The 57260-nt window shown below is 73.0% G+C and carries 47 protein-coding genes and 1 pseudogene (1 of these 48 running past the window's edge); 29 read left to right on the top strand and 19 right to left on the bottom strand.

Translation table 11 applies throughout. The features are described 5' to 3' along the window. Positions 1–930 carry the 3' portion of a hypothetical protein gene (locus ACGFRB_RS16915; RefSeq protein WP_393243741.1) on the top strand. It extends 333 nt beyond the left edge of the window, so 930 of the gene's 1263 nt are visible here — the last part of the coding sequence; the start codon falls outside the window, past its left edge; its stop codon occupies positions 928–930. 183 nt (positions 931–1113) lie between these two features. On the opposite strand, the gene ACGFRB_RS16910 is transcribed toward ACGFRB_RS16915, so the two are convergent. Together ACGFRB_RS16910 and ACGFRB_RS16905 are read right to left on the bottom strand one after the other, a co-directional pair. Next, positions 1114–2271 (bottom strand): NADH-quinone oxidoreductase subunit D, encoded by a 1158-nt coding sequence (locus ACGFRB_RS16910; protein WP_393243739.1) that lies wholly within the window; start codon positions 2269–2271, stop codon positions 1114–1116. Positions 2272–2276: 5 nt separating this feature from the next. Then, on the bottom strand, positions 2277–3311 hold the full coding sequence (locus ACGFRB_RS16905; RefSeq protein ID WP_393244145.1) for an SAM-dependent methyltransferase: 1035 nt from the start codon (positions 3309–3311) through the stop codon (positions 2277–2279). A 159-nt stretch (positions 3312–3470) separates the two neighbouring features. Between ACGFRB_RS16905 and ACGFRB_RS16900 the strand changes: the two genes are divergently transcribed. Both ACGFRB_RS16900 and ACGFRB_RS16895 read left to right on the top strand, forming a co-directional pair. Then, on the top strand, positions 3471–4664 hold the full coding sequence (locus tag ACGFRB_RS16900) for a sensor histidine kinase (protein WP_363010849.1): 1194 nt from the start codon (positions 3471–3473) through the stop codon (positions 4662–4664). 103 nt (positions 4665–4767) lie between these two features. After that, a complete protein-coding gene (locus tag ACGFRB_RS16895; RefSeq protein ID WP_393243737.1) occupies positions 4768–5442 on the top strand; it encodes a response regulator in 675 nt (224 codons plus the stop codon). Between the two features lie 66 nt (positions 5443–5508). On the opposite strand, the gene ACGFRB_RS16890 is transcribed toward ACGFRB_RS16895, so the two are convergent. Next, positions 5509–6600 (bottom strand): DUF5937 family protein, encoded by a 1092-nt coding sequence (locus tag ACGFRB_RS16890; RefSeq protein ID WP_393243735.1) that lies wholly within the window; start codon positions 6598–6600, stop codon positions 5509–5511. 100 nt (positions 6601–6700) lie between these two features. Here ACGFRB_RS16890 and ACGFRB_RS16885 point away from each other — a divergent pair, with 100 nt between their 5' ends. Then, complete coding sequence (locus ACGFRB_RS16885) at positions 6701–7015, top strand: hypothetical protein (protein ID WP_393243733.1); 315 nt, start codon at positions 6701–6703, stop codon at positions 7013–7015. Between the two features lie 507 nt (positions 7016–7522). Here the strand turns inward: ACGFRB_RS16885 and ACGFRB_RS16880 are convergent. After that, positions 7523–8644 (bottom strand): threonine aldolase family protein, encoded by a 1122-nt coding sequence (locus ACGFRB_RS16880; protein WP_393244143.1) that lies wholly within the window; start codon positions 8642–8644, stop codon positions 7523–7525. 488 nt (positions 8645–9132) lie between these two features. Between ACGFRB_RS16880 and ACGFRB_RS16875 the strand changes: the two genes are divergently transcribed. From ACGFRB_RS16875 to ACGFRB_RS16830, 10 genes are all read left to right on the top strand, one after another. Next, complete coding sequence (locus tag ACGFRB_RS16875) at positions 9133–10080, top strand: Rossmann-like and DUF2520 domain-containing protein (RefSeq protein WP_393243731.1); 948 nt, start codon at positions 9133–9135, stop codon at positions 10078–10080. Then, positions 10077–11222, top strand: coding sequence for a pantoate--beta-alanine ligase (panC, locus tag ACGFRB_RS16870; protein WP_393243729.1), 1146 nt, complete (start codon positions 10077–10079; stop codon positions 11220–11222). Before ACGFRB_RS16875 ends, panC begins: the two co-directional genes overlap by 4 nt. Then, on the top strand, positions 11219–13018 hold the full coding sequence (locus ACGFRB_RS16865; RefSeq protein ID WP_393243727.1) for an L-aspartate oxidase: 1800 nt from the start codon (positions 11219–11221) through the stop codon (positions 13016–13018). Before panC ends, ACGFRB_RS16865 begins: the two co-directional genes overlap by 4 nt. Next, complete coding sequence (nadC, locus tag ACGFRB_RS16860; RefSeq protein ID WP_393243725.1) at positions 13019–14053, top strand: carboxylating nicotinate-nucleotide diphosphorylase; 1035 nt, start codon at positions 13019–13021, stop codon at positions 14051–14053. Further along, positions 14053–14859: a type III pantothenate kinase gene (locus ACGFRB_RS16855; RefSeq protein WP_361233704.1), complete on the top strand. Its 807-nt coding sequence runs from the start codon at positions 14053–14055 to the stop codon at positions 14857–14859. The genes nadC and ACGFRB_RS16855 overlap by 1 nt, the downstream gene beginning before the upstream one ends. A gap of 304 nt (positions 14860–15163) precedes the next feature. Continuing rightward, a complete protein-coding gene (locus ACGFRB_RS16850) occupies positions 15164–15841 on the top strand; it encodes a hypothetical protein (protein ID WP_393244141.1) in 678 nt (225 codons plus the stop codon). 14 nt (positions 15842–15855) lie between these two features. Further along, entirely contained in the window at positions 15856–16035 is a 180-nt protein-coding gene (locus ACGFRB_RS16845) for a hypothetical protein (protein WP_361233701.1), read from the top strand. A 202-nt stretch (positions 16036–16237) separates the two neighbouring features. After that, the gene (locus ACGFRB_RS16840) at positions 16238–16879 is read left to right on the top strand and encodes a BlaI/MecI/CopY family transcriptional regulator (RefSeq protein WP_393244139.1); all 642 of its coding nucleotides are present in this window, start codon (positions 16238–16240) and stop codon (positions 16877–16879) included. Between the two features lie 9 nt (positions 16880–16888). Then, positions 16889–17566, top strand: coding sequence for an amino-acid N-acetyltransferase (locus tag ACGFRB_RS16835; protein ID WP_393243723.1), 678 nt, complete (start codon positions 16889–16891; stop codon positions 17564–17566). Positions 17567–17710: 144 nt separating this feature from the next. Next, a complete protein-coding gene (locus ACGFRB_RS16830; protein WP_361233695.1) occupies positions 17711–18049 on the top strand; it encodes an Lsr2 family protein in 339 nt (112 codons plus the stop codon). Here the strand turns inward: ACGFRB_RS16830 and ACGFRB_RS16825 are convergent. Next, a complete protein-coding gene (locus ACGFRB_RS16825) occupies positions 18028–18768 on the bottom strand; it encodes an SCO3374 family protein (protein ID WP_393243720.1) in 741 nt (246 codons plus the stop codon). The two genes, ACGFRB_RS16830 and ACGFRB_RS16825, sit on opposite strands and share 22 nt — an antisense overlap. Before the next feature lie 450 nt (positions 18769–19218). On the opposite strand from ACGFRB_RS16825, the gene ACGFRB_RS16820 reads away from it, so the two are divergent. Further along, positions 19219–21744: an ATP-dependent Clp protease ATP-binding subunit gene (locus tag ACGFRB_RS16820; RefSeq protein ID WP_363010883.1), complete on the top strand. Its 2526-nt coding sequence runs from the start codon at positions 19219–19221 to the stop codon at positions 21742–21744. Positions 21745–21831: 87 nt separating this feature from the next. Here the strand turns inward: ACGFRB_RS16820 and ACGFRB_RS16815 are convergent, their stop codons facing one another. Further along, positions 21832–24873 (bottom strand): NACHT domain-containing protein, encoded by a 3042-nt coding sequence (locus ACGFRB_RS16815; protein WP_393243718.1) that lies wholly within the window; start codon positions 24871–24873, stop codon positions 21832–21834. Between the two features lie 548 nt (positions 24874–25421). Here ACGFRB_RS16815 and ACGFRB_RS16810 point away from each other — a divergent pair. Next, positions 25422–26096: a M23 family metallopeptidase gene (locus ACGFRB_RS16810; protein WP_393243716.1), complete on the top strand. Its 675-nt coding sequence runs from the start codon at positions 25422–25424 to the stop codon at positions 26094–26096. An 87-nt stretch (positions 26097–26183) separates the two neighbouring features. Here ACGFRB_RS16810 and ACGFRB_RS16805 read toward each other — a convergent pair whose 3' ends face one another. After that, on the bottom strand, positions 26184–26753 hold the full coding sequence (locus ACGFRB_RS16805) for a TetR/AcrR family transcriptional regulator (RefSeq protein ID WP_393243715.1): 570 nt from the start codon (positions 26751–26753) through the stop codon (positions 26184–26186). A gap of 108 nt (positions 26754–26861) precedes the next feature. On the opposite strand from ACGFRB_RS16805, the gene ACGFRB_RS16800 reads away from it, so the two are divergent. After that, positions 26862–28556 carry an MDR family MFS transporter gene (locus tag ACGFRB_RS16800; protein ID WP_393243713.1) on the top strand — a complete coding sequence of 565 codons (1695 nt, stop codon included), beginning with the start codon at positions 26862–26864 and terminating at the stop codon, positions 28554–28556. Positions 28557–28673: 117 nt separating this feature from the next. Here ACGFRB_RS16800 and ACGFRB_RS16795 read toward each other — a convergent pair whose 3' ends face one another. The 6 genes from ACGFRB_RS16795 to ACGFRB_RS16770 all read right to left on the bottom strand — a co-directional run bounded on the left by ACGFRB_RS16795 (position 28674) and on the right by ACGFRB_RS16770 (position 34780). Next, a complete protein-coding gene (locus ACGFRB_RS16795; RefSeq protein WP_393244137.1) occupies positions 28674–30089 on the bottom strand; it encodes a sensor histidine kinase in 1416 nt (471 codons plus the stop codon). 314 nt (positions 30090–30403) lie between these two features. Next, a complete protein-coding gene (gene cseB, locus ACGFRB_RS16790) occupies positions 30404–31132 on the bottom strand; it encodes a two-component system response regulator CseB (protein ID WP_363010893.1) in 729 nt (242 codons plus the stop codon). A gap of 82 nt (positions 31133–31214) precedes the next feature. Next, positions 31215–31913 (bottom strand): hypothetical protein, encoded by a 699-nt coding sequence (locus ACGFRB_RS16785; RefSeq protein ID WP_393243711.1) that lies wholly within the window; start codon positions 31911–31913, stop codon positions 31215–31217. Beyond that, positions 31901–32563 carry a SigE family RNA polymerase sigma factor gene (locus ACGFRB_RS16780; RefSeq protein ID WP_393243709.1) on the bottom strand — a complete coding sequence of 221 codons (663 nt, stop codon included), beginning with the start codon at positions 32561–32563 and terminating at the stop codon, positions 31901–31903. The genes ACGFRB_RS16785 and ACGFRB_RS16780 overlap by 13 nt, the downstream gene beginning before the upstream one ends. A gap of 492 nt (positions 32564–33055) precedes the next feature. Further along, positions 33056–34084, bottom strand: coding sequence for an A/G-specific adenine glycosylase (locus tag ACGFRB_RS16775; RefSeq protein WP_393243707.1), 1029 nt, complete (start codon positions 34082–34084; stop codon positions 33056–33058). A 33-nt stretch (positions 34085–34117) separates the two neighbouring features. Continuing rightward, entirely contained in the window at positions 34118–34780 is a 663-nt protein-coding gene (locus ACGFRB_RS16770) for a phosphatase PAP2 family protein (protein ID WP_393243705.1), read from the bottom strand. 416 nt (positions 34781–35196) lie between these two features. Between ACGFRB_RS16770 and ACGFRB_RS16765 the strand changes: the two genes are divergently transcribed. After that, positions 35197–36048 (top strand): hypothetical protein, encoded by an 852-nt coding sequence (locus ACGFRB_RS16765; RefSeq protein WP_393243703.1) that lies wholly within the window; start codon positions 35197–35199, stop codon positions 36046–36048. A gap of 180 nt (positions 36049–36228) precedes the next feature. After that, positions 36229–37320: a hypothetical protein gene (locus ACGFRB_RS16760; RefSeq protein ID WP_393243701.1), complete on the top strand. Its 1092-nt coding sequence runs from the start codon at positions 36229–36231 to the stop codon at positions 37318–37320. A 112-nt stretch (positions 37321–37432) separates the two neighbouring features. On the opposite strand, the gene disA is transcribed toward ACGFRB_RS16760, so the two are convergent. Beyond that, positions 37433–38491 (bottom strand): DNA integrity scanning diadenylate cyclase DisA, encoded by a 1059-nt coding sequence (gene disA, locus ACGFRB_RS16755; protein ID WP_363010943.1) that lies wholly within the window; start codon positions 38489–38491, stop codon positions 37433–37435. A gap of 355 nt (positions 38492–38846) precedes the next feature. Further along, positions 38847–40274 (bottom strand): DNA repair protein RadA, encoded by a 1428-nt coding sequence (radA, locus tag ACGFRB_RS16750; RefSeq protein WP_393243699.1) that lies wholly within the window; start codon positions 40272–40274, stop codon positions 38847–38849. Between the two features lie 402 nt (positions 40275–40676). Here radA and ACGFRB_RS16745 point away from each other — a divergent pair, with 402 nt between their 5' ends. Further along, positions 40677–42557 (top strand): hypothetical protein, encoded by a 1881-nt coding sequence (locus tag ACGFRB_RS16745; RefSeq protein WP_393244135.1) that lies wholly within the window; start codon positions 40677–40679, stop codon positions 42555–42557. A gap of 162 nt (positions 42558–42719) precedes the next feature. Here the strand turns inward: ACGFRB_RS16745 and ACGFRB_RS16740 are convergent, their stop codons facing one another. Next, positions 42720–43682: a hypothetical protein gene (locus ACGFRB_RS16740; protein WP_393243697.1), complete on the bottom strand. Its 963-nt coding sequence runs from the start codon at positions 43680–43682 to the stop codon at positions 42720–42722. Between the two features lie 41 nt (positions 43683–43723). On the opposite strand from ACGFRB_RS16740, the gene ACGFRB_RS16735 reads away from it, so the two are divergent. The 3 genes from ACGFRB_RS16735 (at position 43724) to ilvD (ending at position 47727) form a co-directional block, all read left to right on the top strand. Further along, positions 43724–44650, top strand: a complete 927-nt coding sequence (locus tag ACGFRB_RS16735) for a Ppx/GppA phosphatase family protein (protein ID WP_361233651.1) — start codon at positions 43724–43726, stop codon at positions 44648–44650. Positions 44651–44851: 201 nt separating this feature from the next. Next, positions 44852–45676, top strand: coding sequence for a sugar phosphate isomerase/epimerase family protein (locus tag ACGFRB_RS16730; protein ID WP_393243694.1), 825 nt, complete (start codon positions 44852–44854; stop codon positions 45674–45676). A 197-nt stretch (positions 45677–45873) separates the two neighbouring features. Then, complete coding sequence (ilvD, locus tag ACGFRB_RS16725; RefSeq protein ID WP_393243692.1) at positions 45874–47727, top strand: dihydroxy-acid dehydratase; 1854 nt, start codon at positions 45874–45876, stop codon at positions 47725–47727. 201 nt (positions 47728–47928) lie between these two features. On the opposite strand, the gene ACGFRB_RS16720 is transcribed toward ilvD, so the two are convergent. Beyond that, positions 47929–50265 (bottom strand): PQQ-binding-like beta-propeller repeat protein, encoded by a 2337-nt coding sequence (locus tag ACGFRB_RS16720; RefSeq protein WP_393243690.1) that lies wholly within the window; start codon positions 50263–50265, stop codon positions 47929–47931. A gap of 141 nt (positions 50266–50406) precedes the next feature. Here ACGFRB_RS16720 and ACGFRB_RS16715 point away from each other — a divergent pair, with 141 nt between their 5' ends. The 5 genes from ACGFRB_RS16715 to proC all read left to right on the top strand — a co-directional run bounded on the left by ACGFRB_RS16715 (position 50407) and on the right by proC (position 54170). Next, on the top strand, positions 50407–50778 hold the full coding sequence (locus ACGFRB_RS16715; protein WP_363010915.1) for a hypothetical protein: 372 nt from the start codon (positions 50407–50409) through the stop codon (positions 50776–50778). 89 nt (positions 50779–50867) lie between these two features. Continuing rightward, positions 50868–51449 carry a hypothetical protein gene (locus ACGFRB_RS16710; RefSeq protein WP_393243688.1) on the top strand — a complete coding sequence of 194 codons (582 nt, stop codon included), beginning with the start codon at positions 50868–50870 and terminating at the stop codon, positions 51447–51449. A gap of 140 nt (positions 51450–51589) precedes the next feature. Next, positions 51590–52468, top strand: coding sequence for an ABC transporter ATP-binding protein (locus ACGFRB_RS16705; RefSeq protein ID WP_393243686.1), 879 nt, complete (start codon positions 51590–51592; stop codon positions 52466–52468). Beyond that, entirely contained in the window at positions 52465–53202 is a 738-nt protein-coding gene (locus ACGFRB_RS16700) for an ABC transporter permease (RefSeq protein WP_393243684.1), read from the top strand. Before ACGFRB_RS16705 ends, ACGFRB_RS16700 begins: the two co-directional genes overlap by 4 nt. Positions 53203–53363: 161 nt before the next feature. Beyond that, the gene (gene proC, locus ACGFRB_RS16695; RefSeq protein WP_363010920.1) at positions 53364–54170 is read left to right on the top strand and encodes a pyrroline-5-carboxylate reductase; all 807 of its coding nucleotides are present in this window, start codon (positions 53364–53366) and stop codon (positions 54168–54170) included. 49 nt (positions 54171–54219) lie between these two features. Here the strand turns inward: proC and ACGFRB_RS16690 are convergent, their stop codons facing one another. Further along, complete coding sequence (locus tag ACGFRB_RS16690; protein ID WP_393243682.1) at positions 54220–54810, bottom strand: cysteine hydrolase family protein; 591 nt, start codon at positions 54808–54810, stop codon at positions 54220–54222. 75 nt (positions 54811–54885) lie between these two features. Here ACGFRB_RS16690 and ACGFRB_RS16685 point away from each other — a divergent pair. Continuing rightward, positions 54886–55869, top strand: a pseudogene (locus tag ACGFRB_RS16685) (GlxA family transcriptional regulator); the annotation flags it as partial. Here the strand turns inward: ACGFRB_RS16685 and trpS are convergent. Next, on the bottom strand, positions 55857–56945 hold the full coding sequence (gene trpS / locus ACGFRB_RS16680; RefSeq protein WP_393243680.1) for a tryptophan--tRNA ligase: 1089 nt from the start codon (positions 56943–56945) through the stop codon (positions 55857–55859). The pseudogene ACGFRB_RS16685 and the gene trpS overlap by 13 nt on opposite strands. Positions 56946–57260: the final 315 nt, after the last annotated feature.

The raw sequence follows: 57260 nt of genomic DNA, 5'->3' as shown, positions 1-57260 counted from the left end.
AAGCGCGTCGAACTGGCCGGTCTGCGCAGCGAGCACGCCGATCTGTTGCGCCGTTACGCCACGGCGGAGACCGAGCGCGCCAGCGCCCTGGAAGGCCGCCGTGTGCTCGCCCTGGAGAGCGGCGCCGCCGCCAAGGCGACCCCGGCCGCGCTGCCCCCGGCCGATTCCGACTCCGCGCCCGAGGCCGCGCCTGAGGCCCAGGTCGTGGCCGAGGCCGTGGACGAGTCCGGGGCCGTCTCCCCGCTCACCCCGGAGGCGTTCCGCCGGGCGGCCGAGGCCCTGCTCGCCCTGGAAGCCCGCGCCGAGGGCGGCCACGCGCCGCGGTCCGAGGTCCAGGCCGAGTCCGAGGCCGGGTCCGAAGTCGAGCCCGAGGCCAAGTCTGAGGCCAAGTCTGAGGTCGCGCCCGAGGCCGAGGCCGAGTCCGAGGTCGAGCACGCGGCCGAGTCCGAGGTCGAGCACGCGGCCGAGTCCGAGGTCGAGCACGCGTCCGAGACCGAGGTCGGCATCGAGGGCAAGCCCGAGGCCGAGACCAAGACGGAGCCCGAGCCCAAGGCCCCCGAGGCTGCCGGCACCGAGGCCCCGGTGGAGCCGCACACCAGGCCCGCCGTCCTGCGTACCGTGCCCGCCGCGGCCGCGATCGTCCCGTACGCCGCCCGCCGCCCCGTGCCCCGTCCGGCCGGCGGGTTCGACTACTTCGGCACCCACGCCGCGCCCGGCGCCAAGAAGCAGGCCGCCGCGATCGAGGCCGTCCAGGACACCGACCTCGCCGACGTCGTCGGCGAAGAGGTCCTGGCCGGCGCCGACACCCCGTCACCCGCGGCCGAGCCGCGTGTCATCGGCCAGGCCATGGGCCAGGTCATCGACCTGACGGCGCACGACGAGACCGAGCAGCTGGACCTCACCGAGCTGCGCGGGGCGGTCAACTCGTAAGAGGGACTCCACGACGTACACGCGCGGCGGGAGCCGGTGGACCACGGTCCACCGGCTCCCGCCGTTTCGTCATATGCCGCTCGGCGCGGGCGGCTTGTCCGGCTTCGCCTGGCTCTATGAGGCCCTACTTTGCCTACTTGGCCCTGCTGAGCCCTACTTGGCTCTACTTAGCCCTACTTGGCTCTACTTATCAATGTCGCCGACCACGAAGAACAGCGACCCCAGGATCGCCACCATGTCCGAGACCAGCGTGCCCGGCAGCAGCTCCGTCAGCGCCTGGATGTTGTTGTACGACGCCGAGCGCAGCTTGAGCCGGTACGGCGTCTTCTCGCCCTTGGACACCAGGTAGTAGCCGTTGATGCCGAGCGGATTCTCCGTCCAGGCGTACGTGTGGCCCTCCGGCGCCTTCAAGACCTTCGGCAGCCGCTGGTTCACCGGCCCAGGCGGCAGCTCCGCGAGCCGGTCCAGACACGCGTCGGCCAGCTCCAGGGCGTTGTGCGTCTGGTCGAGCAGGCACTCGAACCGGGCCAGGCAGTCGCCCTCCGTCCGGGTCACCACCCGCAGCACGTCGCCGAGTTCCCCGTACGCCAGATACGGCTCGTCCCGGCGCAGATCGAAGTCGACCCCCGACGCGCGCGCGATCGGCCCCGACACCCCGTACGCGTGCACCGTCTCCGGCCGCAGCACCCCGACCCCGCGGGTCCGCCCCCGGAAGATCTCGTTGCCGAGCACCAGCCGGTCGTACACGTCCATCCGCGACCGCACGTCCGTGACCGCCTGCCGCGCCCGGCCGAGCCAGCCGGCCGGCAGATCCTCCTTGAGGCCGCCGACCCGGTTGAACATGTAGTGCATCCGGCCGCCGGAGACCTCCTCCATCACCGCCTGGAGCTCCTCGCGCTCCCGGAACGCGTGGAAGACCGGCGTGATGCCACCCAGCTCCAGCGGATAGGAGCCGAGGAACATCAGATGGTTCAGCACCCGGTTCAGTTCCGCGAGCAGCGTCCGCGTCCACACGGCCCGCTCCGGCACCTCCATGCCGAGCATCCGCTCGACGGCCATCACGACCCCGAGCTCGTTGGAGAACGCCGACAGCCAGTCGTGCCGGTTCGCCAGCATGATGATCTGACGGTAGTCCCGTGCCTCGAACAGCTTCTCCGCCCCGCGGTGCATATAGCCGACGACCGGTTCGGCCTCCCGCACCAGCTCGCCGTCGAGCACCAGGCGCAGCCGCAGCACGCCGTGCGTGGAGGGATGCTGCGGCCCGATGTTCAGCACCATGTCGGTGCTCTCCGCCGCGCCGCCGATGCCGACCGTCGTCTCCCGCTGCGCCCTGTGCGTCATGCCGCTCAGTATCTCGCGGGGGCGCCGACGTGCTGGACCAGCCAGAGGAAATCGCCCAGACCGCCCGGAGCGGTCAGCTCCGCCGCCTCGCCGGCCACCGCGAGCGCGCGCACGTAACCGGCGGGATCGGCCGAGGCCAGGGCGAGCGGCGGACGCCCCCCGGACACCCCGAGATCGCGCAGCGCCTCCCGCTGCGTGACGATCCGCGTCCGTGACCCTGCGCCCGTGTCCGTGCCTGTGCCTGTGCCTGCGCCCGTGTCCGTGCCCGCTCCGGCTCCCGCGGTCCCCTCGCCACCGACCGCCGCCGCGCACGCGTCCAGCGCCACATGCGCGGTCAGATCGCGGCTGCCGTCCGGCACCGGGGCGACCTCCCGGCCCTCGCGGAACGCGGCCAGCGTGCCGAACGGCGGACGCGCCGCCCGCAGATGGGCATAGTCCACCGCGACCGCGGTACCCGCCGACAGCGACCCGACCGCCGCCGCCCACGCCTCGTCCCTCGGCCGCCCGATCTCCGCCCGCTCACCCGGCTCGCCGAGCGGCCACCAACGCTCCAGCCACGCCGCGTCCGCCCCGGCCACGACCGCGCCCAGGCGCTCTCGGCCGTCCGCGGCGACCTCCACGTACCGCACCGCCCCCGCCTCGTCGACCTCGGCGATCTCCACCGGCACGTTGTCCAGCCACTCGTTGGCGAACAGCAGCCCCCGCAGTCCCTCGGGCACCCGGTCCGTCCAGACGATCCGCGGATCCAGCCCCGCCGGCCGGGCCGCGCGCTCCACCCCGTACGCCCGCACCCGCAGCCCCTCCGGCACCGCCGCCAGCACCCCGGCGAGCAGCTCGCCCCGCCCGGCGCCCACGTCCACGAACGCGACCTCGTCCCCGTCCTCGTCCCCGTCTCCGCCCAGCTCCCGTGCCGTACGGACGAGCAGCCGCGCCACCGCGCCCGCGAACAGCGGCGACGCGTGCACCGACGTACGGAAGTGCCCGGCCGGACCCTCAGGGCGCAGGAAGAAGCCGCCCGGCCCGTACAGCGCCTCCTCCATCGCCGCGCGCCAGCCCCGCCACCCCTGCCACCGGCTCGTCTCGTCCCTCACGGCAACCAGTTTCCCCTCTGCCTCCACCTTGGGGAGTAGGCACGGTCGGGTAAGGATCGAACCCACGGTTGACTCCCGCACCTGCCCGTCTTCCCTACGCTTTGTCACGTGCAGCGCATCTACGATTTCCTCCGCGGACACCCGACGGGCGTCGACGTCTTCTGGGCCGTCGTCCTTTTCGGGCTCTCGTGGGTGGGCGCGCCCCCGCTGACCGGATCGCTCCCCGCGTACGCCGTCGCCTCCGGGCTGCTCAGCCTCGCGGTCGCGCTGCGCCGCCGCGCGCCCGCGAGGATGCTGCTCCTCGTGATCGGCGTCGGGGTGCTCCAGCTGGTCTTCGGGGTCACTCCGTTCGTCGCCGACTTCGCGATGCTCGTGATCATCTACACGGTCGCCGCGCACGAGGGCCCCCGCTGGGCCTCCCGGCTCGCGCTCGTCGGCGGACTCACCGCCTCGCCCCTCTCCCAGCTGGCCTGGCCACCGGACGTGCCGCACTCCCGCGGCCCGCAGATCTTCTTCGCGGTCATCATGACGGTGCCCTTCGCGCTCGCCTGGGTCCTCGGCGACTCCCTGCGCACCCGCCGCGCCTACTTCGCCCAGCTGGAGGAACGCGCCGCGCGCCTGGAGAGGGAACGCGAAGCCCAGGCCAAGGTCGCCGTCGCCGCCGAACGCGCCCGGATCGCCCGCGAGCTGCACGACGTCGTCGCCCACAACGTCTCCGTGATGGTCGTCCAGGCCGACGGCGCCGCCTACGTCATGGACACCTCGCCCGAGACCGCCAAGCAGGCCCTGGAGACCATCGCCGGGACCGGCCGTCAGGCCCTCGCCGAGATGCGCCGGCTGCTGGGCATCCTGCGCACCGGCGAACACCAGGAGGCGGGGGAGTACGTGCCCCAGCCCGACGTCCGGCAGATCGAGGACCTCGTCGAGCAGGTGCGGGGCACCGGCCTCGTCGTCGACTTCAAGGTCGAGGGCACCCCGCGCCCGCTGCCCAGCGGCGTCGAGCTCACCGCGTACCGGATCGTCCAGGAAGCCCTCACCAACACCCGCAAGCACGGCGGCCCCGACGTCGGTGCCAGCGTCCGGCTCCTCTACTTCGACGACGGGCTCGGGCTGCTGGTCGAGGACGACGGGCGCGGGGCGCCGCAGGAGATGTACGAGGACGGTGGCGCGGACGGGCGCGGTCACGGCCTCATCGGCATGCGCGAACGCGTCGGTATGGTCGGCGGGACTCTCGACGCCGGCCCGCGGTCCGGTGGAGGCTTCCGTATCAGCGCCCTGCTTCCCTTGAAGCCCGCCCACTGACCCACCGGCTCCCCTGGCCCCCGATTGCCAGGACCCGGCCCCTGACCCCGGCCCTGACCTCGACCCCGACTCCCGGACCTCCGACCCTTAAGGATCTGCCCTGATGTCCATCCGCGTGATGCTCGTCGACGACCAGGTGCTGCTGCGCACCGGTTTCCGCATGGTGCTCGCCGCCCAGCCGGACATGGAGGTCGTGGCCGAGGCGGGCAACGGGGTGGAGGCGCTGGAGGTGCTGCGGACGGCCGAGGTCGACGTGGTGCTGATGGACGTCCGTATGCCGAAGCTGGACGGCGTCGAGACGACCCGGCGGATCTGCGCCGAGCCCGACGCGCCGAAGGTGCTGATCCTGACCACGTTCGACCTGGACGAGTACGCGTTCTCCGGGCTCAAGGCGGGGGCGAGCGGCTTCATGCTGAAGGACGTGCCGCCGGGCGAGCTGCTCGCCGCGATCCGTTCCGTGCACAGCGGCGACGCCGTGGTCGCCCCGTCCACCACCCGCCGCCTGCTGAACCGCTTCTCGGCGATGCTGCCGTCCACCGGGCAGGAGGCCAGGGCCGCCGACAGCGCGCTGCACCGGCTGACGGAACGCGAGCGCGAGGTCATGCTGCTGGTCGCCCAGGGCCTGTCGAACGGCGAGATCGCCGCGCGTCTCGTCCTGTCCGAGGCGACCGTGAAGACGCACGTGGGCCGGATCCTGACCAAGCTGGGCCTGCGCGACCGGGTGCAGGTCGTCGTCCTCGCGTACGAGACGGGCCTGGTCCGGGCCGGTGGCCGCTGAGCCGCTGAGCCCCGGACCGGTTGGTCCGGGGCCGGTCCGGCCGGCCCCGGCTGGTCCCGGCCCGCGTCAGCGGAGCACGGACTCCAGGAAGTCGCTGCCGAGGCGGGCGACGACGGGGAAGTCCAGCTGGTGCAGCACGTACCGGCCCCGGCGCTGGGTGGTGAGCAGCCCCGCCTTCTTCAGGACGGCGAGGTGACGGGACACCTCGGGGGCGGTGATCGCGTGCGCGTCGGCCAGCTCGCTCGTCGAGTACGGGCCGCGCGCCAGGCTCCGGCACAGATTCATCCGCATGGGGTGGGCCAGCGCCTCCACCCGGGCTCGCACCAGATCGACGGGCGGGGTGCCGCCGACCTCGTGGGCGGCGGCCGGGTAGTGGATGACCGGCTGCCAGCCGGGCCCGTAGACCGCGGTCAGATGCGGCCAGCCGAACACGGTCGGGATCAGCGTCACGGCGGTGTCCCGGGCCGAGGTACGGCCCTGCACCAGCTTGTCGACGACGATCCGGCTGCCGCGGTCGTCCTCCTCCAGCGCGAGCGCGGGGGAGGCGGCGGCGAGGGCCTCGGCCAGGCCCTTGCGGCGCAGCAGCTCCGACTTGTGGCGGGCGTCGGCGGAAAGCTGGAACCGGACCCGGCGCCAGGTGTCGCCGAAGAACGCCTCGTCGCAGTCCTCCAGGAGTCTGCGTATCCAGGCCCGCATGCCGGCCGGGTCGGCGAGGACCCGGGCGGCGAACGCCGCTTGGCGCGGGCCGCGCGCCGCCGCCAGGTCGAGCGCGCGGCGCCGGGAGTGGTCGTCGACCAGCGGGGACGGCAGACCGCGGCCGTAATGGGCGCTGCTACAGGAGATCTCGAGGGCGGAGCCGACGAACTTCTCGTCGTCGAGCCGGTCGATGTCGTCCAGCTCCTCGCCGAGCGTCTCGCGGGGCTGGGCGGGGATGAGGAAGTCGGAGCGGGTGGACCGCCACATGAAGTCGGCTTCGTGCAGCCGGTCGGCGAGCCCGGGCTCCAGCGCGGCGGCGGTCGTCGTCGCCCAGGCGTGCTGGCCCGGGTGATGGGCCGGCTCGGACAGCGCATGCAGGGAATTGGCCAGCTCGGCCAGGGGCGAGGGGCAGAAGACGATCCGCTCGTGCGGCAGCCCGGTGATGTCGATGGTCACGCTCACGCCCCTATGGTGCCGGGGCCGGTGCGGGGGATGTCGTCCCGTTTGACCAGGGCCGTCAAACGACGGGCGGGGGCCGGGCCGGCGGGCGCACGGTGTGGCCATGAACGCACTCCACCAGTACCTCTTCGACAGCTACCGGTCCGCACGGCTCGGCGAGGCCCCGCCCCCGGCCCCCGGTACTCACGATCTCGCCGCCCTGCGCGCGGCCCGCGACCACACCCGCTTCGAAGCCGTCCTCGCCGGCCGCCCGGCGAGCGGACGCCTTCGATGGTGGCTGCGGCGAACGCGGCGCGCGTCGCAGCGGGGTGGCTCGCCGGAGGGTGGTTCCTCGTGGGGTGGTTCGCTGCGGGGCGGGCCGTCGGGAGCCGGATCGCCGAGGCGAAGGGATCTGCGGGGCGGGGCGGGAGCCTGCTGACGTACTCGCCCCGGCAGTCTTCCCGACGTCCTTCAGGGGGCCCACCCCCCCCCGCCCCCCACCCCGCCCTCGCCCCTCCCGCCCCCGTTCCGGCGCCGGTGCCCGGTTCGGCCATGGCCTGGGACGTCGTCGACCGCGTCCGTCGCTGCGGCAGCGCGCACGGCGACGTGATCCCGGGCGCGGCGGCCGTCCGACAGGCCCGAGGGGCGGCCCTGACCACCGCGCCCGCCGGCGTGAACACGGGTTCCGTCGCCGAGCCAAGCCACCTGTCGCGTTGTCCAGGGGGTGCGCGCCAGGATGGCCGGGGACCGAGCGGCTCGTCGGACACCTCGTGCACGAGGGTCGACCGGCGGCCCGCCGGGAACCCGTGGCCCGGTCGTCGCCCGGCCCTGTTCTTCGCCCCGCCTTTCGTCCGGCCGCGTCCTCCTGGAGGTCCCGCCGTCCCGTCGTGTGCGCCGTCCGCTCACGTGCGCGGTCATGCCCTGCCGCGCTCCCGCGCGTGCGGGCCTATGCCCGTACGCGCGCCAGGAACTCCCGTACCGCCTCCTTCACGTCCTCGGCCGTCCACTCCAGGCCCGGCGCGCTCACCGTCACCTCCGCCATCGCCACCCCCGGCGGGCCGCCCGCGGGCGCGGGGAACCAGCGGCGGAACAGGCAGGTGCCGGTGTCCTCCGTGAGGGCCAGTCCCGCCGCCGTCAGAGTGTCGGCCTCGTACGGCAGCCACACCTGGAACTGGTGGGTCGCGGGTATCTCCGGGTGCACCCGGAACCAGCCCACGCCCTCCTGCTCGAAGGCCTCCCGCAGCGCCTCGGCCACGATCCGGGCCCGCGCCACGTACGAGGGCAGCCGGGGCAGCTCGGTGTCGAGGCCGCGCAGGGCGGACAGGGCCACCGGGTACTGCTGGAAGAGCATCCCGCCGTAGCGGTGGCGCCACAGCCTGGCCTCCTCCACCAGGTCCTCGGGGCCGGCGAGCGCCGCGCCCGAGAGACCGCCGAGCGACTTGTAGAACGAGACGTACACACTGTCCGCCAGGCCCGCGATCTCCGGCAGTCCTCGGCCGAAGTGCGTCGCGCAGTCCCACAGCCGGGCGCCGTCGAAGTGGACCACCGCGTCCCGCTCCCGGGCCGCCTCCACCGCGTCGACCAGCTCGTCCCAGGACGGCAGCACGAACCCGGCGTCGCGCAGCGGCAGCTCCAGCATCAGCGTCCCGAACGGCTCCGGGACCTCCCGTATCTCCTGCGCGGTCGGCAGTCGCGGCGCGTCGGTCGGATGGACCGTGCGCAGCCCGCTCACGGACCCGAACGCGCCGTTCTCATGCACTTCCGGATGGCCGAGCGGGTGGAGAGCGACGACCGGATTGCCGGTCCGGCCGGCCCAGCAGCGCAGGGCCACCTGCTGGGCCATGGTGCCCGTGGGGAAGAAGACCGCGGCCGGGAATCCCAGCTCTTCGGCGACCCGCCGCTCCAGCTCCTCCACCACGCCGTCCCCGTACAGGTCGGGCAGCTGTCCTCCGTACGGCGTGGTCCCGGCCCACTCGGCCAGGTCCCGCAGTCCGTCCGCGACCGTGTGGTCCAGCGGGGCCTGCCACAGCTTGCGCGATGCCCCGCCCCACACCCGCGCCCGGTACATGCCCGGCCGCGCCTCCTGCTCCGGCGCCGCCGCGCCCCCGGCGCCCGCCCCCGCCGACGCGTCCGCCACTGTCTCTTCTCGTCGCTCTTCCGCGAGCCGATCGGATTCCATGGCCCGATGATGGGTCATGTGGGGACTTTCGTGCCCGGAGTTTTCCACAGCCTCGGGATGATTGTCGTACGGATGAATCCGTGGACGAGCGACCCGGCGGCTGCCCCCGGCCGACCCGCCCGCCGACCGGCGAACACCCGGCGCACGACCGTCGTTCCCCGGCCATCTTGCGGGCCGTCTCCCGGGCCGTTTTCCCGCCGCCGCCCTGCCGTCCCGCATCCCCGCGGACCGGCCGGGGACAGCCCCCGGACCGTCCGTGGACCGCCCCCGGACCGCCCGGGGACAGCCCGTGAGAGGCCCCGAACGCTGGCGTAGCATGACGAGAAATCGTCCGGTACCCCCCGCGGACTGGAACGGAAGAAGGCCGACCCCACACCGTGAACGCACCCCCAGAACCCCAGCCCCCGCAGCCCCGGCAGCCCCAGGCGGACCGCGCCGAGGACCGCCCCGCCCGGCTCACCGTGGGAGTCGTCGGCGCCGGCCGCGTGGGCCCCGCGCTCGCCGCCGCGCTCCAGCTCGCCGGGCACCGCCCGGTCGCCGTCTCGGCGGTCTCCGACGCCTCCCGACGCCGCGCCGCGACCCTGCTGCCCGAGGTCCCCGTCGTCGAGCCGGCCCGCGTGCTCGCCCTCGCCGACCTGGTCCTGCTCACCGTCCCCGATGACGCCCTGCCCGGCCTCGTCGAGGGTCTGGCCGAGACCGGTTCCGTGCGCCCCGGCCAGCTTCTCGCGCACACCTCGGGGCGTTACGGGGTCCAGGTCCTCGACCCGGCCCGCCGGGCCGGTGCCCTGCCGCTCGCGCTGCACCCCGCCATGACCTTCACCGGCACCTCCGTCGACGTCCAGCGGCTGGCCGGCTGCTCCTTCGGCGTGACCGCCCCCGAAGAACTGCGGCTGGCCGCCGAGGCCCTGGTCATCGAGATGGGCGGCGAGCCCGAGTGGATCGCCGAGGAGAACCGGCCGCTCTACCACGCGGCCCTCGCGCTCGGCGCCAACCACCTGGTCACCCTGGTCGCCCAGGCCATGGAGCTGCTGCGCGCCGCCGGCGTCTCGGCCCCGGACCGGATGCTCGGCCCGCTGCTCGGCGCGGCCCTCGACAACGCCCTGCGCTCCGGCGACGCCGCCCTCACCGGGCCGGTCGCCCGAGGCGACGCGGGCACCGTCGCGGCCCATGTCGCCGAACTGACCAAGCACGCGCCCGGCACCGTCGCCGGCTATCTCGCGATGGCCCGCGCCACTGCCGACCGGGCGCTCGCGCACGGCCTGCTCAAGCCCGAGCTGGCCGAGGATCTGCTGGGCGTGCTCGCCGAGGGGGACGACCACCGATGACCACCACCCCGAACCCGGCCCCGAACCCGGCCCCGAACCCGGCCCCGAACCCGGCCTCGAACCGGAACCAGGCCCCGGCCGCCACCCCGGCCCCGACGGCCACCCCGACCGCGGCCCCGGCTCCGGCCGCCACCACCCCGGCCCTGGTCCGTACGGCCGCCGACCTGCTCGCCCTGCCGCACGGCGGCGGCCGCCGCGCCGTCGTCATGACCATGGGCGCCCTCCACAACGGCCATGCCACCCTGATCCGCGCCGCGCGCGAGCACGTCGGCCCGGACGGCACCGTCGTCGTCACCGTCTTCGTCAACCCGCTCCAGTTCGGCGCGGGCGAGGACCTCGACCGCTACCCGCGCACCCTCGACGCCGACCTCACCCTCGCGAGGACCGCCGGTGCCGACGCCGTCTTCGCGCCCGCCGTCGACGAGGTCTACCCGGGCGGCGAGCCGCAGGTACGGATCACCGCCGGCCCCATGGGCGAACGCCTCGAAGGCGCCTCGCGGCCCGGCCACTTCGACGGTGTCCTCACCGTCGTCGCCAAGCTCCTCCACCTCACCCGTCCCGACCTGGCCTTCTTCGGCCAGAAGGACGCCCAGCAGCTGGCCCTGATCCGCCGCATGGTCCGCGACCTGAACTTCCCCGTGGAGATCGTCGGCGTGCCGACCGTCCGCGAGGCCGACGGACTCGCCCTGTCCAGCCGCAACCGCTACCTGTCCGCCTCCGAGCGCCGCACCGCCCTCGCCCTGTCCCGTGCCCTGTTCGCCGGCGCCGACCGGCTCGCCGCCCAGGAGGCGCTGCGCGCCCGCGCGACGGCCCTGCCCGGCACCCAGGGCCGGTCCGGGGACCGGGCCGAGGCGCTGTCGCGGCTCGGCGAGGCCCGCGCCGCCGCCGACGCCCACGCGGTCGCCCAGGCCGCCGAGCACCACGCGGCGGGGGCCGTACGGGCCGCCGCCCGCGCCGTACTCGACGAGGCGGCGAAGGCCGAGCCGCCGCTCACCCTCGACTACCTGGCGTTCGTCGACCCGGCCGACTTCACCGAGGTCGCCGACGACCACACCGGGGAGGCGGTGCTCGCCATCGCCGCGCGGGTGGGCGCCACCCGGCTCATCGACAACCTCCCCCTCACCCTTGGAGCGGTGAAGTGACCGGAATACGGCTGGACGCCCCCGCCCCCGGCTGGACCGTCGACGCCGACGTCGTCGTGGTCGGCTCCGGTGTCGCCGGCCTGACCACGGCCCTGCGCTGCACCGCGGCCGGGCTGCGTACGGTCGTCGTCACCAAGGCCCTGCTCGACGCCGGCTCCACCCGCTGGGCCCAGGGTGGCGTCGCCGCCGCCCTCGGCGAGGGCGACAGCCCCGAGCAGCACCTTGACGACACCCTCGTGGCCGGTGCCGGGCTCTGCGACACCGAGGCCGTCCGCGCGATGGTCACCGAGGGCCCCGACGCCGTCCGCCGGCTCATCGGGACCGGCGCCTCCTTCGACGTCACCGCGGACGGCGCGATCGCGCTGACCCGGGAGGGCGGCCACCACCGCCGCCGGATCGTGCACGCGGGCGGCGACGCGACCGGCGCCGAGATCTCCCGCGCCCTCGTCGAGGCCATACGCGCGCGTGGCGTGCGCACCATCGAACACGCCCTGGTCCTCGATCTCCTCAAGGACACCGACGGCCGTACGGCGGGCGTCACCCTCCATGTGATGGGCGAGGGCCAGCACGACGGCGTCGGCGCCGTCCACGCCCCCGCCGTGGTCCTCGCCACCGGCGGCATGGGACAGGTCTTCTCCGCGACGACCAACCCGTCCGTCTCCACCGGCGACGGCGTCGCGCTCGCGCTGCGGGCCGGCGCCGAGATCTCGGACCTGGAGTTCGTCCAGTTCCACCCGACGGTGCTGTTCCTCGGCGTCGGCGCGGAGGGCCAGCAGCCGCTCGTCTCCGAGGCGGTACGGGGCGAGGGCGCCCACCTCGTCGACGCCGACGGGGTCCGCTTCATGCTCGGTCAGCACGAACTGGCCGAACTGGCGCCCCGCGACATCGTCGCCAAGGCGATCACCCGCCGGATGGCGGGAAAGGGCGCCGATCACATGTACCTCGACGCCCGTCACTTCGGCGCCGAGATGTGGGAGAACCGTTTCCCGACGATCCTGGCCGCCTGCCGGGCGCACGGCATCGACCCCGTCACCGAGCCGATCCCGGTCGCCCCCGCCGCGCACCACGCGTCCGGCGGCGTCCGCACCGACCTGCGCGGCCGTACGACCGTTCCCGGCCTCTACGCGTGCGGGGAGGTCGCTTGTACGGGGGTGCACGGCGCCAACCGGCTCGCGTCGAACTCGCTCCTCGAAGGCCTGGTCTTCGCCGAGCGCATCGCCGCCGACCTCATCGCGCACGGCCCGCACACGGAGAGCGCCGCTATCCATGGAACGGGCGCGCCCGAGGCCGGCAACCGGACCGAGCCCGAGGCCGAGCCCGAGCCCGAGGCCGAGATCTGGGCCGGGACCGAGACCTGGGCCGAGACCGGTCCCACCACCGGCACCGCCGTCCTCCCGCTCCTCGCCCCCGAGGTCCGCCGCGAGATGCAGCGGATCATGACCCGGGGCGCGGGCGTGCTCCGCTCCGCCGAGAGCCTCGCCGAAGCCGCCGCCGCCCTCGACGACCTGCGCCGCGGCCCGGCCGGCGGCGCCGGCGAGCACAAGCCCGCCGTACCGGGCGTGGACTCCTGGGAGACCACCAACCTGCTGTGCGTCGCCCGCGTCCTGGTCGCCGCCGCCCGCACCCGCGCGGAGACCCGCGGCTGCCACTGGCGCGAGGACCACCCCGACCGCGACGACAGCGCCTGGCGCCGCCACCTCGTCGTACGCCTGACGCCGGACCGGCGCCTGACGGTCACCCGTACCGCCACCCCGGACTTTCCCGCCGTAACCCCCGATGCACCCAGGGAGCAGTAAGTGACCACGCCGAGCACCCCCGAGGAGAGCCGTCCCGAGCCCGTGGACGTCCCCCTGATCCAGATCAGCGCCCCGTCCGGGCAGGACGCCGAGGCCGGCGGCTGCGGCGACGGCTGCGCCTGCGGCGAGGGCGACGAATTCGAGTGCGGGCTCGACCCGGCGCTCGCCGAGCTGCTCGCCGACGCCGGGCTCGACCCGGTCCAGGTCGAGGACATCGCCCACCTGGCCATCGCCGAGGACCTCGACGGCGGTGTCGACGTGACGACCGTGGCCACCGTCCCCGAGGACGCGGTCGCGACCGCCGACTTCACCGCCCGCGAGGCCGGCGTGGTGGCCGGACTGCGGGTCGCCGAGGCGGTCTTGTCCATCGTCTGCACCGACGCGTTCGAGGTCGAGCGGCACGTCGAGGACGGCGCCCGCGTCGAGGCCGGCGAGAAGCTGCTCAGCGTCACCGCCCGCACCCGCGACCTGCTCACCGGCGAGCGCAGCGCCCTCAACATCCTGTGCCGGCTGTCCGGCATCGCCACCGCCACCCGCCGCTGGGCGGACCTCCTCGAAGGGACGAAGGCCAAGGTCCGCGACACCCGCAAGACCACCCCGGGCCTGCGCGCCCTGGAGAAGTACGCGGTGCGCTGCGGCGGCGGCGTCAACCACCGCATGTCGCTGTCCGATGCCGCGCTGGTGAAGGACAACCACGTGGTGGCGGCCGGCGGCGTGGCCGAGGCCTTCGCCGCCGTGCGCGAGGCGTTCCCCGAGATCCCGATCGAGGTCGAGGTCGACACGATGCACCAGGTCCGCGAGGTCCTGGACGCGGGCGCCGACCTGATCCTGCTGGACAACTTCACCGTCGGCGAGACGGAGGAGGCGGTCGCCCTGGTCGCGGGCCGCGCGACCCTGGAGTCCTCCGGCCGGCTCACCCTGGACAGCGCGGCGGCCTACGCCGCCACCGGCGTCGACTACCTCGCGGTGGGCGGTCTCACCCACTCCTCCCCGATCCTCGACATCGGTCTCGACCTGCGCGAGGTGCGCGCCTGATGCTGCTCACCATGGACGTCGGCAACACGCAGACGGTCCTCGGCCTCTTCGACGGCGAGGAGATCGTGGAGCACTGGCGCATCTCGACGGACCCGCGCCGCACCGCCGACGAGTGGGCGGTGCTGCTCCAGGGCCTGATGCGGATGCACCCGCTGCTCGGCGCCGAGCTGAGCGACGGCGTCGCGGGCATCGCGATCTGCGCGACGGTCCCGTCGGTGCTGCACGAGCTGCGCGAGGTGACCCGCCGCTACTACGGCGACGTCCCCGCCGTCCTGGTGGAGCCGGGCGTCAAGACGGGCGTCCCCGTCCTCACGGACAACCCCAAGGAGGTCGGCGCCGACCGCATCATCAACGCGGTCGCGGCCATCGAGCTGTACGGCGGCCCGGCGATCGTCGTCGACTTCGGTACGGCGACCACGTACGACGCCGTCACCCCGCGCGGCGAGTACGCGGGCGGCGCGATCGCGCCGGGCATCGAGATCTCGGTCGAGGCGCTGGGCGTCAAGGGCGCCATGCTCCGCAAGATCGAGCTGGCCCGGCCGCGCAGCGTCATCGGCAAGAACACCGTCGAGGCCATGCAGTCCGGCATCGTCTTCGGGTACGCCGGTCAGGTCGACGGTGTCGTCGCGCGGATGAAGCGCGAGCTGGTGGGCCCGAACGGGGACCCGTCGGACGTCACCGTGATCGCGACGGGCGGCCTCGCGCCGATGGTGCTCTCCGACTCGAACGAGATCGACGAGCACGAGCCGTGGCTGACCCTCATCGGGCTGCGTCTGGTGTACGAGCGGAACGTGGCGCGGCTCTGACCGCGTGACGTGACCCGGCGGGCGGGCCGGGGCGGGGCAGGGTGGCGGGCACGACGATCGCCGGACCGCCCCCGCCCCCGCCCCCGCCGTCTGCCGCCCGCCGGCTGCTCGGCTCCGCACCCGCCCCGCTCCGGCCGGCCCCGCCCCCTCCCTTTCGGCGGCATTCGTCGCCCCTGCGGCCGTCAATCCACCCGTGCGCGCGGTTTTCCCGCCGGGACTCGCCCGGAAGATCGAAAAGCAGGGTTTTTGTCCGATTAGCGCGTATCGTCGGCTCATGCCCACGCCCTACGGACCCCGCGGCGGCATGGCGTTCAGCGCGGACGAGCTGCGTGTGCTCCGCCGCGCCCTCGCCACCGCACTCAACCCTGCCCCCCTTCAGGACGAGGACGTCCAGGAGTGTCTGCGCCTGGCCGATTCCGTGGACGAGGCCGTGCGGGAGGCCGGCCGTCACCGCGCGTTCCTCCTCGCCGACCTGACCCGCTACCGCCAGGCCCTCCCCGGCTCCCTCACCGGCTATCTGGAACTCCTCCAGGACGCCCTCGCCGCCGGTCACGACCCGCACGCCGACGACCTCGCCGCCCTGCGCGCCCTGCGCGGCAACGCCATGGCCGCCACCCTGCTCGCCCGCTGTCTGGTGCTCGCGGAGCGTTCCGTCCGGGTTCGCCTCGGCCGCGTCGCCCAGGCCCAGGCCCGTACCCCCGTCCGGGCGGCCGCCCCCATGGCCCCCGCGCGGACCGCCGGCCCCCGTACCCCCTTCGCTCCCGTCCTGCCGCAGCGCACCCGGCTGCTCGCCCTGCCGGGCGGCCGGGCCGCCGACGAGCGGGGCAAAGGGGCGAAGCGGCCCCCGCCCGCCACCCCGTCCCGGCCCGGCGTGAAGTCGCCCGAGCCGGGTGAACGGCCCGTCCCCAAACCGTCCGAAGTGTTCCCGCCGCGCCGGCGGCCGGCAGTGCCGCCCCCGGCCGGGGAACGCGTCGCCGGATAGCTACTCTGGACGTCATGGACTACGTATCCGCGCTCCTGCCCCCCGTCGTGATGGCCGTGTTCTTCATCGCCCTCGTCGTGACGATCGTCAAGACCCAGGGCGGCCCGAACAAGGCCAAGGAGGACGCCGCCGTGGACGCGGCCCTCGCCCGCGCCGAGTCGGCCCGGCAGCCGGGAGCCGACACCGTCGCGTAGCCCCCGCGATGCTCGGGCCGCCCGCCCTTCCGGGTGGCGGCCCCACACATTCGCACGCCCCGAGGACGTACGACCGCCGTCAGGCCGTACGTCCTTTTTGTTCCCCAGTGGGGCGATTTATTAATAAATGGACGTATATTCGGTCGTCTCGCACTAAGGTGGCGCTGTGCCCCGTCAACTGGGAGAACTGGAAGACGCGGTCATGACCCGTGTCTGGCAATGGAACCGTCCGGTCACCGTCCGGGAAGTCCTGGAAGATCTCCAGCGGGAACGGTCCATCGCCTACACCACCGTCATGACGGTATTGGACAATCTCCATCAGAAGGGCTGGGTGCGCCGGGAAGTCGAAGGCCGCGCCTATCGATATACGGCGGTCTCCACCCGTGCCGCCTACTCGGCCGCACTGATGAACGAAGCGTGGGCGCAGAGCGACAACCCCGCCGCCGCCCTCGTCGCCTTCTTCGGCATGATGTCGCCCGGCCAGCGCGAGGCACTCGACGCCGCCGTCCGCATCGTCCAGGGCGGCAACCCCGAAGCGGCCGCGGCCGTTCCCGCCGCCGTTCCCGCCCCGGCCGAATCGGCGGAATCCACGGAATCGGCGGAAACCACGAAGCCCGCGGAAGCCGCCGGGGCCACCGAACTTGGCGAAGTCGCGGAGCCGCCCGCGGAACCCGCCGAATCCGCGAAGCCCGCCGGAGCGACGGGCCCCGCCGGAGCCGGGAAACCCGCCGAGGCCGCCGCTTCCGCCGAGACCGCCGCCGCCACGGAACCCGCTCCCGCCGCCCCCGGGGAATCCGGCGAACCCGCCGAGGGGGACGAAGAGGACGCGGAGTCCGGGCGGTAACGTCCCCCCATGTCATCCCCGTCATCCCGGTCATCCTCGGCGTCTTCGTCGTCCCCGTCGTCCGACTTCGCCTCCGCCCCGGCCCCGGCCCCGGCGTCGTCCCCGGCCCAGGCTCCGGCGTCCTCCGCCCAGCCGCTGCCGCCCGCCTCCGTCCCCGATCCGGCCGCCGCCCGCCGGGCCGCCGGCGCCATCACCGTCCGCCGGGCCCGCACCTCCGACGTGGCCGCGCTGCGCCGCCTCGTCGACCCGTACGTACGGCGCGGCATCCTCCTCGACAAGGCGACCGTGACCCTTTACGAGGACATTCAGGAGTTCTGGGTCGCGGAACGCGACGACGACGCCACGGTCGTCGGCTGCGGCGCGCTGCACGTGATGTGGGAGGACCTCGCGGAAGTACGTACTCTCGCGGTGGACCCTTCCTTCAAGGGCGCCGGAGTGGGACATCAGGTGCTCGACAAGTTGCTGCACACCGCCCGTTGGCTCGGCGTGCGCCGGGTATTCTGCCTCACCTTCGAAGTGGACTTCTTCGCGAAGCACGGCTTCACCGAGATCGGGGAGACTCCGGTCGACGGAGATGTCTACAGCGAGCTCCTGCGTTCCTATGACGAGGGTGTCGCGGAGTTCCTGGGACTCGAACGAGTGAAGCCGAACACCTTGGGCAACAGCCGGATGCTTCTGCACCTGTGATCGGGGTACGGAACGGACCATCTATGTCCGAATCGCGCATGTTTCCCGCGCTGCCGGGGTTCTGAACCTCTCCCAGGGGTTTGTGTTTTCCCGGGAAAAGCGGTTTCCTTTCCGCGTACTGCATTTTCGATGAAAGGAAATCCGGTGGCACAGAAGGTTCAGGTCCTTCTTGTCGATGACCTCGACGGTGTCGAGGCGGACGAGACCGTGACGTTCGCGCTCGATGGGAAGTCCTACGAGATCGACCTCACCACCGCCAACGCGGAAAAGCTCCGTGGCCTGCTCGAGCCGTACACCAAGAATGGCCGCCGTACCGGCGGGCGAGGTGCCGGTACCCGTGGCAAGGGCCGTGCCGCCGCTTCCGCCGGCAGCCCGGACACCGCGAAGATCCGCGCGTGGGCGAAGGAGAACGGTTACAACGTGAACGACCGCGGCCGCGTGCCCGCCGACATCAAGGCGGCCTACGAGGACGCCAACCGCTGACCCGCCCGCTGCCGGCCGGCCGGTGCCACGGCACCCGGCCCCGGCAGGCGGTCGCGGTCCGCACCCAGCAGCCGCGTCCGATGGCACGCGGCGGCGGCGGTGGCGACCAGCCGCGCCAGACAGGGGCCGCCGCTCGCGCCGCCCGCACCGCTCCAGGGGGAGGGGCGCAGGGCGGGCAGCGAGGACTCCGCGCCGGGACCCGGCCGCGGAGGACGCAGCCACACCGCGGCGCCGCCGGGCCCACCCCGCCGGGCGGGCGCGGGGGCGGTCATCAGACCGCCCGCTCCAAGGGCCCGCAGGTCCAGCCGGATCCCGCCCCACTCCAGCCACTCCAGGAGTCCGGGCAGCTCATCGGCGCTTCCGGGGGCGAGCAGGAAGCACATCCGCCGCCCCGTGAGGGCCACCGGACCCGTTCCGGGCCCCGGCCCGGCACCCATCCGGCGCAGCGTCTCGCGGCCGGCTCCGTCGGGCAGCTCCAGGACGTCGAAGCGCACCCCCGTCCGCAGGCGTACGGGCGGCCCCGCCTCGGCGGGCCAGCCCAGCTCGCGCTCGTACCACCGGGCCCACCGGACCCACCGTGCCTCCGGGCCCGTCCGGTCCCCCGGGTCCGCACGCACCGCACCACCGCCGAAGGACACGTCGAGAGGCGCGTCGAGAGGTACGGGGAGGGGTGCGGCGAGGGGTACGCGGGGGAGGGGAAGAAGGGTGGCGGGAGGCATATTCGGGGAACGTCCCCGCCGGGAGTTTGGTCACGCTCGGTCCTTGATCCGGAGCGAGCAGTGTCCATGATGGGGGCGTACGGGTGCATTCGGGCGCGCAAGGTTGTTCGCCCGTAGCGGAGGGAACCGGGGTGCGCCGCATGGAGTGTCCGTGCCTACGGGTAAGACATTCCATGTGAGGAGGGGCGTCTCGCAGACAGAAGCGCCACACGTTCGCCATCGGCGTACTTAAGCCGAGGCTGACGGCTTGGCCTGCGGGAACATCGTCTCGCACCATCGAGTTGGAGCATTTGTCGAGTGTTCGGCAAGCGGTCTCCCCTGTAAGCAGGGGGTGATCCGGACGGATGTCGGCAGTTGGAATGAGCGGTCCCCGCTTGCGGGACTAAGCTGCGGAAGGACAGGGAGGGGATCGACCCCTAACTGACTGACCGCTCTGAGGAGCGATTAACGATGTTCGAGAGGTTCACCGACCGCGCGCGGCGGGTTGTCGTCCTGGCTCAGGAAGAAGCCCGGATGCTCAACCACAACTACATCGGCACCGAGCACATCCTTCTGGGCCTTATCCACGAGGGTGAGGGTGTCGCCGCTAAGGCCCTGGAGAGCCTCGGGATTTCGCTCGAGGCGGTCCGCCAGCAGGTGGAGGAGATCATCGGCCAGGGCCAGCAGGCCCCGTCCGGGCACATCCCCTTCACTCCTCGTGCCAAGAAGGTCCTGGAGCTGTCGCTCCGCGAGGCCCTCCAGCTCGGCCACAACTACATCGGCACCGAGCACATCCTGCTCGGCCTGATCCGCGAGGGCGAGGGCGTCGCCGCCCAGGTCCTCGTGAAGCTGGGCGCCGACCTGAACCGGGTGCGGCAGCAGGTCATCCAGCTGCTCTCCGGCTACCAGCAGGGCAAGGAGGCGGCCACCGCCGGCGGTCCCGCCGAGGGCACGCCCTCGACCTCGCTCGTCCTCGACCAGTTCGGCCGCAACCTCACCCAGGCCGCCCGCGAATCCAAGCTCGACCCGGTCATCGGGCGCGAGAAGGAGATCGAGCGGGTCATGCAGGTGCTGTCCCGCCGTACGAAGAACAACCCGGTCCTCATCGGCGAGCCCGGCGTCGGCAAGACGGCGGTCGTCGAGGGCCTGGCACAGGCCATCGTCAAGGGCGAGGTGCCCGAGACCCTCAAGGACAAGCACCTCTACACCCTCGACCTCGGTGCCCTGGTCGCCGGCTCCCGGTACCGCGGTGACTTCGAGGAGCGCCTGAAGAAGGTCCTCAAGGAGATCCGCACCCGCGGCGACATCATCCTGTTCATCGACGAGCTCCACACCCTGGTGGGTGCGGGCGCCGCCGAGGGCGCGATCGACGCCGCCAGCATCCTCAAGCCGATGCTGGCCCGCGGTGAACTCCAGACCATCGGTGCCACCACTCTCGACGAGTACCGCAAGTACCTGGAGAAGGACGCCGCTCTCGAGCGCCGCTTCCAGCCCATCCAGGTCGCCGAGCCGTCGCTGCCGCACACGATCGAGATCCTCAAGGGTCTGCGCGACCGGTACGAGGCCCACCACCGCGTCTCCATCACGGACGAGGCGCTGGTCCAGGCCGCGACCCTGGCCGACCGCTACATCTCCGACCGCTTCCTGCCGGACAAGGCCATCGACCTCATCGACGAGGCCGGCTCCCGCATGCGCATCCGCCGGATGACCGCGCCGCCGGACCTCCGCGAGTTCGACGAGAAGATCGCCGCCGTCCGCCGGGACAAGGAGTCCGCGATCGACTCGCAGGACTTCGAGAAGGCCGCCTCGCTGCGCGACAAGGAGAAGCAGCTCCTCGCCGCCAAGACGAAGCGCGAGAAGGAGTGGAAGGCCGGCGACATGGACGTCGTCGCCGAGGTGGACGGCGACCTGATCGCCGAGGTCCTCGCGACCGCCACCGGCATTCCGGTCTTCAAGCTGACCGAGGAGGAGTCGAGCCGCCTGCTGCGCATGGAGGAGGAGCTCCACAAGCGCGTCATCGGGCAGAACGACGCCGTCATCGGTCTCTCGCGCGCCATCCGGCGTACCCGCGCCGGTCTGAAGGACCCGAAGCGCCCCGGCGGTTCGTTCATCTTCGCCGGCCCGTCGGGTGTCGGTAAGACCGAGCTGTCCAAGGCGCTCGCCGAATTCCTCTTCGGCGACGAGGACGCGATGATCTCCCTCGACATGTCGGAGTTCAGCGAGAAGCACACGGTTTCGCGTCTCTTCGGTTCCCCGCCCGGATACGTGGGCTACGAAGAGGGCGGCCAGCTCACCGAGAAGGTGCGCCGCAAGCCGTTCTCCGTGGTCCTCTTCGACGAGGTCGAGAAGGCCCACCCCGATATCTTCAATTCCCTTCTCCAGATCCTGGAGGACGGTCGTCTGACCGACTCCCAGGGCCGGGTCGTGGACTTCAAGAACACGGTCATCATCATGACGACCAACCTCGGTACGCGGGACATCTCGAAGGGCTTCAACCTCGGCTTCGCGGCCCAGGGCGACACGAAGTCCAACTACGAGCGGATGAAGGCGAAGGTCAGCGACGAGCTGAAGCAGCACTTCCGCCCGGAGTTCCTCAACCGTGTGGACGACGTCATCGTCTTCCCGCAGCTGACGCAGGACGACATCCTCAAGATCGTCGACCTGATGATCGACCGCGTGGACGACCGCCTGAAGGACCGGGACATGGGCATCGAGCTCTCCCAGTCCGCCAAGGATCTGCTCGCGAAGAAGGGTTACGACCCGGTGCTCGGCGCCCGTCCGCTCCGCCGGACGATCCAGCGCGAGATCGAGGACACCCTCTCCGAGAAGATCCTCTTCGGCGAGCTGCGCCCCGGCCACATCGTGGTCGTGGACACCGAGGGCGAGGGTCAGGAGAAGACCTTCACCTTCCGCGGCGAGGAGAAGTCGGCTCTGCCCGACGTTCCTCCGGTCGAGGCGGCGGGCGGCGCGGGCCCGAACCTGTCGAAGGAAGCCTGACCTGAGCGGTCGGCGTCAATAAGCAGTGAGGGGTGGTCCCGGAACCGTCACCGGTTCCGGGGCCACCCCTTTTGGCGTGGGATCGGATCAGAAGGTGACGACCTCGACGGTCGGGGGGAGGCGCTCGGTGCCGGTGAGCTCAGCGTTCGCTTCCAAGAGCCTCAGCTCCGGCAATTCGGTCAGAGTGGCCACATCGGCCGTCTCTCCTGAGCGGGCCGTGAGAGAGAGCGTTACCAGCTCCGGGAAGATCAGTACGAGTCGGTCCAGTCCTGGATGCCCGGCATGGGCCAGATGGACGGCCCTGACGTGGTCGAGCGTGATGTCGTCCGGGCAGAGAGCGAGGTCGCTGCTGTCGATCACCAGGCTGCTGACCTGGGTGAGGTCGGCAAGCTGGATCCAGGCCGCAGCGTTCAGGACGGGGGCCTGACCCAGGTTCAACGTGTCCAGGCGCTCAAGGCGCGTCAGATACCCCAACCCTTCTTGGGGCCAGGCGGCCGGGAGTGTCAGACCGACGAGCGGTGCTCCGGTGGGCAGATCGGCGGCGGACCAGGCCGTGGTCGCGGTCAGCGCGATAGTCAGGGAGGACAGCCGGGTCAGCCCGGCCAGTGCCGCAAACGAGGGCTGCTTGTCGCGTCGTCGCAGCCGGAGGGAGACCGGGTCGCAGGCAGTGAGCAGCCTGGCGAGCGCTTCCTCTGAAACCTCCTCTCCGATCTCCAGCCAGTCGGGGCGCAGCCCGAGCCGCAGCAGCTCATCGGCGTGCTCGTCGCCTGGTACGGAGTACCGGAGATAGGCCGGGTCGAGCCGGGCGACAACTTCCTCGGCGTACTCCCGGGCGTCGAAGCGTGACCAGGCCCAGACCAGCTGGGAGCGGACGGAGAGATCGGGATGGTCCGCGAAGCGGGCCAGATAGGGGAGAACCGCGTCAGCCACGATGTGCGAGGCGGTGATCACCGAGTGCAGAGCGTCCTTCGGGTCCAGGTCGTCGGGGCCGCCCAACAGGTGCAGCACCGCTCGTCCGCCCGCCGCCAGCGCGCGGGCCTCGTCGGGCGAGCGGGGCGGGATGACCTCGGCGGTGCGGGCCAGGATGTCCTCCCGTACGTCCGGGGAGACCTCGGTCGCGTGGTCCAGCGCGGTCGCCGCGACGACCAGGATCCGTAGCTGGGTGGCGCGGTCGTCTGCGGAGTCCGCGACCTCCAGCAGTTCGCGCAGCAGCTCGTCGCACTCGCGCGGGCGGGCGTGCCCCACCGCCATGCGGATGACGTCCTCCCACTGATCATCGCCCGCGTGGCCGACAAGCAGCCCGATGTCCCACCGCTCCACCAGGTGCTTCGCCGCGAGGAAGTCCTGGAAGGTGCGGTGGACGAACTCCACCGTGTCCGCCGTGGGCTCGCGGAGCAGGCCGCTGCGGTGGAGGAGGTGGGTGAAGACCGTGTCCGGGTCGCCGCAGGCATAGGCCTCCGGGATGGAGGGGACAGCGTCGGCGACGATCGTCATCGCCCGCTCGCGGTCGATCTGGGTGCGGCCGTTCACCGTGAGCCAGTGGGCGAGGCGCTGGATCAGCCGGATCTGCGAGTCCTCGGACAGCTCGACGCCGGTGGGTGACCCCATGTCCCGCTCGCGGTCGCGCCGCTCAAGCAGCATCGAGAGGGCGGCCTCGTACAGAGCCTTGCGGCCACGGGGGAGGAAACCCCGGCGGTCGCGGTGAAGAGCGCAGATGAGACCGCACATGAGGGGGTTGGTGGCGAGCAGGCCGACGTCCTCGTTGGCGCGCAGGGCATCGAGGAGGGGCTGCTCGTACGCGGCGGCGTCCGGGCCCGCCGCGCGGTGCCAGCGCCGGACGAAGGTGGCGACCTCGGCGCGGGTCATGGGGGAGAGGGTGAGCTCGGTGAAGCCGTCCGGGGTCAGCCAGTCGTCCCGGACGGCGGTGGGGCGCGAGGTGACCAGCCAGCGGTTGCCGTCGCCGTAGGCGGCGAGCAGATCGCGCAGCCAGGTGCGGGCCCGGCCGCGTTCGGCCTCGGGGATCTCGTCGATGCCGTCGACGAGGACAAGCCCGCGCCCGGCGGCGAGGACCCGGTCGACCCAGCCGTCGGGCGCGGACAAGGGGGAGCCGGCGGCGGAGAGGAAGTCCGCGGCGGCGGGCAGTCGCTCTCCGTGGCGGGTGAGGGTACGCAGCGGCAGGACGAAGGGGATACGGCCCCGGAGATACGTCATGCCCTCCACCGGCTCCTCGGCCGCCGCCGCGAGGGTGAGCCACTGGCTGAGCGTGGTCTTGCCCGAGCCCGCCTGGCCGCGCAGCAGGATCCGGTCGTGCCGGGCGAGGGCGTGGTCGGCGCGCAGGGAGCGTACGGCGGGGTGGACGGCGTTCCGGAGATCGAAGCCCTCGCCCGCCCGGGGCTGCTCGGGCTCGGCCTCGCCGCTTCCCGTCGCCTCCAGCGACAGATACGCCATGTCCAGCGGCCACTCGGCCTCCGACCGGTACAGGTCGATGCCGTAGATGGTGAGCCGGCCGTGCTTCGCGGCCAGGTGCTTCAGATAGCGGCGTTCGAAGGCGGCGTCCCGGACGTCCGGGTGCGGGAGGCGGTCCAGGACGGCGTCGGTTTTGGCGGCGAGGGCGGCCTGGGCGCGGGTCTGCTCGACCAGGGTGCGGGCGACGAAGCCGGGACGCTGGGTGAAGAACTCCAGGATGTGGCGGCAGGCGGCCCCGGTGACCGCGTCCAGGAAGAGGACGGAGGAGTCGGCGAGTCCGTCCGGGGCCGGGGCGGCGGCGCGCAGCCGGGCCGCGAGGGCCTCGTGGCCGAGGTGGACGGCCTGGACGTCGTCCATGTCGAGGTCGCCGAGGGAGAGCAGGGTGGCCGCGAGGGCCTCGGTGACGGCCTCGGTCTCGTCGGCGGGGAACGGCCGCTCGCCGGGACCGGCCGCCGCCCTTTCGACCAGGGTGGCGGCGAGCTTCCGTACATCCTTCTCGGTCAGCGTGCGCTTCTCGCCGCGGAAGGTGACGAGCCCCGAGAGCCGGATGCCGCGCGCGGAGCCCGGGAGGCCGGCCCCGGGGACGTTGCCGACCAGCAGTTTCTTCAGGAGCGGGCCGATCGCGGCCGAGGCGAGGCGACTGCCGACGACTGCTGGATCCATCTGTCTTCCCCCTACCGGTCCCCGTGCTCCCCACGGACCTCCCCGAGAGCCGCCAGCGTAGTCCCGGGGAGCCTCGGGGGAGTCCCGAGCGGGTTATCCGGAGGCATTTCGAGTGACCCAGCTCGCATAAGCCGGGTGACCCAGGTCGCATTCACGGCAGGGCCATCGTGACAAGCGGCACAGCGTTTTCGGAGGGTACTAAGGGTAATAGTGGTGCCTTTTACGGCCGATTCAGGACATTGGCGGGCGAAGGGGAGGGCGGGGAATCGCAAGCGGAGCGCGGGGCGGGCGGAGTCGGGGCCCGGGCTGGGTGGCAGCGCCCTGACGTGCGGATAAGCACGGTCGCGAGGCGCCTTGATCGCCGGTTTTCCGGGGTAATTCGGAGGGTCGTCAAGGGCTGGACTTCAGAGGAGATCGTTACGACCCTATGTCGTAGATAGGGCGTTTTGGGTTGGTTGGGGAGCCGGGTTACCAAGGATGAGCAAGCCCGGCGCCGAGCGCTCACCGCATTCGCGTCGGGATCCCGTTCCACCGGAGGTTTTCCCCGTATGTCGAAGCGCGTCACGAAGCCCAGCATCCGCACCACCGCCGTCGCCCTTGCCGCCGCCGGCCTGGGAGCGTCGCTGGTGGCCGGTGCCGGCTCCGCGTTCGCCGCCGAGCACACGGCCGCCGTCGGCAGCCCCGTGAACGTCACCGCGTCCGCCGCCGTCGCCAAGCAGGCCGACGTCCAGGCTCAGGCCGCCGCACAGGTCAAGGCCGCCGTCTCCAAGGCGCAGGTCAAGGCCGTCTCCGCCGCGAAGTCCGCTGCCTGGGTCAAGCCGGTCAGCTCCTACACGCTGTCCGCCTCGTACAACCAGGGCGGCGCCATGTGGGCCAGCAAGCACTCCGGCCAGGACTTCGCCGTCCCGGTCGGCACCCCGGTCAAGTCCGTCGGCGAGGGCACGGTCGTCAAGGCCGGTCCGAACGGTGGTGGCGATGGCCCCGCGTACGGCAACGCCATCGTCGTGAAGCACGCGGGCGGTACGTACTCGCAGTACGCCCACCTCTCGAAGATCCAGGTCACCGTCGGCCAGAAGGTCTCCGCCGGTCAGCAGATCGCCCTCTCGGGCAACACCGGCAACTCCTCCGGCCCGCACCTGCACTTCGAGATCCGCACCACCCCGAACTACGGTTCCGCCGTCAACCCGGCTGCCTTCCTGCGCACCCACGGCGTCACCATTTGATGTGCCCTGGGCACCTCTGACACACCTCTGACCGAGCGCCCGAGCCTGAGCCACACCCCCTCGGGGTAACCCCCGAGGGGGTGTGGCTCAGTGGCCCTTCTGGGCCTGTTCGATCAGATCGAGGGCGACCTCGAGGACGGCTTTCTCCTTGTCCTCGGGGTCGCCCTCGAAGTGGTTGTGCATCATGAAGAACGTGCCGGCGTGCAGCGTGAAGAGCGCGCTGACGCAGCGGACCTTGGACGTCATCGGCGAGTCCGGGTCCTGGAGCAGATCGTTCAGTTCGAGCATGCGCTCCTTGAAGGTCAGCCCGACGCTGAGGTCCCGGACGGCCGCCTGGTTGTCCTGCATGAAGCGGAACAGCGGGGCGGCGGCGAGGAGCGCGACTTGATAGCGGCGCAGCACCTCCCGCTTGGTCTCCAGGGTGTGCGGCTGCTCGCGGGCCCAGGCGATCAGCTCGTCCATGGGGCGCGTGAGGTCCTGGAAGATCCCGACGAGGATGTCTTCCTTGGTCTTGAAGTGGTAGTAGAGGGCCGCCTTGGTGACGTCCAGGCGCTCGGCGATCTCGCGCAGCGAGGTCTTCTCGTACCCCTGCTCGGCGAAGAGTTCGAGGGCCACGTTCTGGATGCGCTGGCGGGTGTTGCCTCGTGCCTGGGCCATGCTCTCTCGCTCCCACGAAACTTACTTGACGACCGGCTAGTTACAGGTCACTATTTTCGCCAGTGTAGTAACTAGCCGGGCGGCAAGTAAGGAAGCGACGTGGGGGACATGGCCGACACGACGAAAAAACAGCGGGAACAGCGGGGTCCGACAGGGGCGAAGGCAGCGGCGGCAGCGGTGGAGATACCGGTGGACGCGCAGGCCGGAACGCCGCCGGAGGGGAAGGCGGAGCCGAAGCCGCGCAGCGTCCGCGTCGTCCTGCTCGCCCTCATGATCGCGATGCTGCTCGCGATGCTGGACAACATGATCATCGGCACGGCCATGCCGACGATCGTCGGTGAGCTCGGCGGCCTGGAGCACCTCTCCTGGGTCGTCACCGCCTACACCCTGGCCACCGCCGCCTCCACCCCCATCTGGGGCAAGCTCGGCGACATGTTCGGACGCAAGAGCGTCTTCCTGACCTCGATCGTCATCTTCCTGATCGGCTCCGCGCTCAGCGGCATGGCCCAGGACATGGGCCAGCTCATCGGCTTCCGCGCCGTCCAGGGCCTGGGCGCCGGCGGCCTCATGGTCGGGGTGATGGCGATCATCGGCGACCTGATCCCGCCCCGTGAGCGCGGCAAGTACCAGGGCATGATGGCCGGCATCATGGCGCTCGCCATGATCGGCGGACCGCTGGTCGGCGGCACCATCACCGACCACTGGGGCTGGCGCTGGTCCTTCTACATCAACCTGCCGCTCGGCGCCGTCGCCCTCGTGATGCTGACCGTCGTGCTCCACCTGCCGAAGAAGGACCGCGCGCCCGGCACCCGGATCGACTTCCTCGGCGCGGCGCTGCTGACCGTCGGCATCACCGCGATCGTGCTGGTCACCACCTGGGGCGGCACCGAGTACGCGTGGGGCTCGGCCACCATCATCGGCCTCGCGGTCGGCGGCACGCTGTCGCTCGTGGCGTTCGTCTTCGCGGAGCGGCACGCGGCCGACCCGCTCATGCCGCTGCACATCTTCCGCAGCCGCAACTTCAGCCTCATGTCGGCGATCGGCTTCCTCACCGGCTTCGTGATGTTCGGCGCGGTGCTCTTCCTGCCGCTGTACCAGCAGTCCGTCCAGGGCGCCTCCGCGACCAACTCCGGCCTGCTGCTCCTGCCGATGCTGCTGTCGATGATGGTCGTCTCGATGATCGCCGGGCGCGTCACCACCAACAGCGGCAAGTACAAGATCTTCCCGATCATCGGCGGCGCGTTCATGGTCGTCGGCCTGTTCCTGCTGTCCACCATGGACATCCACACGACGCGCTTCACCTCCGGCGTGTACATGGCCGTGCTCGGCGCCGGCATGGGCTTCCTGATGCAGATCACGATGCTCGTCGCGCAGAACAGCGTCGAGATGAAGGACATGGGCGTCGCCTCCTCGTCGACCACCCTGTTCCGCACCCTCGGCTCGTCCTTCGGTGTCGCGATCATGGGCGCCCTGTTCAACCACCAGGTCAACCACGAGATGGCGGCCCGCGGCGGCGCCGACCTGACCGCCCGGTCGGCGCAGCTCGACGCGGCGAGCCTGGCGAAGCTGCCGGCCGCGCTGCGCGAGGCGTACCAGTACGCGGTCTCCGCCGGTACGCACTCCGCGTTCCTCGTCTCCTCGGCCGTCGCCGTCCTCGGCTTCGTCCTCGCTTTCTTCGTCAAGGAGGTCGCGCTGCGCGGGACCGGCCTCGCCAAGAAGGACGAGGAGAAGGGCGAGAAGAAGGACGCAGAGGCGGAGACCGTGGTGGCGGACGCCGCGCCGAAGCTCACCGAAGCGGTCTGAGCACCCTCACCGGTACGGATACGGGGGTACGGGACGGCCCCCGGTGTCGCACACGCGCGACACCGGGGGCCGTCCCGTACCCGTCCTTACGAGCAGGACAGGTCGGATGCCGCTCGCTCAGTCCCGCAGCCGCAGGACGGGGAAGCTCCCCGTGGTCGTCGGCGCGTGCTCCGGCAGCCACAGCACCGCGATCGCGCCGCCCGTCCCCTCGGGGGACCCCTCGGGCGCCGCGTTACGGAAGGTGAGCCGGGCGCCGAGCACTCGGGCCTGGCCGGTCGCGATCGTCAGACCCAGGCCGTGGCCCTTGCCGGCGCGGTCGGCGCTGCCCGTACGGAAGCGGCTCGGGCCCTCCCGCAGCAGCGCCTCCGGGAAACCGGGGCCGTGGTCGCGGACCCGCACCACCCGGCCCTCGACGGTGACCTCCACCGGCCGCGCCTCCGAGCCCGGGCCCGAGCCCGAATCAGGCCCGGCACCGGCACCGGCGCCGACACCTGCAATGGGACCGGTCCCGGTCCCAGCCCCCGCCGCCGCTCCCGCCGCCGCGCCCTTGCCGTGCCGGGCCGCGTTCGCGAGCAGGTTGCCGAGGATCCGCTCCAGGCGCCGCGGATCGGTGCTGACCCACGACTCGTGCACGACCCGGATCACCGCGTCCGGGGCGAACACCCGCACACGCCGCTCCACGAACTCGCCGAGCGCGATCTCCTGGAGTTCCGCCCGCTCCGACGCGCCGTCGAGCCGGGCCACCTCCAGGACGTCCTCGACCAGGGTCCGCATGGCCTGCGCCCGGTCCCGTACGAGTTCGGTCGGCCGCCCCGGCGGCAGCAGCTCGGCCGCCGTGAGCAGTCCGGTCACCGGGGTGCGCAGCTCGTGCGCGATGTCGGCGGTGACCCGGCGCTCGGCCTCGATGCGCTCGTTCAGGGCGTCGGTGAGCGCGTCGATGGCCCGCGCCAGCTCGTCCGTCTCGTCCCGTACGACACCGCCGATGGCATCGCGGACCCGCAGGTCCGTATTGCCCTGGGCGACCCGGCCGGCCGCCGCGGCCGCCTTGCGCAGCCGGCGCGACAGCTGGCCGCCGATGAGCACACCGAGCGCGCAGCCGCCGAAGACCACCGACACCGAGCCGATGATCAGCGCCCGGTCCAGGTCCTTCATGATCGTGGCGCCCCGGTCGGCGAAGGGCACATGCAGCGACAGGACGTCGCCGTTGGCGAGCGGTACGGCCGCCCACACGTCCGGCGGCCCGCCGCCGCGATGCTCCTGTACGTAAGTGCCGCGGCGCCGGTCGCGCATCAGCTGGTCGAGCTGAGTGGGCAGCGCCGGGTCGTTGATCTTGGTGCCGAAGCGCGGTTCCTTCGGCTTCGACGTCTCGTACACGCGCTGGGCGAAGAGCAGCCGCCACATCTGCACGTCACGGGCGTTGTCGAGCATGGAGACCCGGGCCGCGTTGTGGACGACGAGGCTCAGCGTGACCGCGACGAGCGCGCCGACGGCCGCGATGGCGACGGCGATCTTCCAGCGGACACCCGTGCGCAGCGCGCGCCCCCTCTCCTGGTCGCCGCCGGGGCGGCCGGGGGCGCCGGGCTTGGCGGGCTTGCCGGACGTACCGGACCCGCTTGTCGTACCGGACGCACCTCCCGTACCGGACGCGCCCGACCCACCCGGGCCATCCGATCCACCCGGGCCACCCGACCCACCCGTGCCGCTGCCACCGCCACCGTCGTTCCGGCGCGCCGCGAGGCCCCGCAACCGCTCCACACCCCGGCGCGAGCCCCAGTTCACGCGCCGCTCCGTGTCCTGCTTCGTGCCCTGCTTCGTGCCCCGCTCCGTGCCGCGTTCCATGCCCCGGTTCACGCCCTGAGCTTGTAGCCGAAGCCGCGGACCGTCTCGATCCGGTCCTGGCCGATCTTGGTGCGCAGCCGCTGCACATGCACGTCCACGACCCGGGTGTCGCCGCCCCACCCGTAGTCCCAGACCCGTTCCAGGAGCTTGTCCCGTGACAGCACCGTGCCCGGCGCGGCCCCGAACTCCAGCAGCAGCCGCATCTCCGTCGGGGTCAGCGCGACCGGCGTACCGGACCGGCGTACCTCCATGCCCTCGGTGTCGACCTCCAGGTCGCCGCCGCCGAAGACGAGCACCCCGCCCGCCGTCGCGCCCGCGCGTCCGCCGCCGTCCGTGCCGCCGCTTGGGCCACCACCCGGGCCGCTCGCGTGCCCGAAACGGCGCAGGACCGCGCGGATCCGGGCCATCAGCACCGAGCCGTCGAACGGCTTGGTGACGTAGTCGTCCGCGCCTGCCTCCAGCCCCAGGACGACGTCGATGGAGTCGGCCCGCGCCGACAGCATGATCACCGGCACGGTCGACTCGTCCCGGATCCGCCGGCACAGGCTGACTCCGTCCATCCCGGGCAGCATCACGTCGAGCAGCGCGATGTCGGGGCGGCGCGCCCGGAAGGCGTCGAGCCCGGACAGGCCGTCGGGCATGGCCGTCACCATGAAGCCGTCCCGCTCCAGGGCGAGCTGGGTCGCCTCGCGGATGACGTCGTCGTCCTCGACGAACAGGACATGGGTCTCGGCCATGGGGATGCCTTCCGTCCTTTCTCGGAATCGGAATCGGAATTCGGGGGGGTTGGGAACAGAGGGGCGTGCGGGCGGGCGTGGATCAGTCCGGGGGCGGGCTCGGCGCCGGCTCGACCGCGTCCATCCCGCCTTCGCCGACCGCCTTGCTGTAGTCGTTGTGCACCCAGTCGTGCTGGTTGAACCTGCTGCCCGACCAGCGGTACGTGATCACGTCCTCGCCCGAGGGATACGCGACCGGGTCCCCCTTGGCGTACACCTGCCGGGTGACGATCAGATCGCCCCGGTCGATGGTGCCGTACACCGCCCCCGTCTCCTCGATGAAGACGTTCGTGTACGAGTCGTCGTTCTCCCGCCGGTACACGTACGTCCCTATGCCGACCGCGTCCCCGCAGGTCATCACGTTGACGACTATGTCCGGGGCGCCGGAGTTCGTGAGATGCCCGTACGAGGTGTCCACCGGGTAGGCGTCCCCCGCGCACGGCTTGAGGTCTTCCTTCACCTGCTTGCCGATCTTCGGGTCGGCCTTGAGCAGGGCGATCGGGTCGACCCGCTTGGTGTTCCGGCCGCCGTCGGGGTTCTGGCCGGCCGGGGCGGACGGCGACGCGGGGGCCGGGGCGTGCGAGGAGCCCCCGCCGGTGCGGGCCGCGCCCTCGTCGCGCGAGCCGGTGCCGCCGGTCGAGCAGCCGGCGACGAACACACCGATGGCGGCGAGCCCGGCCATCGCCGTGATGCTCACCGCCCGATATCCGGCCTCGTTCGCCGTGGCTCTCAGGCCGCGCACCGCTCCCGCTCCCGCTCCCGCTTGTCGTCTCCGCCGTGTACGGCCTGTCCGTTGTGCCCGCCGTGTACGGCCGGTCCGCCGCGCACGGCGGCCGTGGTCCGCCCCAGCACGCCCGCGGTCAGGGCCCGGGTGTCGCCGTCGGCGGCCCGGTTCTCCAGTTCCTGGCGCAGCCGGGCCAGCGCGCGGTGGAGCGTGCTCTTCACGGTACCGGTCGACATGCCGAGGGCGGCAGCCGTCTCCTCGGTGCTCATCTGCTCCCAGTGGCGCAGGACGACGACACTGCGCTGCTTGGGGGCGAGCACCCGCAGGATGTCCATCAGGAGGGCCCGGTCGGCGTGCTGCTCGGTGGCGTCCTCGACGCGCGCGTCGGGCAGCTCCTCGGTGGGGACTTCCTCCAGCTTGCGGGCCCGCCACCACTCGGTCCGGGTGTTGATCATGACGCGGCGGAGATACGCGTCGGCCAGCGACTTGTCGGCGATGCCGTCCCAGCGGCCGAAGGTACGGGCCAGCGCGGTCTGGAGCAGGTCCTGGGCGTCGACGGGGTCGGGCACGAGCCGGCGGGCGCTGCGCAGGAGCGCGTCCTGCCGTGTGCGCACGTACTCCTCGAAATCGAGCACCTTGCCGCCGCCGAGCCCCTCGCCGTGCGCCATCCGAACCGCCTCCGATCCCCGTGACCTGCCCTGTTCGCCCCGGTTTCCGGGTACATGCAAAACGCTACGGAACGGTTGTCACGGGGGTGTGCGGGCCAGCCGTCGGCGGGCGCACGGCTGCCCATCGGTTGTGTAACAGCGGATCGCGCGGTTCCGGATGAGGGCGGCGAACGGTGGTCGAGCGGTGGTGGCGCGGGGCCGCGGGGACGGCGGGGGCGGTGGGGGCGGTGGGGGAGCGGTGCGACGGACGGGACGGTGGGTCGGGCCGTCGGCGGGGCAGCGGCGGGGCAGCGGCGGGGCGGCGGGAACGGGACGCGCGCGCCCCCGGCCCGGGGTGCGAGGCGGGGGGCGCTGGGTGCGGGGTGCGTGCGGGGCCGGACGACGCAGGGCCCGGGCCCGAGGCCGGGCCCTGCCCTCAGGACACGAGCCCCACGTCCCAGGCCCCAGGAAACCAGCAGCCTCAGGACGGCCGGTCTCAGGAAGCGGCCGCTCTCAGGACAGCGGCAGCCGGTACCGGCCGCCCTCCAGCGGCTCGACCAGCCCGTCGGCGACCAGCCCGTCGAGAGCCCGGGTCCGCTGCATCGGCTCGTCCCAGACCGCGTCCAGCGCCGCCTGCGGTACCGGGTCCGTGGACTCCCGCAGGACGGCGAGCAGCTTGCCCCGGACCTGGCGGTCGGTGCCCGCGTACGTCTGGCCCCGGCGCGGCGGCCCGTCGTGGGCCGGCTTGCCCGAGAGCCGCCAGACGCACTGGTCGGCGAGCGGGCAGCGCCCGCAGTCCTCGTTCTTCGCCGTGCACACCAGCGCGCCGAGCTCCATGGAGGCGGCCGCCCAGCGGGCCGCCGTCGCCTCGTCCTCGGGCAGCAGCGCCCGGGCGAGGCGCCGCTCGGCGGCCGTGGTGGCGTTCGGCGGGTACTGCACACCGGTCGCCGCCCGCGCGAACACCCGGCGCACGTTCGTGTCGAGCACCGGGTGGCGCTGCCCGTACGCGAAGGAGGCCACCGCCGCGGCCGTGTACTCCCCGATCCCGGGGAGCGCGATCAGCCGGCCGTGGTCGCGCGGTACGTCGCCGCCGTGCCGTTCCGTTATCGCCACGGCCGCCGCGTGCAGCCGCAGCGCCCGGCGCGGATAGCCGAGCCGGCCCCAGGCGCGGACGGCCTCGCCGGGCGCCTCGGCGGCCAGGTCGGCGGGGCGCGGCCAGCGCGCCAGCCACTGCTCGTACACCGGCAGGACCCGGACGACCGGGGTCTGCTGGAGCATGAACTCGCTGACCATCACGCCCCACGCCCCCGCCTCGGGGCGGCGCCACGGCAGGTCGCGGGCGTTCCGGTCGAACCAGGCGAGGACGGGTCCGTGCAGCGCGGCCGGGACCTGCGGCGCGGCGCCGTCGGGAACGGCCGCGCCGGCGGCGCGGCGGGCTTCGGCGTCACGGGCGCCGGCGACGGCCGAGGCCGCGCCGGCGTCCCGGGCGCGGGTGGAGGAGTCGGGGAAGGAGCCGGGGATGGGGGCGTCGTAGGAAGTCATGGCACTCCCGATCCTGACATGTTCCCGCGCGGATCAGTACGCGCCGTGGCGCGCGCGCCCGGGGCGCGCGGAGGCGCGGCCGCGCGGACCACGGCCCACGCACCACACCACCGCGCTGCTCCGACTGGACCGCGCGGAGTCGACCAGCGAGACCACCGGACGGCGGGCCGCCTTCATCACGACGAGCGCGACGAGGGCGCCGGCCAGCAGGCCGACCGTGACGTCGTGCGGGTAGTGGACACCGACGAAGACCCGGGAGAACGCCATCAGCAGCGCCATGGGCGCGGTCAGCCAGACGATGCCGCGCCAGGACAGCGCGAGCGCGAGGGCGGCGGCACCCGCGATGGCGGAGTGGTTGCTGGGGAAGGACCAGTCGCCCAGGGTCGGGCAGTCGACGAGGGGACTCGGTGCCCCGGCCACCGCGCGGCACGGACGGTCCTCGTCGACCAGCGACTTCAGGCCCTCGCTCACGATGTAACCGAAGGCCGTCGCGAGCGGGGCGAGCAGCGCGAGCGCCATCGCGTCGCTCGAACCCCGGCGCATCCGCCACCAGCCGGCCACGAACAGCACGCCGAAGAGCAGCAGACCCAGCTCGGTCCACACCTCCGCCAGCTTCTGGAACCAGTGGGGGGTGGTATGCGCGAAGTCCAGTATGTCGAGATAAAGGCGCTCGGAGAGATCGAGGAGGTTGTCCATGGTGGTCGACGTTAACCGGCTTGTGGAGGTGCTCGCTCCGGCCGGAGGACGACAGGGCTCCCCGACGAAAGTAGGGGGTGGCGGCCCGGCGGGCCGCCAAACGCCCGGCGTACGCGTGCTGAAGCCGCCCCGAATCCCGGCTGAACCGGATCGGAACGCGCCCTGAACCGACCGTGAACCCACGCCGGGCCGGGCCATGGCTTCAAGCCGGGCCGGGCCGTGAACCCATGCCGGGCCGGGCCGCGGACCGGCGCGGGGAACGCCCCTCGGGAGCGCCACCGGAGCGCCTTCGGGGCACCCTCCGGGCACCCTCCGCGAGGTTCCCGGCCCGCGCGGATGTGATCATCGGCAAAACTTCGCACTTGGGGCGGCATGGAGGGCGGGAGTTGGGCGCGATCTCTCGTAAGGTTCGTGACGTGGGATCTCTGCGCAATCCGGTCGGGCCGCTTCCCTCCTCCATCTACTGGCGCAGGAGGGCCGTGGCGCTGTGCCTGGTCGCCCTTCTCGCGCTGCTCGGCCTATGGGCCGTCACTTCCGGTGGTGGCGGGGGGAAGAAGACCGACGACAAGGCCAACGGCGCTTCCCCCGCACCGGCGATCACCCCCGGCCCCTCGGGCACCGGCCCGGCGATCAGCCAACGGCCGGGTGGCCGTGACGAGTCGGACGACGACGCGGGTGGCGACGGCGGTACCGGCGGCGGCTTCGGCAAGGACGGTTCCGGTTCGGGCTCCGGTGCCGACGGCAAGGGCGCGGGCTCCGGTGGCGGCTCCGGCGACGCGGGCGGCAAGAACGGCGACACCGACGGCGCCGGTGGCGACGGCGGTGCCGGTACGGGCGCGGGTCAGCGGGTTCCGGCCGGTTCCTCGCTGCCGAACTGCGGGCCCGGTTCCCTCCAGTTGACGCTCGGCCGCGACAAGAACGCCTACGCCCCCGGCGAGAAGCCCCGCTTCAAGCTGCTCGTCAAGAACACGGGCGGGGCCGACTGCAAGGCGGATCTCGGCCCGAAGAACGCGGTGTTGACGGTCCGTGACACCACGGGGGTGCTGTGGTCCTCGAAGGACTGCCCCAGCGTCGCGACCCCGCTCTACTTCAAGGTCCCGGCCCATTCCACGATCACCCACACCGTGGAGTGGGACCGCCACCGCAGCACCCCGAAGTGCGCGACCGCCGAGAAGCGCGGCGAGGTCGCCCCGGGCACCTACCTGGTGGAGGCCGCGGTACCGGACGCGAAGGTGACGCCGGTGTCGTTCCAGCTCACGAAGGACTGACACGGCACGGCACGGCAGGCACGACAGGCACAGCCCGAGGCCCCGGGGACCAGGACGGTCCCCGGGGCCTCGCCCGTACCGCCCCCGTACCGCCCCCGTACCGCCCCCGTACCGCCCCCGTACCGTCACCTCTGCGTGCCGTACGAGCCGGCAGCCGGCGAAGGGGACCGAGGGACCGAGATGATACGTACGAGAGCCTTCCGGTGGACGGCCTGGATCGCGGGAGCCATGGCCCTCGCGCTGGTGGCGGCCTGGGTGTGGTGGCGGGAGAGCGACACCGGGGAGCGTTGGCGCTTCGAGAACGCCATGAAGACCTACTGCGGGGGTCTGCTGGCCTACGAGGAGAGCCCCCTGTTCGAGGGGCTGTGGCCCGGCTTGGAGCTGCCCGGGGACCGCGCTCTCGGGCCCGACGCGCATTCCTGCCGTCTGGCCGACCGCCGCCTGACGGTGACGGTGGCTCACCTCTTTGCCGACCCGGCCGACGAGGGACAGCTGCGCGAGCTCCTGCCGCCCTTGGGCTATGAACAGTTTCCGGTTCCGCTGCCCGGCGGCTGGCATGGTGCCGCCGACGGCGACATGGTCCGCGTCCTGCTCGGCTGCCGGGGCGGTGCGGACTCCGTCTCGGTGGTCGTCGAGGCGTACAACCGCACCTCCGACTCCGACCGGAAGGAAGCCCGGCGGGAGACGGGGAGCGCCTGGCTCGACGGGGATCTGTACTGGGCCCGGTTCGCCACGGCGACCGCCGCCAAGGCGGCGGCGCGCTGGGGCTGTGAGACCGAGGCGGGCAAGCCGCTGAAGAAGCTGCCCGAGCTAGCCGGCGACAAGACGATCGTGTACGCGGACGGCGCCTGCGCCGGGCTGCCCTTCGCCCGCGACAAGCGCCTGGACACCGTGCGGGAGACCCTGGCCGACGCGAACACGCTGTTCGACACCTGCGAGGTCGGCGCCTCGGCCTATTTCGACGATCGGTACACCTTCTCCGCCCGTTTCGGGGCGTACGCGGCCTGGGACCGGCGGAAGGGTTCCGTCGCGAACGGCGGCGGTCTCGCGGGCGCCACGGACCACTCGCTGTGGGCGAGCGCCCGCTGCCCGGGGGGCGGTGCCGGGCGCACCCTGTTCACCGGCTTCATCCCGCCGAAGGCGGCCACCGTGTGGCGTCCCGGAGAGAAGGGCGAGGAGACCTTCGGGCTGCCCGCGTTCCGGGAGTTCGCGAAGCGGTCGGCCGAGCGGCACGGTTGCACGGACCTGCGCCTGCCGGCGGCCGGCCGGTAGAGCGGCGCATATGCCAGAAGGGGCGGTCAGGACGTTCGACGTCCCGACCGCCCCTTCTGGCATATGCGTGTGTTGCTCGTGTGCTCGTGTGCTCGCGTGCGCGGATGTACGACTAGACGTACCGCTCCAGGATCGACGACTCCGCCAGCCGCGACAGCCCCTCGCGCACACTGCGCGCCCGGGCCTCGCCGACGCCGTCCACGGTCTGGAGGTCGTCCACGCTCGCCGCGAGCAGCTTCTGTAGCCCGCCGAAGTGCTCCACGAGCCGCTCGATGATGGCGCCCGGCAGCCGCGGCACCTTGGCGAGGAGCCGGTAACCGCGCGGGTAGACCGCCGAGTCCAGCGTCTCGGGCGAACCGCTGTAGCCCAGGGCCCGGGCCACGTTCGGCAGTTCGAGCAGTTCGGCGTGGGTCAGCGCGTCCAGCTCGGTCAGCGCCTCGGCGACCGTGCGGGAACGCTTCGCCGACGGCTCGGGCACGTAGTCGCGGACGACGAGCTCGCGCTCCGGCTCCACACCCGCGATCAACTCGTCGAGCTGGAGCGACAGAAGCCGTCCGTCGGTGCCCAGCTCCACCACGTACTCGGCGATCTCGGTGGCGATCCGGCGCACCATCTCCAGACGCTGGCACACGGCCGTCACATCCCGGACGGTCACCAGGTCCTCGATCTCCAGGGCGGACAGCGTGCCCGCGACCTCGTCGAGGCGCAGCTTGTACCGCTCCAGCGTCGCGAGGGCCTGGTTCGCGCGGGACAGGATCGCGCCCGACTCCTCCAGGACCCGGCGCTCGCCGTTCACGTACAGGGCGATCAGCCGCATCGACTGCGAGACGGAGACGACGGGGAATCCGCACTGCTTGGAGACCCGGTCCGCCGTACGGTGCCGGGTGCCGGTCTCCTCGGTCGGGATCGACGCGTCCGGGACCAGCTGCACACCGGCCCGCAGGATCTTGCTGATGTCCTTGTCGAGGACGATCGCCCCGTCGAGCTTGCACAGCTCGCGCAGCCGCGTCGCCGCGAACTCGACGTCGATGACGAATCCGCCGGTGCACATCGACTCGACGGTCTTGTCCATGCCGAGGACGATCAGACCGCCCGTGTTGCCGCGCAGAATGCGTTCGAGCCCGTCGCGCAGGGCGGTGCCGGGGGCGACGGCGCTGAGCGACGCACGCATCAGTGCCTCGTTGTCCTTGGCTGCCACTGAACTCCTCCGGCTCGTACGGATGGGCGAGACCAGGGCAAAGTCTAGCGACACCACCCCGTCGGCCTCCGCCGCGCGCCGGGAGCCCCCGCCCTCCGGCGGCGCCCGTCACGCCGCCTTCGCTGCCCACACGGGACCGGTCCTGCCCGCTTCCGGTCCGTTCGGGACCGTTCCCGTACGGCTCCGGCCGCGTTTTCGGCCCCGCCCGGTCTCCGGTACCCCGGCGTGGCCTTCGCTACCCCTCCCGGGGCCGGGCTCCCCCTCGCCGGGCCTCAGGGGCTGTCCGGCGTTCCCCGGGCCCTCGTGGGCTTCCCCTCGTTCCCCGCCCCTACCGCTTCGCGGATTCCGCCGTCTCCGTCACGTCGGTGCCACGGGCCCGGCGGCCGCCGCCGCGCGGCAGCGCCCGCAGCGCCTCGCCCATGTCCGCGACCTCGACGACCTTCATGCCGGGCGGCACCTTGCCCGGATCCGTCGGGACCAACGCGTGCGTGAACCCGAGCCGGTGGGCCTCCGCGAGCCGGCGCTGGACGCCCGTCACCCGCCGGACCTCGCCCGCGAGGCCCACCTCGCCGATGGCCACCAGGTTCTTCGGCAGCGGGGTGTCGCTCGCGGCCGAGGCCAGGGCGAGCGCGATGGCCAGGTCGGCGGCCGGCTCGGACAGCTTCACGCCGCCCACCGTCGCGCTGTAGATGTCGCGCTTGCCGAGCGCGCTGATCCGGCCCCGCTGCTCCAGGACCGCGAGCATCATCGACACGCGGGAGGTCTCCAGACCGGACGTCGTCCGGCGCGGCGACGGGATCTGCGAGTCCACCGTGAGCGCCTGCACCTCGGCCACCAGCGGCCTGCGGCCCTCCAGCGTGACCGTCAGACAGGTGCCGGGCACCGCCGTGTCACGGCGCGTCAGGAACAGCCCGGACGGGTCCGCGAGCCCGGTGATGCCCTCGTCGTGCAGCTCGAAACAGCCGACCTCGTCCGTCGCCCCGTACCGGTTCTTCACCCCGCGCACCAGCCGGAGCCGGGCGTGCCGGTCGCCCTCGAAGTGCAGCACCACGTCGACCAGGTGTTCCAGGAGCCGGGGACCGGCGATCGCGCCGTCCTTGGTGACATGGCCGACGAGCAGCGTGGACATGCCCCGCTCCTTCGACGCCCGGATCAGCGCCCCGGCGACCTCGCGGACCTGCGCCATGCCGCCCGGCGCGCCGTCGATCTCCGGGGAGGCCACGGTCTGCACCGAGTCGAGGACCAGCAGCGAGGGCTTCACGTCGTCGAGGTGGGCGAGGACCGCCGACAGATCCGTCTCCGCCGCCAGGTACAGGTGATCGCTCAGGGCGTGGATCCGGTCGGCGCGCAGTCGCACCTGGCTCGCGGACTCCTCGCCCGTCACATAGAGCGTGCGGTGCTGCTCGCTCGCGGCCTTCGCGGCGACGTCGAGAAGCAGCGTCGACTTGCCGACGCCCGGCTCGCCCGCGATCAGGACGACCGCGCCGGGCACCAGACCGCCGCCCAGGACCCGGTCCAGTTCGTCGACGCCGGTACCGCGGGCCGTCGCCTGCCGCCCGTCGACCTGGCCGATCGGCAGCGCGGCCGTCGACACCCGGCCCGCGGCCGTGGTCCGTACGGCGGGCGTGCCGTATTCCTCGACCGTCCCCCAGGCCTGGCATTCGGGGCAGCGGCCGAGCCACTTGGCGGTCTGCCAGCCGCACTCGGTGCAGCGGTAGGACGGCCGGTCCTTGGCGGTTTTGGTACGAGCAGCCATGGGCGCCACCGTATAGCCCGGGTCTGACAACGGCCCCGTTCCGGCCCCCTCCCCGGCCCGTCCCGGCCCGTCCCTGCCTCTCCCGGCCCTTGCCCCCGCCCTGCCCTCCGCCCTCCGCACCGCCCCGACCGGGCCGGTTGTCCCCCATCAGGTGATCGGTTCACCCGTATGGATTAAAAGCGTGCAAGCCGAGCGAATGGCTCCTTCCCTCGCCCCTACGGTCGCCGGGTGACGAGCAGCAGCCTGGACCACCCCACGCGAGGCGACGCCGGCGGGACCGGCGGCGACGGCGGCACCCGTCCGCCCTGGCGGCGGCCCGTGCGGAACGAGCGGAACGAGCGATCCGGACAGCCCGAGCGATCCGGGCGGCACGAGAAGGCCGAGAAGCACGAGAAGCACGAGATGCACGAGAAGGACGAACGGCCCGAGCGGTACGACACGTACCTCGACGGTCTGTTCACCTACTGCCTCTCCGTGCTGTGCGACCACGACGCGGCCGCCACCGTTCTCGGGGACGTCCTCGCCCTCGCCGAGCGCCACCAGGGCCGCTGCCCCGCCGACGAGTCCGGCCGGCGCGCGTGGCTGTACGCGCTGGCGCGCTGGGCCTGTCTGCGTGCCCTCGGCGAGCAGCGCCGCGGGCGGCGCGGCGCGCACACCGGCCGCGTCGCCACCCTGCCCCCGGCGCTGGATCCCGTGCCCGGCCCCGGGCCGGGGCCTGCCCCCGCCCCGGCCCCCGCCGTGCCCCCTGGCGCCGGCCCCACCGGCCCCACCGGCCCCACCGGGACCGTCGGGGTCACCGAGACCACCGGGACCGCCGAGGCAGCCCGTCGCCGGGCCGAACTCGCCGCGCTCGCCTGGCCCGAGGCGGCTGGGACCACGCCCGAGCAGCGCGAGGCCCTGGAGCTGGCGGTACGGCACGGGCTCGGCCACCGCGAGATCGCGGCCGTTCTGTCGCTCGACGTGGTGCGGACCCGCGAGCTGCTGTCCTCGGCCGCGTGCGAGGTGGAGCGGACCCGGGCCGCGCTGGCCGTCGTCGAGACGGGCGGCTGTCCGACCGTCGAACGGCTCACCGGCGACCCCCGGGTCCTGCTCTCGGCCACCTTGCGCACCGAACTGGTCCGGCACGTCGACGACTGCCCGCGCTGCCGCCGCGCCGCCGAACGCGCCGGCGCGCGCGGCCCCTGGCCGGGCGCCCTCACCTCGGCGGCCCTCACCTCGCCCGAGGCAGCCGAGGCAGCCGAGACAGCCGCGGCATCCGAGGGGGCCGCGCTGTCCGGCGGCACGCCCGCCGCCGGCCGCGCGCTGCCCGTCGTGCCCGCCCCCCGCGCCGCCGCGTACGGCGCGGCACGGGCCCCGCGCCCCCGGTCCGGCGCCCCGCGCTTCGCGGCGACCGGCTTCCCGATGGACCCGAAGGACCTCGCGGCGCGCCGCGCACGCGCGCGTACCCGCGTCCTCACCACCACCCTGGTCGCCGCGGTCGTCGCAGCCCCGGTGCTCGCGCTGTGGACCTCGTACCGGGGTGTGCCGGGCGCGGGGGAGGGCGCCGACGGCACCCGGATCAGCGCGCGCGAGGCGGCGGACGGGCCGGGGATCGGCAACGACGGACTGCCCACCGCGCGGTACGAGAACACCGGCAGCGCCCGCGCCACCCCCGCCCCCCACTACACCCAGGGCAGCCGTTCCCCGGACGTGTCGGTCGAGGTGATCAGCCCCGGCACGCCCGCCGCCGGGCCGGTGGCACCCGGCGCCACCACGCCCGCCCGGATCGCGGCCACCGCACGCGGCAGCGGCACGACGACCCTGCTGACGCTCACCAACCGGGGCGGCCGCCCCGGCACCTGGGCGCTGTGGTCCGACGCGCCCTGGCTGTACGTGAGCCGGGCCTCCGGCAGCCTCGGCCCCGGCGAGTCGGTCACCGTCCGCATCTCGGTCGACCGCCACCGCCAGCCCGGCGGCTCCTGGAGCGCCCGGGTCGGCGTCCAGCCGGCGGGCGCGGTGGTACGGATCGACGGGTACGGCACGCGCCCGGCGCCCGAGACGACCCGCCCCGCCCCGCCGCGCCCGACCGGCGGGCCGACGACCCCGCCGCCCACCAGCGCCCCGCCGACCGGCCCGCCGCCCACGGACGAGCCCACCCGGCCCCCGGCCACGCAGCCGCCCACCGACCCCGCCACGACCGAACCGGGCCCGCCGCCCACGCCCACGGGGCCGCCCCCGACGGCCGAGCCCCCGGACACGGACCCGGACCCGGGCCAGGCGGCGGCCGCCCGGCGCCGCCGTTAGGGCCCCGGGCAGCCCGTAAGACCCCGTAAGACCCCGTAAGAACCGTGAAAACGCGACGACCCGGCCTCGCGGAAGTCCGCGAAGCCGGGTCGGGCGGTCAGGCCGGCGTACCGGGGCCGTGCCCTGGTCGGATCAGGCCGGTTCGGTTCAGGTCAGGTCAGGTCAGGGAGCCGGGTCCGCCGGGTGCGGGGCCACCATCGGCAGCTGCGAGGCCAGCCGCGCCTCGCACATTCCGACCAGGACGTCGTAGGCCGCCTGCCCCATCATCTCGACGAGCTCCGGCCGGTACGAGACGTACACCGGCCGCTCGCCCACGTGCGCGGACGTCGCCGTCGTGCAGTACCAGTGCAGGTCGTGGCCGCCCGGGCCCCAGCCGCGCCGGTCGTACTCGCCGATCGACACCTGGAGGACCTTGGAGTCGTCGGGCCGCTCGACCCAGTCGTACGTCCGTCGTACCGGCAGCTGCCAGCACACGTCCGGCTTGGTCTCCAGCGGCTCGACACCCTCCCGTACGGCCAGGATGTGCAGCGCGCAGCCGGCGCCGCCCGCGAAGCCGGGGCGGTTCTGGAAGATGCAGGAGCCCTTCCAGCGGCGGGTCTGCCGGTCGCCGTCCTCGTCGGTCTGCGTCCAGCCGCTCTCGGCGCCGACGTCGTGGAACTGCCACACGTCGGGCGTGAGACGCGCCACGTGCCCGGCGACCCGCTGCTCGTCCTCCTCGTCGGAGAAATGCGCGCCGAGCGTGCAGCAGCCGTCGTCGGGGCGGCCTTCCTTGATGCCCTGGCAGCCGTTGCCGAAGACGCAGGTCCAACGGGAGGTGAGCCAGGTCAGGTCGCAGCGGAAGACCTGTTCCTCGTCGTCCGGGTCGGCGAATTCGACCCAGGCGCGCGGGAAGTCCAGGCCCTTCTCGTCCGGTTCCGGGGCGGTGTCCTTCCCCGTTCCCTTCCCCTTCCCCTTGTCCTTGGTCTTCTTTCCGACCTTGACCGACTTGACCGACTTCGCGGCGTGGGCGACGCGGGCAGCCTTCGCCTGCCGCGCGGCGTCCGTCTCCGCGGGGGTGGCGGCGGTCACGTCGGCGCCGTCCTTGCCGATGGCTTTGCCCGGCTTCGCCTTTTTCGTCTTTGGCACGACTCCAAGCGTATGCGGGCGGGCGCAGTAGCGTTTCGTCCATGAGACTCGGAGTCCTCGACGTCGGTTCGAACACGGTGCATCTGCTGGTGGTGGACGCCCACCCCGGCGCCCGCCCGCTGCCCGCGCACTCGCACAAGGCGGAGCTGCGGCTCGCCGAGCTGCTCGACGAGCGGGGTGCCATCGCCGAGGCGGGGGTCGAGCGGCTGATAGCCACCGTCCGCGACGCGCTCACCGCCGCCGAGGACAAGGGCTGCGAGGAGGTGCTGCCGTTCGCGACCTCGGCGGTGCGCGAGGCGAGCAACGCCGACGACGTGCTGTCCCGGGTGTACGCGGAGACGGGCATCGCGCTCCAGGTGCTGAGCGGCGAGGAGGAGGCCCGGCTGACCTTCCTGGCCGCCCGCCGCTGGTTCGGCTGGTCCGCGGGCAAGCTGTTCCTGCTCGACATCGGCGGCGGTTCGCTGGAGGTCGGCTTCGGCATCGACGAGGAGCCGGACGCCGCCGTGTCCCTGCCGCTCGGCGCGGGCCGGCTCACGGCGGGCTGGCTGCGCGGCGATCCGGCGGACCCGGGTGACGTGAAGGCGCTGCGCCGGCACGTCCGCGCGCAGATCGCCCGTACGGTCGGCGAATTCAGCCGCTTCGGGACGCCCGACCACGTCGTGGCCACGTCCAAGACCTTCAAGCAGCTGGCACGGATCGCGGGCGCCCCCGGCTCGGGCTTCGGGCTGTACGTCCAGCGGAACCTGACCCGCGCCTCGCTCGCCGAGTGGGTGCCGAAGCTGGCCACGATGTCGGCGTCCGAGCGCTCCACGCTGCCCGGCGTCTCGGCGGGGCGCGCGGCCCAGCTGCTCGCGGGCGCGCTGGTCGCGGAGGGGGCGATGGATCTGTTCGGGGTGGAGTCCCTGGAGATCTGCCCGTGGGCGCTGCGCGAGGGCGTGATCCTGCGCCGCCTGGACCACTTGCCGTAAAGCCGCTCGCTGCCCGCTGGGGGCCGGCCGCCCGCCGGGGCCCGCCGGGGGTCCGTACCGGGCCTGCCGGGCCGCTGCCGACCTCCCCGCCGCCGCACCCGAGGTGCGGGAGAGTGGGCGGGAGACGGGGGAGGAGGCCGGGCCCGGCGGGGTGACCGGAACCACCTCCCCGCCCCCGGGCCCGCCCCGTACCCTGTCTGCGTGGCAGAACGAGTCGTGCGGATCCCGGAAGCGAAGGTCGCGCTGTCGACGGCCTCCGTCTACCCGGAGTCGACGGCGACCGCCTTCGAGGTCGCCGCGCGCCTCGGCTACGACGGGGTCGAGGTCATGGTGTGGACCGACCCGGTCAGCCAGGACATCGAGGCTCTGCGCCGGCTCTCTGACTACCACCGGGTTCCGATCCTCGCCGTACACGCGCCCTGTCTGCTGATCACCCAGCGCGTCTGGTCCACCGACCCGTGGGTCAAGCTCCAGCGCGCCCGGGCGGCGGCCGAGAAACTGGGCGCGTCGACGGTGGTCGTACACCCGCCGTTCCGCTGGCAGCGGCAGTACGCGCGCGACTTCGTGTCCGGCATCTGGCGGATGGCGGACGAGACGGACGTCCGGTTCGCTGTCGAGAACATGTACCCGTGGCGGTACAAGGACCGAGAGATGCTCGCCTACGCCCCCGAGTGGGACGTCACCAAGGACGACTACCGGCACTTCACCGTGGACCTCTCGCACACGGCGACCGCCCGTACCGACACCCTCGCCATGGTCGACCGCATGGGCGACCGGCTCGGCCACGTCCATCTCGCCGACGGGCGCGGCTCGGCGAAGGACGAGCACCTGGTGCCGGGCCGGGGCACCCAGCCGTGCGCCGAACTGCTCGAAGGGCTGGCCCGGCGCGGCTACGACGGGCACGTCGTGATCGAGGTCAATACCCGCCGGGCCATGTCGTCGGCCGAACGCGAGGCCGACCTGGCCGAGGCGCTGGCCTTCACCCGCCGCCACCTGGCCTCGGCGGCCCCGGGCCCGCGTGCCTGAGCGCCCGCGTGCCTGAGCATCTGAGCGCGGCCCCATCGGAAGGGGCAGCGGAACCGGCAGCGGCCCCACCGCTCTGCCGCGCCCCCCACCACCCTCCTTCTCCCCTCCCCTGTCCGCGATGCGGACAGCATGTCCAAATCGTGGAGCCAGGGCGTAGGCTCGAAGACAAGCACACCCGTCACGAGAGGCGAGCGACGATGCCCGAGCTGAGGTCCCGCACTGTCACCCACGGCCGCAACATGGCGGGCGCCCGCGCCCTGATGCGCGCCTCCGGTGTACCGGGCGAGGACATCGGCCGGAAGCCGGTGATCGCCGTGGCCAACTCCTTCACCGAGTTCGTCCCCGGCCACACCCACCTCCAGCCCGTCGGCCGGATCGTCTCCGAGGCCATCACCGCGGCCGGCGGCATCGCCCGCGAGTTCAACACGATCGCCGTCGACGACGGCATCGCCATGGGCCACGGCGGCATGCTCTACTCGCTGCCCTCCCGCGACCTGATCGCCGACAGCGTGGAGTACATGGTCGAGGCGCACTGCGCCGACGCCCTGATCTGTATCTCCAACTGCGACAAGATCACCCCGGGCATGCTCATGGCGGCCCTGCGCCTGAACATCCCCACCGTCTTCGTCTCCGGCGGCCCGATGGAGTCCGGCCGCGCCACGCTCGTCGACGGCTCGGTCCGCACCCTCGACCTGGTCGACGCGATCTCCGAGGCCGTCAACGACAAGGTCTCCGACGAGGACATCCGCCGCATCGAGGAGAACGCCTGCCCGACCTGCGGCTCCTGCTCCGGCATGTTCACCGCCAACTCGATGAACTGCCTGGCCGAGGCCATCGGCCTCGCCCTGCCCGGCAACGGCTCCGTCCTCGCCACCCACACCGCCCGCCGCGCGCTGTACGAGAACGCCGCCCGCACGGTCGTCGACATCACCCGCCGCTACTACGACGAGGACGACGCGTCCGTCCTGCCGCGCTCCATCGCCACCCATGCGGCCTTCGACAACGCCATGGCGCTCGACATCGCCATGGGCGGCTCCACCAACACGATCCTGCACCTGCTCGCCGCCGCCCAGGAGGCCGGTCTCGACTACGGCCTGAGCGACATGGACGCCGTCTCGCGCAGGGTGCCCTGCCTGGCCAAGGTCGCGCCGAACGTCGCGCCGCGCGGCACGTACTACATGGAGGACGTGCACCGCGCCGGCGGCATCCCCGCCATCCTCGGCGAGCTGCACCGCGCGGGGCTGCTGAACGAGGACGTCCACGCCGTGCACAGCCCCTCCCTCGCGGAGTGGCTGAAGAACTGGGACGTGCGCGGCGGCTCCCCGGCCGAGGAGGCCGTCGAGCTGTGGCACGCGGCGCCCGGCTGCGTCCGCTCCGCCACCGCCTTCTCCCAGTCCGAGCGCTGGGACACCCTCGACACCGACGCCGAGAACGGCTGCATCCGCGACGCCGCCCACGCCTACTCCAAGGACGGCGGACTCGCCGTGCTGCGCGGCAACCTCGCCGTCGACGGCTGCGTGGTGAAGACCGCCGGCGTCGATGAGTCGATCTGGACCTTCGAGGGCCCGGCGGTCGTCTGCGAGTCGCAGGACGAGGCCGTCGAGAAGATCCTGAACAAGCGGGTCAAGGACGGCGACGTGGTCGTCATCCGCTACGAGGGCCCGCGCGGCGGTCCCGGCATGCAGGAGATGCTCTACCCGACCTCCTTCCTCAAGGGCCGAGGCCTCGGCAAGACCTGCGCCCTGGTCACCGACGGCCGGTTCTCCGGCGGCACCTCGGGCCTCTCCATCGGCCACGCCTCCCCGGAGGCGGCCTCGGGCGGCACCATCGCGCTCGTCGAGGACGGCGACCGGATCCGGATCGACATCCCGAGCCGCTCGATCGAGCTGCTGGTCGACGACGCGACCCTGGACGCCCGCCGCGCCGCGCTCGGTGGCGTCTACGCGCCGAAGAACCGCGAGCGCAAGGTCTCGGCGGCGCTGCGGGCCTACGCGGCGATGGCGACCAGCGCCGACAAGGGCGCGGTCCGCGACGTGAGCAAGCTGGCCTGACGGCGGGCGTGCGGCGGGACAAGGCCGCCCCTGGTCTTACGGCCGTAAAACACAGCGTCCACGCGCGCGGGGCGTGAGCGGCACCGAGCCGCCCACGCCCCGCGCGCGTACGTGTCTCTACGCGTCAAGGGGCGTACGCCGCGCCACGCGCGCGTACGCGTGTGTCACCGCCGGGCCGCGCGCGTCACCGGCCCGGATCGGTCACCAGGCCCCGGGGTCCTTCGCGTCCACGGCGAACACCGAACCGTCCGGGACCCCGGCGATCGCCCGCGGGCCGAGGACGACCGGCGCGGGCAGGCTGGCGGTGAAGGGATAGCGGCCGCCCGAGGTACGGGGCCGGGTCTGGCCCAGCAGTGCGCCGCGCGCCGCGTCCACGGCGAGCAGCCGCCCGTCCCCGGTCGTCAGCAGCACCCGGCCGTCCGCGACGACCGGCCGTGACGACCGCGCCACCTCGGTCTCCAGCCGCCACAGCTGGGCCTCGTCCGCCTCGTCCGGCCCATGCGTACTGTCCGTCCCATCTGAGCGGGCCGTGTCGACCGCGACGAGCGTGCCACCGACCCCGACGATGTGGACCACATCGCCCGCGACGGCCGCCTGAGCCTGGTCCATGGGAGCGGCGAGCGGTACCCGCCGGACATCCGCCCGGTCGGCGAGATCCACCCGCACCACGGCGTCGGTGTAACCGTCGAGATCGTCGGAGAGCAGGAGCAGCGCGCTCCCGGTCGCCCCCACGGGTTCGAGGAGACCCGGCACCTGCCGGGTCCACAGGACCGTGCCGTCCGCGGCGCGGACCGCGCCGACCACGGTCGAGTGCCCGTCGGGCGCGGGGGTGGCGGTGTACGCGGTCCCGGCCCCGGCCCCGGTTCCTGCCCCGGCCTTGGCTCCGGAATCCGGCGCGGTGACCCACCGGGTCCCGGCGCCCCCGATCCGCTTCGACCAGAGCTCCCGCCCGGTCGCGCCGTCGAGTGCGCGGACCTGGCCGGCGCGCGGGTTCACGAGCAGCACCGTGCCGGCGGCGGGCACGACCTGGTCACCGCCCGCGAGCGGGGTGCTCCAGACCACGTCGCCGCCCTCCGGCGCGTACGCGTCGAGCCGGCTCCCGGCACCGTCCGCCGCGAGCACCAGACCGCCCGACAGCACGGGAGCACGGCTCTCCCGCGTCTGCCCGCCGCCGTCTGCGCGCGCGGTCCACACGATCCTCCCGCTGTCGGCGTCGAGCCGGGCGAGCGGCGCCTTGGGGCCGGAGCAGTAGACGTCCGACCCGGCGGCCGTGCACAGCGGAGGCCGGCCCTCACCGGTGCCGTCGGCGAGCGCGGTCTCCCAGGGGCGGAACGTCCGGTTCTGCTCGTTCGCGGTCGGACCGATGGTGTCCGGGCCGCCGCCCCAGACCCGTACCCCGACCAGTGTTCCCACGGCCAGGGTCGCGAGGAGCGGGAGAGCGACGGTCCACCGCAGCCCGCGCCGCCGACCCCCATCCTTCCTTCCGGCGGTCCGCCCGGCCGCGCGCTCCGCGTCGCGCTTCCTGGCCCGCCGGTCCGAGCGGTGCGTGGGGGCGTCCGCCACGGCGCCGAGGGCGGGCGCGGTCTCGCCGTCCACCGGCCGCCGCTGGGCGGGTACGAGCCCGATGGCCCCGGCACCCGCACCCGCGCCGACTCCAGGCCCAGGCCCAGTCCCGGCCCCAGTCCCGGCCTTCGGCCTCGCACCCGCGCCCATCGCCGGGTGCCGCAGCCGCGCCATGATCTCGTCGGCGGTGGGCCGCTGCGCCGGATCCTTCGCCAGACAGCCGCGCAGCAGCGGAGCCAGGGTGTCCGGTACGCCGGACAGCTCGGGCTCGTCGTGGACGACCTGGTACGCCACGATGTACGGGCTGTCGGAGTCGAACGGCCCCCGCCCGGTCGCCGCGTGCACCAGCACGGCGCCCAGGGCGAACACGTCCGCCGCCGAGCCGACCTCGCGCGGACGCTGGAACTGCTCCGGCGCCATGAACGGCGGCGTACCGATCAGCCGCCCCGTCTCGGTGTGCAGCATGCTGTCGGCGGGCCGCGAGATACCGAAGTCGATGACCTTGGGGCCGTCCGGCGCGAGCAGCACATTGCCGGGCTTCAGATCGCGGTGCACCACTCCCGCGCGGTGGATGTCGCGCAGCGCCTCGGAGAGACCGGACGCGAGCCGGCGCAGTTCGTCGAGGCCGAGCGGGCCACCCTGCTTCACCCGGTCGGAGAGGGTGGGGCCGTCGATGAACAAGGTGGCCATCCACGGCCGCTCCGCGTCCGGATCGGCGTCGACCACCGGCGCGGTGAACGCCCCGCTCACCCGCCGCGCGGCCGCCACCTCCTGCCGGAAGCGCGCCCGGAACTCCGGATCGGCGGCGTGATCGGCGTGGACGACCTTGACGGCCAGGCGCAGCCCGGAATCGGACATGGCCAGCCGGACCACACCCATTCCGCCTGAACCGAGTACTGGCCCGAGTCTGTACTGACCGGCGTAATCCGGCCGTTCCGCTTCCGGAAACGGCCCGGCATTGCGCAGCGGCGGCATCCGCCCACCCCCGTGTTCGTCCGCAAGCGCGACGAGCGGAGCCTAGTCGATGACCTGTGCGATTCCGGCGGCGCCTTTGCTAGCCTGCGCGGCGTGTCGGTGGTCATCACCACACATTCACCAGCAACGGGGGAGGAACACATGGGTTCTGACGAGGCGACGACGATGTCCGGAGTGGCTGGATCCGGTACGCCGGAGACGGGCGCGGAGACGTCCGCCGAAACGGTCACCGACACGACCGACGGTGCCGTCACCACCCTGACCGCGAAGCGCTACCCGGTCGCGCCGGGCGTCCAGCTCAACGTCCGCTCCGGCCCCGGCACGAACTACGAGATCGTGAAGCTCCTGCCGCTCGGCGCCTCCGTGCCGATCAACTGCCAGCAGCGCGGCGAAACGGTCACCGGCCCGTACGGCACCTCGAACATCTGGGACAACATCGCCAACGGCCAGTTCGTCTCCGACACGTACGTCCACACCGGCAGCGACGGCTTCGTCGCCGTGCCCTGCTCCTGATCCACGGCTCCGCGCCCTGATCCACGGCTGCCCCGCTTCCTGACGCGGGCCTCCGCGCCGTCGCCGTCGCTCGCGGGATAATCGTTCCTGTGAGCGACGACGACCGCCCCGGCACGGGCACGCCCGCCAAGAGCGGCAACAACGCCAACGATGCCAAGCCCGCCAAGCCCGGCAAGCTCGTCAAGTCCGGAGCCCCCGGCACGAGCCCCGGCCCCCAGCCCGAGGAGATCCGTTTCTTCGGAACGACCTGGGTCGCGCACGACGGTGCCTACGGTCTGCGCCGCGCCGCCGTCGCCGTCGGCGCGCTGCTCGCCGCCGCGGCCGGCGCCTTCGCCCTGTGGTTCGGCTTCCAGGGACTCCAGATCGCCGAGGTCGGCGGCTTCGTCGACATCCTCGTGCTCGTCATGTTCGCGATCTGCGGCGTCATCGCCTTCCGCAAGACGTGGGACGGCTTCACCCGCCGTCCCACCGACCCGGCCCGCGAGGACGCGCTGCGCGGCCTGAAGACGATCGGCTTCATCGGCTCGCTCCTCGCGTACTTCTGCCGTGCCCTGGTCGAGGCCCCCGGCGAGGGGCTGCGCCGCACCGAGTACGAGACGGCCCTCGTCCAGTACGACAAGCGCCGCGCGCAGCGCACCGGCAACCCGTCCTCCCGTAAAAAGAAGCGATAAGCCGGAAGCGCCGACAGCCCATAGCCGACAGCCGACAGCCCACAGCCCACGGCCCACAACCCGCAGGCACAAGGGACAAAGGACGGGCAGCGGGCCGAACGGTCCTTGACCCCGTCCACCCCCGGCCGCACGATGCCCGCATGGTTCGCAGTGCCCGCCCGGCGGACGACCCCGCCCCCGTCCCCGCGCCCGCCGCCCCCGCCCTCGTCGCGCGCGGCCTCACCGTCCTCCGAGGCGGCCGGCCGGTCCTGCGCGGCCTCGACTTCACCGTCCCCCGCGGCCGGGTCACCGGTCTCCTCGGCCCCTCCGGCTGCGGCAAGACCACCCTCATGCGCGCGATCGTCGGCACCCAGGCCAAGGTCACCGGCACCCTCGACGTGCTCGGCCACCCCGCGGGCGCCGCCGCCCTGCGCGCCCGGATCGGGTACGTCACCCAGGCCCCGTCCGTCTACGACGATCTCACCGTCCATCAGAACCTCGCCGCCTTCGCCGCGATCCTGCTCCCCGGCCGAGCCCACCGGGCCGGGCGCCGCGCCGCCGTCGACCGGGTGATCGAGGACGTCGACCTCGGCGACCACGCGCACGTCCTGGCCGGCCGGCTCTCCGGCGGGCAGCGCAGCCGCGTCTCGCTCGCCGTCGCCCTCCTCGGCACCCCCGAACTCCTCGTCCTGGACGAACCGACCGTCGGCCTCGACCCCGTCCTGCGCCGCGATCTGTGGGACCTCTTCCATCGCATCGCCGCCGACCGGGGCACCACGCTGCTCGTCTCCTCCCACGTCATGGACGAGGCCGAGCGCTGCCACCGGCTGCTCCTCCTGCGCGAGGGCGAACTCCTCGCCGACGACACGCCCGAGGCACTGCGCCGCCTGAGCCCCGCCGGCACCGTCGAGGCCGCCTTCCTCCACCTCGTCGACACGGCGTCCGACCGCCGTACGGACCCCGGCCCCGACCCCCGTACGGATCCCGGCACACCCCCCGCCCCGGGCACCGGCCCCCACGACCAGGAGCCCCGCCCATGAACGGCGCCCGCACCCTCGCCACCGCCGCCCGCGTGCTGCGCCAGCTCCGCCACGACCCGCGCACCCTCGCGCTCCTGCTGCTCGTCCCGTGCGTGCTGCTCGTCCTGCTCCGCTACGTCTTCGACAGCAGCCCCGAGGTCTTCGACGGCATCGGCGCGTCCCTGCTCGGCATCTTCCCGCTGATCACCATGTTCCTGGTGACGTCGATCGCCACCCTGCGCGAACGCACCTCCGGCACCCTCGAACGCCTCCTCGCCATGCCCCTGGGCAAGGGCGACCTCATCGCCGGCTACGCCCTCGCCTTCGGCCTGCTCGCCATCGTCCAGTCCGCCCTCGCCACCGGGCTCGCCCTGTGGTTCCTCGGCCTCGACGTGGTCGGCTCGCCCTGGCTGCTGCTCCTCGTCGCCCTGCTCGACGCGCTCCTCGGCACCGCCCTCGGGCTCTTCGTCTCGGCCTTCGCCGCCTCCGAGTTCCAGGCGGTCCAGTTCATGCCGGCCGTGATCTTTCCCCAGCTGCTGCTGTGCGGCCTGTTCACCCCGCGCGACCAGATGGCCCCGGCGCTGGAAGCCCTCTCGAACGTGCTGCCCATGTCGTACGCCGTCGACGGCATGAACCAGGTCCTCCAGCACCCCCACGTCACCGCCGATTTCGTCCGCGACGTCCTCGTCGTGGCCGGCAGCGCGGTGCTCGTCCTCGCCCTGGGCGCCGCGACCCTCCGCCGCCGCACCGCCTGACCCCCGCACCGCCGCGCGACCGCCGCACCGCCCGATCCGTACCCCCGCCCTCCCCTCATCGCCCCGTCCTGCCCGCCCCTCGGACGAAAACCCCACGCCAGGCCCCCTGATGCGAGGATGTCCCCGCACGTGGAGACCCGCCCGACGAGGTGAACAGAACGATGACCCAGACCGTCGCAGTCCTCGGCACCGGCAAGATCGGTGAAGCCCTTCTCAGCGGCATGCTCCGCGCGGGCTGGCGCCCGGCCCAGCTCCTCGTCACGACCCGCCGCGCCGAACGCGCCCGGGAACTCCACGACCGCTACGGCGTCGAGACCGTCGACAACGCCGAGGCCGCCAAGCGCGCCGACATCCTCATCCTCGCGGTGAAGCCCCAGGACATGGGCCGCCTGCTGGACGAACTCGCCCCGCACGTCACCGCCGACCGCCTGGTCGTCAGCGCCGCCGCCGGCATCCCGACCGCCTTCATCGAGGAACGCCTCACGGCCGGCACCCCCGTCGTCCGCGTCATGCCCAACACCCCCGTCCTCGTGGACGAGGGCATGTCCGTGATCTCGGCGGGCAGCCACGCGACCCCCGCCCACCTCGCGCACACCGAGGAGATCTTCGGCGGCGTCGGCAAGACCCTGCGCGTCCCCGAGTCCCAGCAGGACGCCGCCACCGCGCTGTCCGGCTCCGGCCCGGCGTACTTCTACTACCTGGTCGAAGCCATGACCGACGCGGGCATCCTCCTCGGCCTGCCCCGCGCCCAGGCCCACGACCTGATCGTCCAGGCCGCGATCGGCGCCGCGACCATGCTCCGCGACAGCGGCGAACACCCCGTCAAGCTCCGCGAGGCCGTCACCTCCCCGGCGGGCACCACCATCTCCGCCATCCGCGAGCTGGAGAACCACGGGGTACGGGCCGCCCTGATCGCCGCCCTCGAAGCGGCCCGCGACCGCAGCCGCGAACTCGCCTCCGGCAACTGAGCAGCCGCAACCACCACCACCGCCACGCCCACCCCCCCCGGGGCCCGCGTTACGACGCCGCGGCCCCGGCAAGCACCTCCGCCGTGGTCACGACCCGGGCGAACTGCCCGCCGTGCAGCGACACCGCCGTCGCCCGGGTCAGCTCCTCCGCCGTCGCCGTCCATCCGAACGGCCCGGTCAGGTCGAAGGTGTGCATCGCGTCGAGCGCGTAGACCACGTCGTACCCCAGGTTCCCGCCCATCCGGGCCGTGGTCTCGTTGCACATGTTCGTCTGGATCCCGGCGAGCACGAGCTGCCCGATGCCCGCGCCGCGCAGCCAGGTGTCCAGATCCGGCTCCCCGTAGAAGCCCGAGTTCACGGTCTTCGTCACCAGCAGCTCGGGCCCGGTGCCCTTCCCCCGCCGCTCCTCGATGAGCTCTTTGAAGTCGTTGCCCGGCTGCCCCGGCCGCAGCGGCGATCCGGCCACAACCGAGTCGTGCCGGATGTAGACGACCGGCCGTCCCGTCTCCTGCCACCGGTCGAGCAGCGCGGTGATGTTCTCCTCGGCCGCCGGATTGTCCCGCCGCCCCCAGAATTCCTCGTCCTCGAACCCCTTCTGTACGTCGATGAGCAACAGCGCCGCGTTCTCCTGAATCTCCATGCCGTCGATCCTGCCGCCGGGCCGGCCGCCACCCCAGTGGCGCGAATGCCATGGATCGATGGTTTACTGCCAGCCATGAGCGACCGACGACCCCAGCGCATCGCCCTGCTCGCGTTCCCCGGCATCCGTGTCTTCGACGTCTCCGTCATCACCGAGGTCTGGGACACCGACCGGCGCGACCGTGGCGTCCCGCCGTTCGAACTCCGCCGTACCGCCGCCGACCCGTCCGTACCCGTCCCGCTCCGCGGCGGCCTCAGCCTCACCCCGGACCGCCCGCTCACCTGGCTCGACGAGCTCACCCCCGCCGACCTGGTCGTCGTCCCCGGCATCGAGGACCCCGACGCCGACCTCCCCGCCCCCGTGCTCGACGCCCTGCGCCGCGCCCACACCGCGGGCGTCCCCGTCGCCGCCCTCTGCGCCGGGGCCTTCGTCCTCGCCCGCGCCGGTCTGCTCGACGGCCGCCGCGCCGTCACCCACTGGCGGCTGGCCCCCGCCCTCGCCGAACGCCACCCGGGCACGCGCGTCGAACCCGAGGCGCTCTTCATCGAGGACACGGGCGTGTGGACCTCGGCCGGCACCGCCGCGGGCATCGACCTCTGCCTCCACCTGGTCCGTACGGCCCACGGCGCGGAAACCGCCGCCACGATCGCCCGCTCGATGGTCACCGCACCCTTCCGCAGCGGGACCCAGGCCCAGTTCATCGAGCACCCCACCCCCCGCGCCGACCGCGACGCCGACACGCTCGCCGCCGTACGCGCCCACGCCCTCGCCCATCTCGACGCGCCCCACACCGTCGGGAGCCTCGCCGCCCGCGCCGGCATGTCCCCGCGCTCCTTCGCCCGCCACTTCCAGGCCACCACCGGCACCACCCCGCTGCGCTGGCTCATCGCGCAGCGCGTCGCCGCCGCCCAGAAGCTCCTCGAACGCACCGACCACCCGCTCCCCGAGGTGGCCCGCCGCGCGGGCTTCGGCAGCGAGGTCACCATGCGCCAGCATTTCGCCGCACACCTCGCCACCAGCCCGCGCGACTACCGCGCCGCCTTCCGTCACACCGCGGGCGCGACCACCTCCACCGAATCCGAAGCGGCCCCCGACGGCCCCGGCACCGCCGCGGGCTCCACCGGCTCCGCCGACTCCGGTACGGCGGGCAGCAGCCCGATCGCCCGGTAGGCCCGGTCCACCACCGGCCGCGCCATCCCCCGCGCCCGCTCTGCGCCCCGCCGCAGCACCCCGTCGACGTACGCCGGATCCGCCGCGATCTCCGCGTGCCGCTCCCGCAGTGGCCGCAGCAGCTCGACGACCGCCTCCGCCGTGTCCTTCTTCAGGGCCCCGTACGAGGTGTACGCGCCGGCCAGCTCCGCCGGGTCGCCCCCGGTCGACGCCGCGAGGAGATCCAGCAGGTTCGCGATCCCCGGACTGGTCTCCCGGTCGTAGACGACGTCCTGCCCGCTGTCCGTGACGGCCCGCATGACCTTGCGCCGTGCGGTATCCGCGTCGTCGAGGAGATAGACGATCCCGGAGCCGTTCTCATGCGACTTCCCCATCTTGGAGGCGGGATCCTGGAGATCCATGACCCGCGCCGCCACCTTGGGGTTCGTCGCCTTGGGCACGGTGAAGACATGCCCGTACCGGTGGTTGAACCGCACGGCCAGATCCCGAGCCAGCTCCACGTGCTGGGTCTGGTCCTCGCCCACGGGGACCTCGTCGGTGCCGTACGCCAGGATGTCCGCCGCCATCAGCGCCGGATACGTGAGCAGCGACAGCCGCACGCTCTCCCCGGCGTCCCGCGCCCGCAGGCTTTTCTCCTTGTACTGGATCATGCGCCGCATCTCGCCGTCCGTGGCGACGCACTCCATCAGATACGACAGCCGCGCGTGCTCGTCCACATGGCTCTGGACGAAGAGCGTGCACCGCTCCGGGTCGAGCCCGGCCGCGAGCAGCAGCGTCGCGGCCTGCCGGGACAGCCGCCGTACCCGCGCAGGATCGTGCTCCACGGTCAGCGCGTGCAGATCCACCACGCTGAACAGCGCGTCGGCCTGGTGCTGGTCCACCTCGACCCACTGCCGCACGGCGCCCAGGTAGTTCCCCAGCGTCAGATGACCCGTCGGCTTGATCCCACTGAAGATCCGCTTCATCGTGCCGTTCTCCCTCTCTCCTGTGAGCGCCGCCGGCCCGACGGCCTGGGCTCCCGGAGGGGGAAACACGAACGGCCGCCGAGGCGGCGGCCGTTGTCTGCATGCGCGAGTGCGGGCCGCCGGTCAGGCGGCCCACCACTGGGTGGTGTGCGCATGCGTAGTCATGACCAACACCGTACCCCTCAGGGCCAGGGTTGACACGCGTTTGACCGAACCGTAGTGTTCTCCGAGTTGTCCGACGTGAGCACCGGCCCCGGCCGGCCCCGGACAGCGATTCCGCAAGAACCACTTACGCCTGAGGGTGTCGATTCGTCG

The organism is Streptomyces sp. NPDC048718 (genome assembly GCF_043198875.1).
GTDB lineage: Bacteria > Actinomycetota > Actinomycetes > Streptomycetales > Streptomycetaceae > Streptomyces.
This window is presented reverse-complemented; position numbering and strand designations above follow the sequence as displayed.

Excerpts from the sequence above, each read along its gene's own strand:
- ACGFRB_RS16780 (WP_393243709.1), bottom strand. The coding sequence starts at position 32,563 with ATGGCGCACGGCGAGGGGCTCGGCGGCGGCAAGGTGCTCGATTTCGAG.
- radA (WP_393243699.1), bottom strand. The coding sequence starts at position 40,274 with ATGGCTGCTCGTACCAAAACCGCCAAGGACCGGCCGTCCTACCGCTGC.
- ACGFRB_RS16845 (WP_361233701.1), top strand. The coding sequence starts at position 15,856 with ATGGACTACGTATCCGCGCTCCTGCCCCCCGTCGTGATGGCCGTGTTC.
- ACGFRB_RS16690 (WP_393243682.1), bottom strand. The coding sequence starts at position 54,810 with ATGGAGATTCAGGAGAACGCGGCGCTGTTGCTCATCGACGTACAGAAG.
- ACGFRB_RS16825 (WP_393243720.1), bottom strand. The coding sequence starts at position 18,768 with ATGCCTCCCGCCACCCTTCTTCCCCTCCCCCGCGTACCCCTCGCCGCA.
- ACGFRB_RS16735 (WP_361233651.1), top strand. The coding sequence starts at position 43,724 with ATGAGACTCGGAGTCCTCGACGTCGGTTCGAACACGGTGCATCTGCTG.
- ACGFRB_RS16745 (WP_393244135.1), top strand. The coding sequence starts at position 40,677 with ATGCACGAGAAGGACGAACGGCCCGAGCGGTACGACACGTACCTCGAC.
- ACGFRB_RS16715 (WP_363010915.1), top strand. The coding sequence starts at position 50,407 with ATGGGTTCTGACGAGGCGACGACGATGTCCGGAGTGGCTGGATCCGGT.
- ACGFRB_RS16700 (WP_393243684.1), top strand. The coding sequence starts at position 52,465 with ATGAACGGCGCCCGCACCCTCGCCACCGCCGCCCGCGTGCTGCGCCAG.
- ACGFRB_RS16840 (WP_393244139.1), top strand. The coding sequence starts at position 16,238 with ATGACCCGTGTCTGGCAATGGAACCGTCCGGTCACCGTCCGGGAAGTC.
- ACGFRB_RS16770 (WP_393243705.1), bottom strand. The coding sequence starts at position 34,780 with ATGGACAACCTCCTCGATCTCTCCGAGCGCCTTTATCTCGACATACTG.
- ACGFRB_RS16775 (WP_393243707.1), bottom strand. The coding sequence starts at position 34,084 with ATGACTTCCTACGACGCCCCCATCCCCGGCTCCTTCCCCGACTCCTCC.
- ACGFRB_RS16820 (WP_363010883.1), top strand. The coding sequence starts at position 19,219 with ATGTTCGAGAGGTTCACCGACCGCGCGCGGCGGGTTGTCGTCCTGGCT.
- proC (WP_363010920.1), top strand. The coding sequence starts at position 53,364 with ATGACCCAGACCGTCGCAGTCCTCGGCACCGGCAAGATCGGTGAAGCC.
- ACGFRB_RS16760 (WP_393243701.1), top strand. The coding sequence starts at position 36,229 with ATGATACGTACGAGAGCCTTCCGGTGGACGGCCTGGATCGCGGGAGCC.
- ACGFRB_RS16895 (WP_393243737.1), top strand. The coding sequence starts at position 4,768 with ATGTCCATCCGCGTGATGCTCGTCGACGACCAGGTGCTGCTGCGCACC.
- ACGFRB_RS16800 (WP_393243713.1), top strand. The coding sequence starts at position 26,862 with ATGGCCGACACGACGAAAAAACAGCGGGAACAGCGGGGTCCGACAGGG.
- cseB (WP_363010893.1), bottom strand. The coding sequence starts at position 31,132 with ATGGCCGAGACCCATGTCCTGTTCGTCGAGGACGACGACGTCATCCGC.
- ACGFRB_RS16815 (WP_393243718.1), bottom strand. The coding sequence starts at position 24,873 with ATGGATCCAGCAGTCGTCGGCAGTCGCCTCGCCTCGGCCGCGATCGGC.
- ACGFRB_RS16720 (WP_393243690.1), bottom strand. The coding sequence starts at position 50,265 with ATGCCGCCGCTGCGCAATGCCGGGCCGTTTCCGGAAGCGGAACGGCCG.
- ACGFRB_RS16855 (WP_361233704.1), top strand. The coding sequence starts at position 14,053 with ATGCTGCTCACCATGGACGTCGGCAACACGCAGACGGTCCTCGGCCTC.
- ACGFRB_RS16885 (WP_393243733.1), top strand. The coding sequence starts at position 6,701 with ATGAACGCACTCCACCAGTACCTCTTCGACAGCTACCGGTCCGCACGG.
- disA (WP_363010943.1), bottom strand. The coding sequence starts at position 38,491 with ATGCGTGCGTCGCTCAGCGCCGTCGCCCCCGGCACCGCCCTGCGCGAC.
- ACGFRB_RS16905 (WP_393244145.1), bottom strand. The coding sequence starts at position 3,311 with ATGGAGGAGGCGCTGTACGGGCCGGGCGGCTTCTTCCTGCGCCCTGAG.
- ACGFRB_RS16810 (WP_393243716.1), top strand. The coding sequence starts at position 25,422 with ATGTCGAAGCGCGTCACGAAGCCCAGCATCCGCACCACCGCCGTCGCC.
- ACGFRB_RS16910 (WP_393243739.1), bottom strand. The coding sequence starts at position 2,271 with ATGACGCACAGGGCGCAGCGGGAGACGACGGTCGGCATCGGCGGCGCG.
- trpS (WP_393243680.1), bottom strand. The coding sequence starts at position 56,945 with ATGAAGCGGATCTTCAGTGGGATCAAGCCGACGGGTCATCTGACGCTG.
- ilvD (WP_393243692.1), top strand. The coding sequence starts at position 45,874 with ATGCCCGAGCTGAGGTCCCGCACTGTCACCCACGGCCGCAACATGGCG.
- ACGFRB_RS16705 (WP_393243686.1), top strand. The coding sequence starts at position 51,590 with ATGGTTCGCAGTGCCCGCCCGGCGGACGACCCCGCCCCCGTCCCCGCG.
- ACGFRB_RS16805 (WP_393243715.1), bottom strand. The coding sequence starts at position 26,753 with ATGGCCCAGGCACGAGGCAACACCCGCCAGCGCATCCAGAACGTGGCC.
- panC (WP_393243729.1), top strand. The coding sequence starts at position 10,077 with ATGACCACCACCCCGAACCCGGCCCCGAACCCGGCCCCGAACCCGGCC.
- ACGFRB_RS16835 (WP_393243723.1), top strand. The coding sequence starts at position 16,889 with ATGTCATCCCCGTCATCCCGGTCATCCTCGGCGTCTTCGTCGTCCCCG.
- ACGFRB_RS16880 (WP_393244143.1), bottom strand. The coding sequence starts at position 8,644 with ATGTACCGGGCGCGGGTGTGGGGCGGGGCATCGCGCAAGCTGTGGCAG.
- ACGFRB_RS16850 (WP_393244141.1), top strand. The coding sequence starts at position 15,164 with ATGGCGTTCAGCGCGGACGAGCTGCGTGTGCTCCGCCGCGCCCTCGCC.